50 protein-coding genes (1 of these 50 cut by a window edge) are annotated in these 55,828 nt (G+C 68.3%); 19 read left to right on the top strand and 31 right to left on the bottom strand.

Annotated features, from left to right (window positions below; all coding sequences use genetic code 11):
* The 4 genes from R9B84_RS15685 to R9B84_RS15670 form a co-directional block, all read right to left on the bottom strand.
* Positions 1-820, bottom strand: partial view of an AGE family epimerase/isomerase gene (locus R9B84_RS15685; protein WP_423758639.1) — the 5' portion only. The gene continues 461 nt to the left of window position 1, outside the view; the window shows 820 of its 1,281 coding nt (coding positions 1-820); its start codon is at positions 818-820; its stop codon lies beyond the left edge, outside the window.
* A complete protein-coding gene (locus tag R9B84_RS15680) occupies positions 817-1,839 on the bottom strand; it encodes a LacI family DNA-binding transcriptional regulator (protein WP_423758638.1) in 1,023 nt (340 codons plus the stop codon). The genes R9B84_RS15685 and R9B84_RS15680 overlap by 4 nt, the downstream gene beginning before the upstream one ends.
* A 379-nt stretch (positions 1,840-2,218) precedes the next feature.
* Positions 2,219-4,060, bottom strand: coding sequence for an EAL domain-containing protein (locus R9B84_RS15675; protein ID WP_423758637.1), 1,842 nt, complete (start codon positions 4,058-4,060; stop codon positions 2,219-2,221).
* 317 nt (positions 4,061-4,377) lie between these two features.
* Positions 4,378-5,412, bottom strand: a complete 1,035-nt coding sequence (locus R9B84_RS15670; protein WP_423758636.1) for a bile acid:sodium symporter family protein — start codon at positions 5,410-5,412, stop codon at positions 4,378-4,380.
* 346 nt (positions 5,413-5,758) lie between these two features.
* Here R9B84_RS15670 and R9B84_RS15665 point away from each other — a divergent pair, with 346 nt between their 5' ends.
* The 3 genes from R9B84_RS15665 (at position 5,759) to R9B84_RS15655 (ending at position 8,830) form a co-directional block, all read left to right on the top strand.
* Positions 5,759-6,253: a peptide-binding protein gene (locus R9B84_RS15665; RefSeq protein ID WP_423758635.1), complete on the top strand. Its 495-nt coding sequence runs from the start codon at positions 5,759-5,761 to the stop codon at positions 6,251-6,253.
* 356 nt (positions 6,254-6,609) lie between these two features.
* Positions 6,610-7,686, top strand: a complete 1,077-nt coding sequence (locus R9B84_RS15660) for a porin (RefSeq protein WP_423758634.1) — start codon at positions 6,610-6,612, stop codon at positions 7,684-7,686.
* Between the two features lie 181 nt (positions 7,687-7,867).
* Positions 7,868-8,830, top strand: coding sequence for a LysR family transcriptional regulator (locus R9B84_RS15655; RefSeq protein WP_423758633.1), 963 nt, complete (start codon positions 7,868-7,870; stop codon positions 8,828-8,830).
* Between the two features lie 106 nt (positions 8,831-8,936).
* Here the strand turns inward: R9B84_RS15655 and R9B84_RS15650 are convergent, their stop codons facing one another.
* Positions 8,937-9,896, bottom strand: a complete 960-nt coding sequence (locus R9B84_RS15650; protein ID WP_065499061.1) for an NAD(P)H-dependent flavin oxidoreductase — start codon at positions 9,894-9,896, stop codon at positions 8,937-8,939.
* Positions 9,897-10,178: 282 nt separating this feature from the next.
* Between R9B84_RS15650 and R9B84_RS15645 the strand changes: the two genes are divergently transcribed.
* On the top strand, positions 10,179-11,075 hold the full coding sequence (locus tag R9B84_RS15645) for an alpha/beta fold hydrolase (RefSeq protein WP_423758632.1): 897 nt from the start codon (positions 10,179-10,181) through the stop codon (positions 11,073-11,075).
* A gap of 30 nt (positions 11,076-11,105) precedes the next feature.
* Here R9B84_RS15645 and R9B84_RS15640 read toward each other — a convergent pair whose 3' ends face one another.
* Positions 11,106-11,597 (bottom strand): Lrp/AsnC family transcriptional regulator, encoded by a 492-nt coding sequence (locus tag R9B84_RS15640; protein ID WP_047899190.1) that lies wholly within the window; start codon positions 11,595-11,597, stop codon positions 11,106-11,108.
* Positions 11,598-11,709: 112 nt separating this feature from the next.
* Between R9B84_RS15640 and R9B84_RS15635 the strand changes: the two genes are divergently transcribed.
* Positions 11,710-12,612 (top strand): DMT family transporter, encoded by a 903-nt coding sequence (locus R9B84_RS15635; RefSeq protein ID WP_423758631.1) that lies wholly within the window; start codon positions 11,710-11,712, stop codon positions 12,610-12,612.
* Between the two features lie 243 nt (positions 12,613-12,855).
* Here the strand turns inward: R9B84_RS15635 and R9B84_RS15630 are convergent, their stop codons facing one another.
* Genes R9B84_RS15630 through R9B84_RS15615 form a run of 4 tightly spaced genes read right to left on the bottom strand, consistent with a single transcriptional unit; the run spans position 12,856 to position 15,505 of the window.
* Positions 12,856-13,062, bottom strand: a complete 207-nt coding sequence (locus R9B84_RS15630) for a DUF1289 domain-containing protein (protein WP_423758630.1) — start codon at positions 13,060-13,062, stop codon at positions 12,856-12,858.
* Positions 13,059-13,565 (bottom strand): YbaK/EbsC family protein, encoded by a 507-nt coding sequence (locus tag R9B84_RS15625; protein ID WP_423758629.1) that lies wholly within the window; start codon positions 13,563-13,565, stop codon positions 13,059-13,061. Before R9B84_RS15625 ends, R9B84_RS15630 begins: the two co-directional genes overlap by 4 nt.
* Before the next feature lie 26 nt (positions 13,566-13,591).
* A complete protein-coding gene (locus R9B84_RS15620; RefSeq protein WP_423758628.1) occupies positions 13,592-14,524 on the bottom strand; it encodes a hydroxymethylglutaryl-CoA lyase in 933 nt (310 codons plus the stop codon).
* 39 nt (positions 14,525-14,563) lie between these two features.
* On the bottom strand, positions 14,564-15,505 hold the full coding sequence (locus tag R9B84_RS15615) for a 2-hydroxyacid dehydrogenase (protein WP_423758627.1): 942 nt from the start codon (positions 15,503-15,505) through the stop codon (positions 14,564-14,566).
* Positions 15,506-15,917: 412 nt separating this feature from the next.
* Between R9B84_RS15615 and R9B84_RS15610 the strand changes: the two genes are divergently transcribed.
* Positions 15,918-16,541, top strand: a complete 624-nt coding sequence (locus R9B84_RS15610; protein WP_423758626.1) for an RBBP9/YdeN family alpha/beta hydrolase — start codon at positions 15,918-15,920, stop codon at positions 16,539-16,541.
* A gap of 46 nt (positions 16,542-16,587) precedes the next feature.
* Here the strand turns inward: R9B84_RS15610 and R9B84_RS15605 are convergent, their stop codons facing one another.
* From R9B84_RS15605 to R9B84_RS15595, 3 genes are all read right to left on the bottom strand, one after another.
* A complete protein-coding gene (locus R9B84_RS15605) occupies positions 16,588-16,734 on the bottom strand; it encodes a hypothetical protein (protein WP_423760016.1) in 147 nt (48 codons plus the stop codon).
* A 44-nt stretch (positions 16,735-16,778) separates the two neighbouring features.
* Positions 16,779-17,063, bottom strand: coding sequence for a hypothetical protein (locus R9B84_RS15600; protein WP_423758625.1), 285 nt, complete (start codon positions 17,061-17,063; stop codon positions 16,779-16,781).
* A 160-nt stretch (positions 17,064-17,223) separates the two neighbouring features.
* Positions 17,224-18,144 carry a LysR substrate-binding domain-containing protein gene (locus R9B84_RS15595; protein ID WP_423758624.1) on the bottom strand — a complete coding sequence of 307 codons (921 nt, stop codon included), beginning with the start codon at positions 18,142-18,144 and terminating at the stop codon, positions 17,224-17,226.
* A 112-nt stretch (positions 18,145-18,256) separates the two neighbouring features.
* Here R9B84_RS15595 and R9B84_RS15590 point away from each other — a divergent pair, with 112 nt between their 5' ends.
* Entirely contained in the window at positions 18,257-18,895 is a 639-nt protein-coding gene (locus R9B84_RS15590) for a glutathione S-transferase family protein (protein ID WP_423758623.1), read from the top strand.
* Positions 18,896-18,937: 42 nt separating this feature from the next.
* Here R9B84_RS15590 and R9B84_RS15585 read toward each other — a convergent pair whose 3' ends face one another.
* Entirely contained in the window at positions 18,938-20,209 is a 1,272-nt protein-coding gene (locus R9B84_RS15585) for an MFS transporter (RefSeq protein WP_423758622.1), read from the bottom strand.
* Between the two features lie 106 nt (positions 20,210-20,315).
* Here R9B84_RS15585 and R9B84_RS15580 point away from each other — a divergent pair, with 106 nt between their 5' ends.
* The 3 genes from R9B84_RS15580 (at position 20,316) to R9B84_RS15570 (ending at position 22,066) form a co-directional block, all read left to right on the top strand.
* Complete coding sequence (locus tag R9B84_RS15580; RefSeq protein ID WP_423758621.1) at positions 20,316-21,362, top strand: LysR substrate-binding domain-containing protein; 1,047 nt, start codon at positions 20,316-20,318, stop codon at positions 21,360-21,362.
* Positions 21,363-21,458: 96 nt separating this feature from the next.
* Positions 21,459-21,686 carry a type II toxin-antitoxin system Phd/YefM family antitoxin gene (locus R9B84_RS15575; RefSeq protein WP_423758620.1) on the top strand — a complete coding sequence of 76 codons (228 nt, stop codon included), beginning with the start codon at positions 21,459-21,461 and terminating at the stop codon, positions 21,684-21,686.
* Positions 21,686-22,066, top strand: coding sequence for a type II toxin-antitoxin system VapC family toxin (locus tag R9B84_RS15570; protein WP_423758619.1), 381 nt, complete (start codon positions 21,686-21,688; stop codon positions 22,064-22,066). Before R9B84_RS15575 ends, R9B84_RS15570 begins: the two co-directional genes overlap by 1 nt.
* A gap of 21 nt (positions 22,067-22,087) precedes the next feature.
* Here R9B84_RS15570 and dapA read toward each other — a convergent pair whose 3' ends face one another.
* Positions 22,088-22,981, bottom strand: a complete 894-nt coding sequence (dapA, locus tag R9B84_RS15565; protein ID WP_423758618.1) for a 4-hydroxy-tetrahydrodipicolinate synthase — start codon at positions 22,979-22,981, stop codon at positions 22,088-22,090.
* Between the two features lie 452 nt (positions 22,982-23,433).
* On the opposite strand from dapA, the gene R9B84_RS15560 reads away from it, so the two are divergent.
* Both R9B84_RS15560 and R9B84_RS15555 read left to right on the top strand, forming a co-directional pair.
* Positions 23,434-24,453 (top strand): sulfate ABC transporter substrate-binding protein, encoded by a 1,020-nt coding sequence (locus tag R9B84_RS15560; RefSeq protein ID WP_423758617.1) that lies wholly within the window; start codon positions 23,434-23,436, stop codon positions 24,451-24,453.
* 191 nt (positions 24,454-24,644) lie between these two features.
* Positions 24,645-25,607 (top strand): ion channel, encoded by a 963-nt coding sequence (locus tag R9B84_RS15555; RefSeq protein WP_423758616.1) that lies wholly within the window; start codon positions 24,645-24,647, stop codon positions 25,605-25,607.
* Between the two features lie 37 nt (positions 25,608-25,644).
* Here the strand turns inward: R9B84_RS15555 and R9B84_RS15550 are convergent, their stop codons facing one another.
* Entirely contained in the window at positions 25,645-26,259 is a 615-nt protein-coding gene (locus R9B84_RS15550) for a glutathione S-transferase family protein (RefSeq protein ID WP_423758615.1), read from the bottom strand.
* A 193-nt stretch (positions 26,260-26,452) separates the two neighbouring features.
* Between R9B84_RS15550 and R9B84_RS15545 the strand changes: the two genes are divergently transcribed.
* Together R9B84_RS15545 and R9B84_RS15540 are read left to right on the top strand one after the other, a co-directional pair.
* Entirely contained in the window at positions 26,453-27,010 is a 558-nt protein-coding gene (locus tag R9B84_RS15545) for a sugar O-acetyltransferase (RefSeq protein ID WP_423758614.1), read from the top strand.
* 2,185 nt (positions 27,011-29,195) lie between these two features.
* A complete protein-coding gene (locus R9B84_RS15540; RefSeq protein ID WP_423758613.1) occupies positions 29,196-32,768 on the top strand; it encodes an indolepyruvate ferredoxin oxidoreductase family protein in 3,573 nt (1,190 codons plus the stop codon).
* Positions 32,769-32,854: 86 nt separating this feature from the next.
* Here the strand turns inward: R9B84_RS15540 and R9B84_RS15535 are convergent, their stop codons facing one another.
* Entirely contained in the window at positions 32,855-34,522 is a 1,668-nt protein-coding gene (locus tag R9B84_RS15535; RefSeq protein ID WP_423758612.1) for a Na+/H+ antiporter, read from the bottom strand.
* Positions 34,523-34,818: 296 nt separating this feature from the next.
* Between R9B84_RS15535 and R9B84_RS15530 the strand changes: the two genes are divergently transcribed.
* The 4 genes from R9B84_RS15530 to R9B84_RS15515 all read left to right on the top strand — a co-directional run bounded on the left by R9B84_RS15530 (position 34,819) and on the right by R9B84_RS15515 (position 37,875).
* Positions 34,819-36,105, top strand: coding sequence for a sensor domain-containing phosphodiesterase (locus tag R9B84_RS15530; RefSeq protein ID WP_423758611.1), 1,287 nt, complete (start codon positions 34,819-34,821; stop codon positions 36,103-36,105).
* Between the two features lie 170 nt (positions 36,106-36,275).
* Positions 36,276-36,662: a hypothetical protein gene (locus R9B84_RS15525; protein WP_423758610.1), complete on the top strand. Its 387-nt coding sequence runs from the start codon at positions 36,276-36,278 to the stop codon at positions 36,660-36,662.
* Complete coding sequence (locus R9B84_RS15520; protein WP_423758609.1) at positions 36,659-37,066, top strand: hypothetical protein; 408 nt, start codon at positions 36,659-36,661, stop codon at positions 37,064-37,066. The genes R9B84_RS15525 and R9B84_RS15520 overlap by 4 nt, the downstream gene beginning before the upstream one ends.
* 83 nt (positions 37,067-37,149) lie before the next feature.
* Positions 37,150-37,875, top strand: a complete 726-nt coding sequence (locus R9B84_RS15515; RefSeq protein WP_423758608.1) for a copper homeostasis protein CutC — start codon at positions 37,150-37,152, stop codon at positions 37,873-37,875.
* A gap of 141 nt (positions 37,876-38,016) precedes the next feature.
* Here R9B84_RS15515 and bioB read toward each other — a convergent pair whose 3' ends face one another.
* The 9 genes from bioB to aceK all read right to left on the bottom strand — a co-directional run bounded on the left by bioB (position 38,017) and on the right by aceK (position 48,097).
* Positions 38,017-39,036 (bottom strand): biotin synthase BioB, encoded by a 1,020-nt coding sequence (gene bioB, locus R9B84_RS15510; protein WP_034179184.1) that lies wholly within the window; start codon positions 39,034-39,036, stop codon positions 38,017-38,019.
* Positions 39,037-39,077: 41 nt separating this feature from the next.
* Entirely contained in the window at positions 39,078-39,797 is a 720-nt protein-coding gene (gene bioD, locus R9B84_RS15505) for a dethiobiotin synthase (RefSeq protein ID WP_423758607.1), read from the bottom strand.
* Entirely contained in the window at positions 39,794-40,978 is a 1,185-nt protein-coding gene (gene bioF, locus R9B84_RS15500; protein WP_423760011.1) for an 8-amino-7-oxononanoate synthase, read from the bottom strand. Before bioF ends, bioD begins: the two co-directional genes overlap by 4 nt.
* Before the next feature lie 5 nt (positions 40,979-40,983).
* Positions 40,984-42,327, bottom strand: coding sequence for an adenosylmethionine--8-amino-7-oxononanoate transaminase (gene bioA, locus R9B84_RS15495; RefSeq protein WP_423758606.1), 1,344 nt, complete (start codon positions 42,325-42,327; stop codon positions 40,984-40,986).
* Between the two features lie 489 nt (positions 42,328-42,816).
* A complete protein-coding gene (locus R9B84_RS15490; RefSeq protein WP_423758605.1) occupies positions 42,817-44,091 on the bottom strand; it encodes a dienelactone hydrolase family protein in 1,275 nt (424 codons plus the stop codon).
* 107 nt (positions 44,092-44,198) lie between these two features.
* The gene (locus R9B84_RS15485; RefSeq protein WP_096471901.1) at positions 44,199-44,636 is read right to left on the bottom strand and encodes a YchJ family protein; all 438 of its coding nucleotides are present in this window, start codon (positions 44,634-44,636) and stop codon (positions 44,199-44,201) included.
* A gap of 39 nt (positions 44,637-44,675) precedes the next feature.
* Positions 44,676-45,353 (bottom strand): SDR family oxidoreductase, encoded by a 678-nt coding sequence (locus R9B84_RS15480; RefSeq protein ID WP_423758604.1) that lies wholly within the window; start codon positions 45,351-45,353, stop codon positions 44,676-44,678.
* Between the two features lie 102 nt (positions 45,354-45,455).
* Complete coding sequence (gene can, locus R9B84_RS15475; RefSeq protein ID WP_423758603.1) at positions 45,456-46,223, bottom strand: carbonate dehydratase; 768 nt, start codon at positions 46,221-46,223, stop codon at positions 45,456-45,458.
* Positions 46,224-46,279: 56 nt separating this feature from the next.
* Positions 46,280-48,097, bottom strand: coding sequence for a bifunctional isocitrate dehydrogenase kinase/phosphatase (gene aceK, locus R9B84_RS15470; RefSeq protein WP_423758602.1), 1,818 nt, complete (start codon positions 48,095-48,097; stop codon positions 46,280-46,282).
* A 304-nt stretch (positions 48,098-48,401) separates the two neighbouring features.
* Between aceK and R9B84_RS15465 the strand changes: the two genes are divergently transcribed.
* On the top strand, positions 48,402-49,481 hold the full coding sequence (locus R9B84_RS15465; protein WP_423758601.1) for an MBL fold metallo-hydrolase: 1,080 nt from the start codon (positions 48,402-48,404) through the stop codon (positions 49,479-49,481).
* Positions 49,482-49,497: 16 nt separating this feature from the next.
* Here R9B84_RS15465 and R9B84_RS15460 read toward each other — a convergent pair whose 3' ends face one another.
* The 5 genes from R9B84_RS15460 to R9B84_RS15440 form a co-directional block, all read right to left on the bottom strand.
* Positions 49,498-51,138 (bottom strand): ABC-F family ATP-binding cassette domain-containing protein, encoded by a 1,641-nt coding sequence (locus R9B84_RS15460; protein WP_423758600.1) that lies wholly within the window; start codon positions 51,136-51,138, stop codon positions 49,498-49,500.
* A gap of 189 nt (positions 51,139-51,327) precedes the next feature.
* Entirely contained in the window at positions 51,328-52,920 is a 1,593-nt protein-coding gene (locus R9B84_RS15455) for an ABC transporter substrate-binding protein (RefSeq protein WP_423758599.1), read from the bottom strand.
* Between the two features lie 437 nt (positions 52,921-53,357).
* A complete protein-coding gene (locus tag R9B84_RS15450; RefSeq protein ID WP_423758598.1) occupies positions 53,358-54,131 on the bottom strand; it encodes an SDR family oxidoreductase in 774 nt (257 codons plus the stop codon).
* A 19-nt stretch (positions 54,132-54,150) separates the two neighbouring features.
* Positions 54,151-54,789, bottom strand: coding sequence for a thiol:disulfide interchange protein DsbA/DsbL (locus R9B84_RS15445; RefSeq protein WP_423758597.1), 639 nt, complete (start codon positions 54,787-54,789; stop codon positions 54,151-54,153).
* 69 nt (positions 54,790-54,858) lie between these two features.
* On the bottom strand, positions 54,859-55,767 hold the full coding sequence (locus tag R9B84_RS15440; protein WP_423758596.1) for an SPOR domain-containing protein: 909 nt from the start codon (positions 55,765-55,767) through the stop codon (positions 54,859-54,861).
* Positions 55,768-55,828: the final 61 nt, after the last annotated feature.

Raw genomic sequence — 55,828 nt, 5'->3', positions numbered from 1 at the left:
CGGGCTGGAAGCCCCACGGACGGAAGATGTTCGAGCTGTCTTCCTTGTTGTAGTCCCAGTCGACCGACCAGTCCGCATGGTAGTGCTCCCACACGAGCCCGCCCGACAGCGCGGCCTGGCGCTGCGTGATGTGGCTTGCGAGCTTTTCCGCGCGATCGAGGTACGTGAGGTGGCCGGTTGCCTCGTAGGCCGCGAGCAGCGCTTCCGTCATGTGCATGTTCGCGTTCTGGCCGCGGTACGACGACACGATCCAGTTCGGCGTCGCGTCGTCCGCATACAGGCCCGCGGCCGCATCCCAGAAGCGGTGCTCGGCCAGCTCGTAGGTCGCCGCGATCAGCGGGCGTGCTTCGTCGATGCCGGCCATCGTCGCGTGCGCGGCCGCGAGCAGCACGAACGCGAGCCCGTAGCAGTGGCGCGTGGCGTCGAGCGTCGCGCGCTTCGCGCCGTCGCGCCAGTCGAGTTCCCAGTCGTAGCCCTGCAGTTCGTCGTCCCAGTGTGCGTCGCGCAGGAAACGCAGCCCGTGGCGCGCGTAGTCGAGGTGACGCGGATCGCCGAAATGCCGGTACGCCATCGCGTAGTTGAAGACGAACCGGCAGCTGCTGACGAGGTGGCGCGACGTGCGGTTGTAGATGCTGCCGTCGTCGCGGAAGTAGTGGTAGAAGCCGCCCGTCGGGTCGAACGCGTTCGTCGCGTAGAAGCGCAGCGTGTCCTCGACGTGCGACAGCAGGAACGACGGATCGCGGAAGCTCGCGACGAACGGCGCGGCTTGCGTGTGGGCGGCCGGCGCGGCCGTGCAGGGTTGGACCGGGGGCATGTTCATGATTCTTCGGTGACCGTGGCGGTATCGAGTGCCGGGGAGCCGGCGGGCTGGCTGCTGGCCCGCACGATCAGCTCGACGGGCAGGGAAATCTCGGTGCGCTCGGGCGCGTCGGCGAGCAGCAGCTCGACGCCGCGGCGGCCGAGCGCCTCCTTGTCGACTGCGAGCGTCGTGAGCGGCGGGCTCGCGTGCGCGGCGGCCGGGATGTTGTCGAAGCCGACGATCGCGATGTCGTCCGGAATCCGCAGGCCGCGCGCGGTGCACACGCGCTGCGCGGCCAGCGCGGCCGCGTCGTTGTACGCGAACACGGCTTCGGGGCGCGGGCCCGGTGCGTCGAGCAACTGCTCCATCGCGCGTGCGGCGCCCGTGTCCGGGTCGAGCCCCGCGTCGATCGTCACTTCGTACGCGGGATCGAACAGCCGCCCGGCCTCGAAGAATGCGCGCCGGTAGCCGATCGCGCGCTGCGCGATGCTGTAGTGCGCGGGCGAGCCGCCGATGAACGCGATCCGCGAGCGGCCGGTGGCGAGCAGGTGGCGCATCGCGAGCGCTGCGCCCGTCGCGTTGTCGATGTTGACCGAGCGCAGCCCGGGCGCCCACAGGTCGATCAGCACCAGCGGCCGGCCGGTTGCGGCGAGCGCCTCGATCGTCTCGGGCTCGATGAAGCCGGCGACCGCGATCGCGTCGGGCGCGTGCGGGCGCATCTGGCGCAGCACGTCGTCGTTCGGGCCGACCGTGAGCAGCGTCGGCACGATGCCGCGCTCGCGGCATGCGTCCTCGACGCCGTGCAGTACGTGCGAGAAGAACGGGCTCGCGGGAAAGCGGTTGTGCTGGCGGTGCAGCAGGAAGGTGAGCCGGCGGATGCGCGGCCGCAACTGCGCGGAATCGTAGCCGAGCTGCTGTGCGATCTCGACGATGCGCGCACGCGTTGCTTCCGACAGGCCCGGCTGGTTTTTCAGCGCGCGGGAGACGGTGCCGATCGAGACCTCTGCCGCCCGCGCGACATCGCGAATGGTGGTGCCCATCGTTCGGGTCCGGTTTGTTTAGGGTGAAAGCGATTGTATAGTAAAACACTTCGCGGAATTCGGGCCGGATAGCCGGGGAATACCCGAAAATGGCGGGTTTTCAGGCGCTAATCTGCGAAAACGCCGTTACTAAAAATACTAAACAAAACGCGAAAAAGGCAAGGTGGCCGTGTGGGTGCCCGGCGGCGCGGGCGGCCGGCGGGAAAGGGGCGGGAAGAGGCAGGAAAGCAGGCCCCGCCGCGAGCGTTCGCGCAAGGTGCCCGGCGGCCTGCGCGGCCGGCCGGAAGCCGATGCGCAACGATTCGGCCGGTTGACGGGAGGGCGGCCGTCCCCGGTGCACGCAGCGCAGCCCTCGCCGCGTTCGACGGCTGCCCGCCGTTCAGTCCACCGCCGCCGCGGCCGGCGGTTCGCCGCGATTGCGCAGTGCGGCGCGGCCCGCATCGAGATCGACGACCGCGATCCCGCCCGGCCGCTGTTTCGCGCGCCGCTTCGCGAGCGCTGCGACCGACGCGATCTCGTCGCTGCCGTAGCGCTCCGCGCCGTGCGCGCCGGCCGGCACGCCGACCGCGCCGATCGCCATCGTCACGAAGCCGAAGAACGCCGGGTTGCCGTGGCGGTCCTCGCCGCGCAGCCCGCCCGCCTGCCGGTCGGCCTGCGTGTAGAAGCGCTGCGCGCCTTCGTTGAAGCGCGCGATCGCGTCGGTCGCGCGCACGTGCCAGTCGTCACGCTGGAACAGCACGAGGAAATCGTCGCCGCCGACGTGCCCGAGAAAGTCGCGCTGCGGGTCGCACACGCCGGCCAGTACCGTCGCGGCGAACTTCAGCACCTCGTCGCCCTGCCAGTAGCCGTACTGGTCGTTGAACGGCTTGAACTGGTTCAGGTCGACGTAGCACGCATGAAAGCCGGCGTCGCGCTGGAGCAGGCGGTCGATATGCGCGCTGATCGGAATGTTGCCGGGCAGGAACGTCAGCGGGTTCGCGTAGCGCGCCGCTTCGATGCGCATCTCGGTCACCGCGCGCACGAGGCTCTCGCCGGTGCCGAGCCCGACGTAGTGGCCGTGTTCCGTGATCACGAAGCCGTCCGCGAGATAGCGCTGGTCGTGGCTCGCGAGCAGCATCGCGAGCTGCTCGAACGTCGTCGCGTTGTCGATCATCAGCGGCGCATCGTTCGCGAACTGCAGGCACGGCTTCTTCCCGAACACCTCGCGGTGATACGGCAGCGCGAAGCGGTCGATGAAGCCGCGGCGATTCACGAGCGCGACCGGCCGCCCGCGTTCGACGAGCGCGACCGCGTGCAGGTCGGGCATCCGGTTGAACAGGTCGATCACGTCGTTGCTGGTCGCGTTGAGCGGCAGTGGCGGCGCGGGGACGAGCATCTTCGCGGCGATCGTGCCGGCCGGCCGCACGGTGCGCGTCGCGCCGGGAAACACCGCGATGTGCGGCGCGCGGATCGCATCGCGCGCGGCCGGCGCGACGACCCGCGACGGCTGCGCGTTCGGCCGGCCGAGCAGGAAGCCCTGCACGCAGCAGATTCCCATGTCGCGTACGACGATCAGGTCGCACTCGTTCTCGATGCCTTCCGCGATCAGTTGCGCGCCGCTCGCCTGCGCGAAGTGCTGCATCGCTCTCACGGCTTCGAACTTGAGCGGGTCGCGCGCGATGTCGTGGATGAAGAAGCGGTCGATCTTCACGACGTCCGGATGCAGGCGCAGCCACAGGTTCATGCTCGCGTTCGCGGTGCCGTAGTCGTCGAGCGCGAACTGGATGCCGGCGTCGCGCAGCGACGCGACCGCCGGCCCGATGTGCGCGACATCCGGTATCGCGTTCTGCTCGGTCAGCTCGATCACGATGCGCTCGGCGCCGATCCGCGCGCGGCCGAGGAACTGGCGCGCGCGCTCGCGTTCGCTGGCGAGCTGCAGGATCGTGCCGGCGCTGAAATTGAGGAACAGCTTGCCGTCGCAGCCGAGCGCCGCGAACGCGTCGAGGCAGGTGAGCGCGGCGGCCTGTTCGAGCGCGATGGTCGCGCCTTCGCGCGCGGCCTGCGCGAACAGCGCGGCGGGTGGCTCGAGGTCGGTGCCGCGCGGGCCGCGTATCAGACCTTCGTAGCCGATGACCGTCCCCGACCCGAGATCGACGATCGGCTGGAAAACGGCCGCGAGCGCGCGATCCGCGATCAGGCGCGCGGTACTGGCGGCAGCGGAGTCGGAGTGGAGCGCGGGCATGGGCGAGGGCAGCCGAATCGACGGGACGTTCGGCTTAACGGCACCGTTCGCGGGGAATTGAATGAAGATTTCATGACGCGATGGGTGCTGATGGTGCATGCGTCAGGCGCGCGTCGGTGCGCGTTTGGCGGGCGGAAAGCGGGGGGGCGGGAAGCGGAGGGCGGGGGGCGGGAAGCGGAGGGCGGAAGGCGGAAGGCGGAAGGCGGAAAGCGGAAAGCGGAAAGCGGAAAGCGGAAAGCGGAAAGCGGAAAGCGGAAAGCGGAAAGCGGAAAGCGGAAAGCGGCCACCACCCAGTGACCGTCCCGCCTACGTCCCCGTCAGCGCTTGCCCGCGCTCAGCGCGCCGGGTGCCGCCGTCGAGCCGTCCTGCCCGTCGCGCTCGCCGCTCGTGTCGCGCGCGCCCCAGCGCTGCGCGAGCGCCGCGCACGCCATCAACTGGATCTGGTGGAACAGCATCAGCGGCAGCACGATCGCGCCGACCGCGTTCGCCGAGAAGATCACCTTCGCCATCGGCACGCCGGCCGCGAGGCTCTTCTTCGATCCGCAGAAGATGATCGTGATCCGGTCGGCCCGGTTGAAGCCGAGCCGCTTGCTGACGAATGCCGTCAGCAGAAGCGCGATCGCGAGCAGCACGAGGTTGACGACCAGCAGGCCGCCGAGCGCGCGCGCCGGGATCTGATGCCACAGGCCTTCGTTGACGGCCTCGCTGAACGCGACGTAGACGACGAGCAGGATCGAGCCCTGGTCGACGAAGCGCAGCACGCCGCGGTTGCGTTCGATCCAGCCGCCGATCACGGGCCGCAGCAACTGGCCGGCGATGAACGGCACGAGCAACTGCATCACGATGCTGCCGACCGTGCTCCACGGCGACGCCGCGGCGGCCGACTGCGACGTGATCATCACCCCGACGAGCGCCGGCGTGACGAAGATCCCGAGCAAGCTCGACGCGGATGCCGCGCACACGGCGGCCGGCACGTTGCCCTTCGCGATCGACGTGAACGCGATCGACGACTGGACCGTCGACGGCAGTGTGCACAGGAACAGCACGCCCGCGTAAAGCGCCGGCGTGACGAGCGGCTGCAGCACGGGTTTCAGCGCGAGGCCGAGCAGCGGGAACAGCGCGAACGTGCTGAGCAGCACGACCGCGTGCAACCGCCAGTGGGTCGCGCCGGCCACCACCGCCTCGCGCGACAGCTTCGCGCCATGCAGGAAGAACAGCAGGCCGACGGCAATGTTGGTGGCCCAGTTGAACGCGTGGGCGGCCGGGCCGCGGCAGGGCAGGAAGCTCGCAAGCACGACGGTGCCGACGAGCGCGAGCGTGAAGTTGTCGGGAAGAAAACGGGGACGGGCCATCGGGAACTCGATTCGGAAACGACGGAGGCGCGCGTCGCGCGCGCGGATGGCGCTATTGTCCCGGTTGGCCATTCACTAAACAAATTCATTGTGAGAATCGATTGATGAATCGATTGCATGCGGCAGCGGCCGTCGCGCACGCTCGGCCATGCGCAAAACGGCAGAAGAATGTTCTGTCGCGTTCGCGCCCTGAAGTGAAAAAACCTAGCAGTAACATGGTGTTACACCGATGCCGGCGACCTAACACTTTTTGGCTCGACACCGTTTCGGGCGGCTCATAAATTACTGCTGAAAGCCTTGCTTCGGCCGAAAGGAGCCGACGGCAGGCGTGGACAGGCACTGAACGATGACGGAACGGGTGAAACGGAAGATCGGACGATGGGTGGCAGGCGTGCTCGGCGCGCTGCTGATGCCGCTCGCGCTTGCCCAGCCGCCACACGGCGGTCACGGGTTCGGCGGCCACGGTTTCGGTGGCGGCGACATGCGCGCGTACGGTCAGCCGGCTGGCGGCGGGCCCGCTGGCATGCCCGTCTGGCGCCGCGTTCCGCCCCCCGCTGGTGCACGTGCCGGCGGCGTGAGCAGCTACGGTTCCCGCTGGGGGCTGCGGCCGACGCCGTCGTACGGCCATTACGCCGCGCAAAGCCCGTATCGCCCGATCAGCGCCGATGCGCGCCAGATGCCGCGCCCGCCGGGCGGCGGCAACGTGCCGCTGCGCGCCGGTTCGATCCGCGCCGACGTCGCGCGCTACAACGAGGAGCGCGGCGGCCGTCCGATGCCGCCGCCCCGCTCGCAGGAAGAGCCTGCACACTCGCCGTCTTTCTCCCCGTTCTACCGAAACTGAGCGCCCGCGCGCTCGTCTCCCCGCCGTCCCCCCGCCGGCTGATGCGAATTCGCCACAGTCGCGCGCAGATTTCCGCTGATTTTCCTGCTGCATTGCGCTATCTTTCGCGCCCGGCACGCGTATGCCAAGCCGCCGTCCCGCCGCGCGGCTGCGTTCGCGCCGGGTCGCCGGCGCGCCTCCGGCCATGGTTCGATTCGGCGAAGTTAATGCTGCCGCTATACCAGCAATAAGCGTGCGCATTTTTGACCGGACGAATGATCCGTAAAGATGGCTGCGCCCCATACGACGCAAGCACTCGGCTCCATAAAACAACGCTCGCGCCACTTATCGACTATTCGACAAATCCTGGAGATCCCATGAATGCATTCGCTCGCCGTGCGTCGCGCACGTCCGTCAAGCTGATCGCCGCAGCCGCCTGCGTGGCGGCCACCGCTCCCGCCCATGCGCAGTCGAGCGTGTCGCTCTACGGTCAGGTCGACGAATGGGTCGGCGCAACCAAGTTCCCGGGCGGCAATCGCGCATGGAACGTGTCGGGCGGCGGGATGTCGACGTCGTACTGGGGCCTGCACGGCGCAGAGGATCTCGGCAACGGCTACAAGGCGATCTTCACGCTGGAAAGCTTCTTCCGCGCGCAGAACGGCCAGTTCGGCCGCTTCCAGGGCGACACGTTCTTCGCCCGCAACGCGTACGTCGGCATCAGCTCGCCGTACGGCACGGTGACGGCAGGCCGCCTGACGACGCACCTGTTCCTGTCGACGATCCTGTTCAACCCGTTCTACGATTCGTACACCTTCTCGCCGATGGTGTACCACGTGTTCCTCGGCCTCGGCACGTTCCCGACCTATCCGAGCGACCAGGGTGCGGTGGGCGATTCGGGCTGGAACAACGCGGTGTCGTATACGTCGCCGTCGTTCGGTGGCCTGAATTTCGGCGCGATGTACGCACTCGGCAACCAGGCCGGCGACAACCGCTCGAAGAAGTGGAGCGCGCAGTTCAACTATGCGAACGGCCCGTTCGCGGCTACCGCCACGTATCAGTACGTGAACTTCAACAACGGCCCGCAGGACCTGAGCGCGCTCGTCACCGGCATGAAGAGCCAGGGCATCGCGCTGGTCGGCGCGACCTATGACCTGAAGCTCGTGAAGCTGTTCGGCCAGTACATGTATACGAAGAATGACCAGGTCGCGGGCAGCTGGCACGTGAACACCGCGCAAGGCGGCGTGTCGGTGCCGCTCGGCGTGGGCAACGCGATGGCGTCGTACGCGTATTCGCGCGATGCCGGCGGCCTCGACCAGACGCGCCAGACCTGGGCCGTCGGTTACGACTATCCGCTGTCCAAGCGCACGGACGTCTACGCCGCGTACATGAACGACCACATCAGCGGCCTGTCGACCGGCAACACGTTCGGCGCAGGTATCCGCGCGAAGTTCTGACGCGCGCGCGATCGGTGCGCCGGCCGCGCGCGAAAATCACGCGTTCCGGCTGCATGTTTTCCTGCCCGAAACGGCGCCGCCACCCGCGGCGCCGTTTTGCCTTTGTTGACCTTTCTGTTTCCCCGCCTTTGTTACCCTATCTCGTAATTGGACCATTCCCCCGTCATTACGAGCTAGTTCGATGGATACCCTCGTCAGCATGAATGTGTTTCGCTACGTCGTCGAAGTGGGCAGCTTCGTCGGCGCGGCCGAGCGCATGCAGATGTCGGCTGCGATGGCGAGCAAGCACGTGATGCATCTCGAGCAGCAGCTCGGCGCGCGGCTGCTGCATCGCACGACACGACGCGTCGCGCCTACCGAGGCGGGACGCGAATATTACGAGCGCCTCGTGCAGGCGCTGTCCGAACTCGACGAAGCCGGGCAGGCCGTCGGCGCCGCGAGCGTGGTGCCGCAGGGCAGGCTGCGCGTGACGTCGCTGTCCGCGTTCGGGCTGCGGCACGTGATGCAGGCCGTCACCGATTACGCGGGCCGGTTCCCGGACGTGACCGTCGACATGACGCTGTCCGATCGCGTGGTCGACCTGATCGAGGAAGGCTACGACGTGGCGGTGCGCGCGGCGCCGAACGGATTGAAATCGTCGTCGCTGGTCGCACGGCAGATCGCGACCGCGCACATCCTGCTGGTCGCGTCGCCCGAGTATCTCGACAAGCACGGCACGCCCGAAACAATCGCCGATCTCGCGCACCACAACTACCTGCGGCGCGACTCGAATTCGACGATGCTCGACTCGCTCGTGATCGACGCGGCGGCCGCGTCGCGCGTGACCCTCAACGGCAACCTGATCGTGAACCATCTCGAAGGGCTGCGTGCGGCCGTGCTTGCGGGCGCGGGCATCGCGCTGCTCGGCACCGAGGTGGTCGGCGACGACATCGAAACCGGCCGGCTCGTGCCGGTACTGCTCGATTCGGTGCCGCCGCACGAGGCGCCGATCTATGCCGTCTACGCGAGCCGCCGTCACGTGTCCGCGAAGGTGCGTTCGTTCGTCGATTTCCTCGCGGCGCGTTTCGAAGGGCAGTCGCTGTGCCCGTCGATCGAATCGCGCCTGCGCGTGCTGCCGATCACGCGGATCAAGCGCGCGGGCTGAGCCGCGCATCCCGCCGCGGCGGGCCATGAAAAAAGCGCGAACCGCAGCGGTTCGCGCTTTTTGTTTTGTCGGACGGGATGTGCGGCGGCAATGACCGCCGCATCCTTCAGCGTGCGATGCCGAGCCGCGCCTTTGCTTCGTCGTACTCGCGCTTCAGACGTTCGACGAGCGCACCCACGCTCGGCAGGTCGTCCATCAGGCCGACACCCTGGCCGGCGCCCCAGATGTCCTTCCACGCCTTCGTCTTGTCGCCGCCGAAATTCATCTTCGTCTTGTCGGATTCCGGCAGCGCTTCCGGATCGAGGCCGGCTTTCTCGATGCTCTCGCGGATGTAGTTGCCGTGCACGCCGGTGAAGAGGTTCGTGTAGATGATGTCCGAGGATTTCGCGTTGACGATCGCGCGCTTGTAGTCCTCGACCGCGTGCGCTTCCTGCGTCGCGATGAAGCGCGTGCCCATGTACGCGAAATCGGCGCCCATCGCCTGCGCGGCGAGGATCGAGCCGCCGTTCGCGATCGAGCCGGACAGCACGATGGGACCGTCGAAGATCTTGCGGACTTCGCCGACGAGCGCGAACGGCGACGTCGTGCCCGCGTGGCCGCCCGCGCCGGCCGCGACGAGGATCAGCCCGTCGACGCCGGCTTCGAGCGCCTTCTGCGCGTGGCGCAGGTTGATCACGTCGTGCAGCACGATGCCGCCGTAGCTGTGCACCGCGTCGACGATCTCGCGTGCCGGTGCGCGCAGGCTCGTGATGAAGATCGGCACCTTGTGCTCGACGCACACGCGCACGTCGTGCTCGAGCCGCGCGTTCGACTGGTGGACGATCTGGTTGACCGCGATCGGGCCGATCACCGCATCGGGATGCTTCGCCTTGTGGTCGGCGAGTTCGGACTGGATCTGCGTGAGCCACTCGTCGAGCAGTTCGGCCGGACGGGCGTTGAGCGCGGGGAACGAACCGACGATGCCCGCCTTGCATTGCGCGAGCACGAGTTCGGGGTAGCTGACGATGAACATCGGCGACGCGATGACGGGCAGCGTCAGGTTCTGCAGGACGGTGGGCAATGCCATGTGATGTCTCCAGTCTCCAGGGAGGGCCGGCGCCGGCGCAGTCGCGCCGATACCGACACCATGCTTTGCGGTCGAACGGTGATTCGAGTGTAGTTGCGGACCCGGTCGTTCGTCGAGATTAATACGAACGGTCGTGCGATTCTACGCGAGCTTAACAAAATACGCGGTGTGGCGGCAATCGAGTGAGTGTTCTCTTTCTACGGATTCTGGCTGTTGCCCCGCTGTGCAGACGCGCGCGCGCTCCTAAAATAGCCGCCATAACAAACCAACGAGAAATAAACCATGTCGTTTGAGGCGTTTGCACCGTTTCGCGTGACGGTGCAGGACACCGACATCTTCGGTGTCAAAGGAGGCGCGGGCCCGCCGCTTCTGTTGCTGCACGGGCATCCGCAGACCCACATGATCTGGCATCGCGTTGCCGCGACGCTCGCAAATCACTTCACGGTGATCGCCACCGACCTGCGCGGATACGGCGCATCGGGCCGGCCGCCGAGCGATGCGCAGCACGTGCCGTATTCGAAACGGGCGATGGCGGCCGATCAGGTCGCCGTGATGCGGCATTTCGGTTTCGAGCACTTCCATGTGTGCGCGCACGATCGCGGCGCGCGTGTCGCGCACCGGCTCGCGCTCGATCACGCGGACGCCGTCGAGCGGATGATGCTGCTCGACATCGCGCCGACGCTCGCGATGTACGAGAAAACCGATCGCGCGTTCGCGACCGCGTATTTCCACTGGTTCTTCCTGATCCAGCCGGAGCCGCTGCCCGAGACGCTGATCGGCGCGCATACCGATGCGTACATCGAGCGCGTGATGGGCAACCGGTCCGCCGGGCTCGCGCCGTTCGCGCCGGCGGCGCTCGACGCGTACCGAGCCGCGCTCGCGCAGCCGGGCGCCGTGCATGCGATGTGCGAGGACTACCGCGCATCGGCGACGATCGACCTCGAGCACGACCGTGCGGATCTCGAGCGCGGCAACAAGGTCGCGTGCCCGCTGCGCGTGCTGTGGGGCGAGCACGGGATCGTCGGCCGATGCTTCGATCCGCTCGACGAATGGCGTCGCGTCGCGCGCGACGTCAGCGGCCGCGCGCTCGAATGCGGGCACTACATTCCGGAGGAGGCGCCCGTCGCGCTGATCGACGAACTGCTCGCGTTCTTCGAGGCGCGCGACCCGGCCGCATAAGGGCGTGAGCGGGCGGCGCGGGCCGTCCGCTCAGCGGTGCGCGTTGTCGTCCTCGACGAGCGGCGGCAGGCGGCGCGGCACGGGCGTCGATTTCACGATCGCGGTGCTCGTCTCCGCGCGCTCCGTCACCTTCGACAGGATGTCGTCGAGGTGCTCGATCGTGCGCAGGTAGAGCCGGCAGATGAAGCAGTCTTCGCCGGTCACCTTGTCGCATTCGACGAATTCGGGAATCCGCCGCAGCAACTCCTCGACCAGATGCAGCTGGCCGGGCAGCGGCTTCACGCGGACGATCGCCTGCAGCGTGTAGCCGAGCGCGCGCGGATCGAGCTCGACCGTGAACGCGGCGATTACGCCTTGCGCCTCGAGCCGCCGCACGCGGTCGGCGGTCGCGGGCGCCGACAGCCCGATCTGCCGCGCGAGCTCGCTGGTCGCGATGCGTGCGTCGTCGGCCAGCGCCGCGAGGATCGCGCGGTCGGTCGCGTCGAGCGACGCAACGGCGGGTGGGGAAAGGCGTTTCGGCATGATCGCTTTGCTTTCGAAGGTAAATCGGCTGATTCGCTTCAGTTTAGCCGTGGTTGCGGCGAAAGCAAGTTTCTAGAATCGAAGTCATCCACTCTCATCAACGGAGTTCATGATGGCTTCGAATGAAATTCGCCGCGGCGCCGCCGAGATGGTCGTCGCGATGATGATGTCCGGCACGATCGGCTGGCTCGTGATGTCGTCGCGGCAGCCGCTGACGAACGTCGTGTTCTTCCGCTGCCTGTTCGGCGCCGCGACGCTCGCGATCGTCTGCGCGGCGTTCGGCTTCCTGCGCCGCTCGCTGTTCTCGCCGCGGATGCTCGCACTCGCGACGCTCGGCAGCGTCGCGATCGTCGCGAACTGGCTGCTGCTGTTCGCCGCCTATTCGCGCGCGTCGATCTCGATGGCGACCGCCGTCTACAACACGCAGCCGTTCATGCTCGTCGCGCTCGGCGCCATCGTGTTCCGCGAACGGGTCACCGCGTCGACGGTCGCGTGGCTCGCGCTCGCGTTCGCCGGGCTCGTCTTCGTGGTGCGCGTCGAGCCGGCCGTGCTCGCGGTGCCGGGCGAATATCTGGAAGGCGTCGCGCTGTCGCTCGGCGCGGCATTCCTGTATGCGATCTCGTCGATCGTCACGAAGCACCTGAAGGGCACGCCGCCGCACCTGCTCGCGCTGCTGCAGGCCGGCCTCGGCATCGTGCTGCTCGCGCCGTTCGCGCACTTCGATACGCTGCCCGCGACTGCGGGGCAATGGCTCGACCTCGTCGTGCTCGGCGTCGTGAACACGGGCCTGATGTATGTGCTGCTGTACGGTGCGATCCAGAAGCTGCCGACCGCGATGACCGGCGCGCTGTCGTTCGTCTATCCGGTCGTCGCGATCGTCGTCGATCACGTTGCGTTCGGGCAGACGCTCGCGTGGACGCAGGTGTTCGGCGCGCTGCTGATCCTGCTCGCGGCGGCCGGCGTGAATCTCGGCTGGCGCATCGTGCCCGCGCGTCGCGCGGCGGTCGGCAACTGAAACGATCGTACGATTCGGCGCCGCGACGGGGACCCGCCGCAGCTCGCCGGGTACGGATTTCGGGAGCGCGGATTGCGCTCGAAAAGCGCCCGCCCGCACGCGCGAAAGACGCTGTAAGAAGTTGTAGGGAAACACCCGATGCAATGCGGCCGCGTCGCTCGTATGATGCGGGCTGTGACGTTGATCACGTTCACAGGATTCCGATCTCGACGCCGTTCGCCCGTGAGGTTGAACGGCTTTTTTTTATGTGCCGCTCCCGGCGAGCATGCGCCGGCGCGCATCGAGCCGCGCGAGCAGCGCGCGCCTCGCGTCGTCGTCCGACGCTCGCCACCCCTTGATCTCGTCGCGCGTGCGCAGGCAACCCGCGCACCAGTCGGTGCGCGGATCGATCCTGCAGACGTCCGTGCACGGCGATACGACCGTGCCGACAACCACCGGCACGTCGCTCATGCGTTGCCCCGCAATGCGACGTCCGCGACCGGCGCGCCGGTCAGCGACACGAGTTCGTGCGGCGACAGGTTGAACACCGCGTGCGGGTGGCCGGCGGCCGCCCACAGGCTGTCGAGCTCGAGCAGGTCGGCGTCGATCAGCGTGACGGGGTCGACGAGATGGCCGATCGGGCAGACGCCGCCGATCGCATAGCCGGTGTTGTCGCGCACGAACTTCGCGTCCGCGCGGCCCACCGCGCCGACCTGCGCGGCAACCTTCTTCTCGTCGACGCGATTGACGCCGCTCGCGACCACGAGCACGGGCGCGCCGTCAGACTCCCGGCGAAACAGGATCGACTTCGCGATCTGCGCGACCGAGCAGCCGAGCCCGGCTGCCGCCTCGGCCGACGTCTTGCCGGTGTCGGCGAGCATCACGATGCCTTTCGCATGGCCGCGCTCGCGCAGCAGCAGCGCGACGCGTCGCGCGGAATCGGGGAGGGAATCGAATGAAGCAGGTGTCGTCATAGTGAGGAATCCATGGAATGCCGGGGTCAGACGCAGGTCGCGGCGTCGTCCGCGCTCTGCGCCTTGGCGAGCAGCGCGCGACCGGCGCGCGACACGTTCGTGCGGCCGATCGCATTCGAGATGAAGTCGCCGGCGGCGACCACCTGCGCGAGATCGACGCCGGTGTCGATGCCGAGGCCCTGCATCAGGTACAGCACGTCTTCGGTCGCGACGTTGCCGGTCGCGCCCTTCGCGTACGGGCAGCCGCCGAGGCCCGCGACCGACGCGTGGAAGATCTCGATCCCTTCGAACAGCGCCGCGTAGATGTTCGCGAGCGCCTGGCCGTAGGTGTCGTGGAAGTGGCCCGACAGGCGTTCGCGCGGGAACACGCGCGTGACGGCCGCGAGCACTTCGCGCGTGCGCTTCGGCGTGCCGACGCCGATCGTATCGGCGATGTCGATTTCGTCGCAGCCGAGCGCCGCGAAGCGTTCGACGACGTCGACGACCGACGCGACCGGTACCTCGCCCTGGTACGGGCAGCCGAGCGTGCACGACACGCTGCCGCGCAGCCGCAGGCCCGCATCCTTCGCGGCCTTCGCGACGGGCTCGAAGCGCGCGATGCTCTCGGCGATGCTGCAGTTGATGTTCCGCTGCGAGAATGCCTCGCTCGCCGCGCCAAAGATCACGACTTCGTCGGCGCGCGCGGCGAGCGCGTTCTCGAAGCCCTTCAGGTTCGGCGTGAGCACCGAGTACACGGTGCCCGCGCGACGCTCGATGCCGGCCATCACGTCGGCGCCGTCGGCCATCTGCGGCACCCATTTCGGCGACACGAACGACGCGGCCTCGATGTTGCGGAAGCCGGCACGCGACAGCCGGTCGACGAGCGCGATCTTCACGTCGGTCGGCACGAAGGTCTTCTCGTTCTGCAGCCCGTCGCGCGGGCCGACTTCGACGATCTTGACGGCGGTGGGGAACATCATGGTTGTCTCCTGGTTCCTGGTATCTGTGTAGGGCGGAATTCAGTAGCCGCGCGCGTAGTCGACGATGCCGCCGACGGGCTCGCCGCGCTCGAACGCGCGGATCTTGCCGGCGATCTGCTCGACGGCCTCCGCGCGCAGCGTTTCGGCCGAGCTGTGCGGCGTGATCGTGATGCGCGGTGCGCGCCAGAACGGATGGTCGTCCGGCAGCGGTTCGTGCTGGAACACGTCGAGCGTCGCCGCGGCGATCCGGCCGCTCGCGAGCGCGTCGAGCAGATCGGCTTCGACGAGATGCGCACCGCGCGCGACGTTGACGACGTACGCGCCGGGCGCGAGCCGCGCGAACGTGCGCGACGACAGGATGCCGTCGGTGTCGGGCGTGCTCGGCAGCAGGTTGACGAGCACCTTCGCGCCGTCGATGCACGCGTCGAACGCGCCGTCGCCGGCGAAGGTCGCGATGCCGTCGAGCTGCTTCGCGCTGCGGCTGTAGCCGCGCACGGGCAGGCCGAGCGCCGCGAGCGCGAGCGCAACCTGCGCGCCGAGCACGCCGAGGCCGAGCACGGCGACGGTGAACGTTGCACGCCGATGCGGTTCGAGCGGCTGCCAGCGGCGCTCGCGCTGCTGCGCGTCGTATTCGTCGAAACGGCGCAGGTAGCGCAGCACCGTGTGCGTCACGTATTCGACCATCTGCTGCGCCATGCCCGAATCCTCGAGCCGCACGAGCGGCACGTGCGCGGGCAGCGTGCCCGGATGCGCGCGATCGAGCGCGAGCAGCGCGTCGACGCCCGCGCCGAGGTTGAAGATCGCGCGCAGGCCGTCGCGCGGCGCGAAGAATTCGCGCGGCGCGCGCCACACGAGCGCGTAGTCGGCGGCGGCCGTGTCGCCCGGCTGCCATGCGCGCAGTTCGGCTTCCGGCAGCGCGTGCGCGATCTCGTCGCGCCACGCGCCGGCTTCCTGGTGCGGGGAATAGAACAGGATCTTCATTGCATGACTTCGCGCGCGCCGGCGAGGCTCGTCACGGGAACGGCGAGAGGGGCCGGGCGCAGCGCGCCGGCGGGCGTAGCGGACATCGGGCGTCTCCTGACGGCCGGGCCCGGCGCGTCGGCGCCCGGCCCGGTTCGGTGTGAAGCTGACGGGAAGCCCACATTCTACGGTTTCGCGGCATATTGCGCCGCTGCACGGGCGGGCCGCCCGGCGCGGCCGGAGTCGGGCCGCCGGCGCCGGGCGGCCGGCCCCGGGTCGCCGTCCGGCGGACGGCCGCCCCCCGGATGGCCGTCCCCCGGATGGCCGCCCCCGGATGGCCGGCCCACGCAAAAGCAAAGCACAAAATATTGGTTCGGCCGCCGGGTGCCGCGCGCCACAATCGAAACTCGTCTTCAAGCAAGCGAGGGCAATCATGCGCGCATGCAGCAAATCGGCGTGGCCGCCGCGGCTCGTCACCGTTCCGGGCCTGCACGGCAGCGAAGGCGCTCACTGGCAGACCTGGCTCGAGCGGCAGTTCCCGCGCTCGTTGCGCGTCGAGCAGGACGACTGGGACGCGCCCGATCTCGCGCGCTGGGCGCAGTCCGTGCGCGCGCTGCTCGACCGCGAGCGCGGCCCGTTCGTGCTCGCCGCGCACAGCTTCGGCTGCCTCGCGGCCGCGCATGCGCTTGCGCAGGGGCCGCATGCGGGCGATGTCGCGGGCGTGCTGTTCGTCGCGCCCGCCAGCCCGACGAAATTCACGTTTGCCGGGCCGTTCGACGCGCGTCGGCTCGTGGTGCCGTCGATCGTGATCGGCAGCGAGACCGATCCGTGGATGCCGCTCGCCGATGCGCGCACGCTCGCGCAGCGCCTGGGCAGCGCGTTCGTGAACCTCGGCGACGCCGGGCACATCAATACCGCGGCCGGCTTCGGGCCGTGGCCGCGCGCGAAGTACTTCGTCGACACGCTCGTCCATTGCGCGGCGCCGCTGCGCTTTCGCGATGCGGACGACGACTTCGATGCCGCGCTCGTCGACCGCGCGCTCGCGCACGCGGTCTGACGGGCGGCGCACGCTGCGCGGCGGCTGCCGCGCAGCGCCGTTGCGGTTACGACGCGGAGACGGGCCGCACTGCGGCCGGGTCCGAATCGCTCGGCCGGCCGTTCTCGACGCGGCCCGCGAAACGGCGCGAGAACGTGCCGTTCGCGCCATCGCTCACCGTCACGTCATACCATTGGCGGTTCGCTGACGGCATGTTGTCCACCTCGGTTCTGCGGTCGGGGGACGGAAGCGGCGCGATCAGCTCGGCGAAGATGCAGCAGTGGCCGACGCGGCTGCGTTCGTCGCGGGCTTCGCGTCGTCGTCGTCATCGGGCGGGTAGTGCACGACGGGCGGCGCGAGCGGGGCGGCATCGGACGCGGCGCCGTTCGCGGTGGCATCGCTGTTGAACGCGCTGGCCGAGCCGCTCGATGCGCCGGCCTGCTGCGAGGCGTCGGCCGCGTGCGCGTCGTGCGGCGCGTCGTCGCTGCAGGCGGCGACGAAAGCGGCGGCACAAAGAACGACGACGACGGAAACGCGACGCATGACTTCTCTCCTGGCAGGCTGATCGGGAAACGTCTTCGAGTATGCCGTTGCGATGCGACGTTTCGGTGAATCGTTTGCGACCGGTGCGCGATCGCGAAACTCTTTCGTCAAACCAACGAATTACTTTCGTGTGCGTGCAGCCATTGCCGACCGGAGCCTGTCAGCGCCGCGGCGTCCTGCGCCGCACTTCGCTGCGCAGCCAGTCGAGCCAGGTGCGGATCGCCGCTTCGTGCGGATGGCCGGGGCGCCACACGACGTAGTGCGCATACACGTCGGTCACGCGCACCGTCGACACGCGCACGAGCGTGCCGGCCGCGAGTTCGGGCTCGATCAGCGAGCGGCGTGCGAGTGCGACGCCGCGCCCTTTCAGCGTCGCGTCGATCAGCGCGGTCGCATCGGTGAAGCGCGGCGCGCGCGCGGATTCGGTGAGGTCGAGCCGCGCGGCCTGGAGCCACGGTTCCCACGGCTGCGCGGGATGGCGCAGCAGCGTCGCCCGCACGAGATCGCCCGGCGCGCGCGGCGCGACGCCGTCGCGATTGCGGTACGCGGGGCTCGCGACCGGAAAGATCGTCTCGTTCATCAGCTTCTCGGCGACGACGCCCGGCCACGTGCCGGGCCCGTAGCGCAGCGCGACGTCGATGCGGTCGCGCTTGCGCAGCGGCGCGAGCGCCGCGTCCGGGTGCAGCACGATCGCGATGTGCGGATGCGCGGCCGTGAAGCGCGGCAGGCGCGGCGCGAGCCAGCGCTCGGCGACGCTCGGCAGCACGCTGACGTTCAGCGTGACGTCGCGGATGCGCGGGCGGCTGCGCACGGCGAGCGTCGGCTCGAATGCGCGTTCGAGCACGCTCAGGCCCTGGCGCACCTGCAGCGCGAGCGCGTGCGCGGCGTGCGTCGGTGTCGCGCCATTGCGCTCGCGCGTGAAGAGCGGATAGCCGAGTTGCGCCTCGAGCGTGCGGATGTGCTGGCTGACCGCGCCTTGCGTAAGCGCGAGTGCATCGGCCGCGCGCGTAAAGCTCTGCAGCCGCACGGTGGTCTCGAACGCGCGCAGCGTCTGCAGCGGAGGGAGGTGGATGCGTCGCATGCGGGTATTAGTAACACTAATGCCCGAGCACGACAATTCATCGTTTGCGGCGCCCGGGCACGCGTTCCTACACTCGGTTCCGTCTTCCACAGCCCCGTCGGGCCACCTCATCATGAATGCATATCGTCTCTATCTTTCGCCGGGCGCCTGCTCGCTTGCCGCTCACATCGCGCTGGAGGAAACCGGCGCGCCGTTCGACGTCGAGATCGTCTCCGTGCAGAAACAGCAGAACCTCGAAGCGCGCTATCTCGCGATCAATGCGAAGGCGCGCGTGCCCGTGCTCGCGATTCCGGGCGAGCCGCGCGTGCTCACCGAAACGCCGGCGATCCTCACGTATCTCGCGCGCCGTCATCCGGATGCGCGATTGCTGCCGCTCGACGATCCGCTGCGCGAGGCGCGGTGCCACGAATGGCTCGCCTGGCTGGTCGGCTGGGTGCATGGCGTCGGCTACGGCGCGTTGTGGCGGCCGGGCCGCTTCATCGACGATCCGGCACTGCACGGTGCGGTCAGCACGCACGGGCGCGGCACGATCGATGCAGCGAACCAGAAGATCGAAGCCGCGCTCGCCGACGGCCGCACGTGGGCCGAACCGGGCGCGCATTCGATCGTCGATCCGTTCCTGCTCGTGCTGTATCGCTGGGGTGTCGCGATCGGACTCGACATGACGCGGCATCCTGCGTGGACGGCCCATGCGCAGCGCGAGGCCGAACGGCCGGCTGCGCGGCGTGCGCTGGCGCGCGAGGCGGGCTGACGGATGCGCGGGCGTCGTTGCGTTCGCGGCGACGCTCGGCCGCTATCGCACGGCGAACAGCGGATAGGTCGCGCCGGCGATCAGCGCGGTCGCGAGCCAGACCACACTCCATGAACTGACGGCGAGCAGCGGCGGAATCGCGAGCGGCGTCGCGAACAGCCCGAGGTAGACGATCGTGTTCGCCATCCCGAGTGCGGTGCCCGCGTGGTTCGCGCCCGCGAGCGTCGCGAGTTCCGTGTACGCGACGCCGTGCCACGCCGATACGCAGATGCCCGCGAACACGAGAATCGCAACGATCGCGGCAAGCGGCACGTGCTGGCTGCCTGCCGTCGCGGCTGCAAGTAGCGCGAACGATCCGGCCGCGACGAGCACCGAACCGCGCAGGTATGCGCGCCGGTTGCCGTGACGGTCGGTATGACGGCCGCTCCAGACGCGCATCACCATTGCGCCGAGCTGCAGCGCGACCATCGCCGCGCTGATGCCGGCGAGGCCGAGCCGGCCGAAGTCGTGCAGGAACACCGTCGCGAACGTGAGCACCGCGAACTGCGGCGTGCACAGCAGGCCCATGCCGAGCACGATGCGCCACACGCGGCCGCTCGCGAGCGGGCCGCGCGCATGCCGGGCGGGTTGCTGCTGTTCGACGGAGCGAGGCACGGTGCCGGGCACGGCGGCCGGCGCCGCGGGTGGCTCATGCAGCCAGCGCCAGGTCAGCGCGGCCGATCCCGCGCACAACAGCATCAGCGCACCGAACACCGCGGCGAAGCCCAGATGCGACGCGAGCGACGGCAGCAGCGCGGCGCCGACGCCGCCGCCGAGCGGCACGGCCGTCTGGCGGATGCTCATCGCGAGCCCGCGTTCGCGCTCGCCGAACCAGCGCATCACCGCGCGCCCGCTCGACCCGTTCACGCTGCCGCCAAGCAGGCCGACGCAGCTCATCGCCGCGACGACGCGCATCAGCGGCGGCACCGCGTGCGCGGTCGGGACGATCGTGCACACCATCAGCGCGAGCATCGCGGCCGTCGCGACGAGCCCGGTCAGCAGCACGCGGCGATCGCCGAAGCGATCGGCGGCCATTCCCCACGGCAGCTCGGACAGCGCGACGCCGAAGCCGAGCGCGCCGAGCACGAGGCCGAGCGCGCCGTTGTCGAGGTGATAGGCCGCGCGCATCCACACGGCCGTGGTCGGAATGCCGGCCGCGGCGGCCGAAAAGCTCATGTTCGCGGCGACGCCGGCCGCCAGCACGCGCCAGCGGTGGGCCGGCCCGCGCGCGTCGCGGGCGGGCGAGGTGGGGGAAGCGATGCAGGTGGTATCCATGGCGGCAGACCCGGTTGGAAATTGACATCGACAGTCTGGCGGCCTACATTCATCCTGAAAATCGGAAAGTTTTTGATGAATCGTTCGATAAAACAGGATGGTTGACGTGCCGGGACAAGATATTCCCCGTGGTGGCGGCGAGCCGCTCGCAATGGCCGATGCCGCGCAGGCCCGGCCCAACTTCGACGTGGCGGCGCTGCGCAGCCTCGTCGCGGGCGTGGATCTCGGCAGTTTCGCGAAGGCAGCCGACCGCGTTGCTCGCTCGTCGTCGGCGGTGAGCGCGCAGATCCGCAAGCTCGAGGAGCAGGCCGGCACGCCGCTGTTCGTGAAAGCCGGGCGTGGGCTCGCGCTGACCGACGCCGGCGACGCGATGCTGCGCTATGCGCGGCGGATGATCGAGCTGAACGACGAGGCGGCCGCGGCCGTACGCGGCGTGAATCTCGACGGCTGGGTGCGCGTCGGGCTGCAGGAGGATTTCGGCGAGGCGATCCTGCCCGACGTGCTCGGGCGGTTTGCGCGCGCGCATCCGAAGGTGAGGATCGAGGCGCGCGTGGCACGCAATGCCGATCTGCTCGACCGGCTCGATGCGAACCAGCTCGATCTCGCGCTCGTGTGGGGCGACCCGGCGTCGGCGGCGCTCGTGTCGCGGGCGGGGATCGACAGCGAAGCGATCGCGCAGGTACCGATGCAATGGATCGGCGCGGCGGGCGCAGGCGGGTTCGGGATGCCGGACAGCGGTGGGGAGGAGGGCGCAGGAGGCGGTGCGGGAGAAGCGGGCGGCCGTGCGGCGCGTGCACCTGGCGAGCCGCTGCCGCTCGTCGTGTTCGACCGGCCGTGCCGGTTCTTCGGCGCGGCGGCCGATGCGCTCGACCGCGCGGGCGTGCCGTGGCGCGTTGCGTTCACGACACCGAGTCTTGCCGGACTATGGGCCGCGGCGGCGGCCGGACTCGGGCTGACGGTGCGCTCGCACTACGGGCTGCCCGCGTCGGTGCGCGTGCTCGATGCGGCTTCGTTCGGGCTGCCCGAACTGCCGAGCCTGCCGCTGATCCTGCTGCGGCGCACGTCGTCGGCGACGCCGACGGTCGACCGGCTCGCGCGGATCGTGACGCAGGCGGTGCGGGACGCGGCGGAGGGGGCGGCGCTGGCGGCGTGATATCGATCGACACGCATGCGTTCGGCTGGACGTTCGGCCTATTGGAGGGATGGGGCGAGTGTCGTGACAATGGTGGATTACTCAATGGAGGCCATCATGCAAGTTGCCACTGTCCCCGAAGCCACGCTCGATCTTCAGCGGCTTCTCGATGCCGCGATCGCCGGCGAACGCGTCGTGATCATGCAGGACGGCAAGCAGTCGGTCCGGCTCGTGCCGCTCAGGCCTATTCATCACTACGGGCTCCTCAAGGGGCAGATATGGATCGCGGACGACTTTGACGCACCGCTTCCCGATGATTTGCTGGATGCGTTCGAAGGAAAGTGATGCGGCTGCTTTTCGATACGCACATCTTTCTCTGGGTGTGGGCCAATGATCCGAAACTGAGCGCTCGCGCGCGCAATCTGATCGCTGAAGCCGACGAGGTGTTCATCAGCAGCGCGAGCATCTGGGAAGTCGCGATCAAGGCCGGGACGGGGAAGCTGGACGTGGATGTGGATCGGATGGTCGAAGCGATTGCGATGAGCCGGTATCAGGAGCTGCCGGTTCTGGCCGCGCACGGCGCAGCCGTGCGCTATCTGCCCCATTACCATCGCGACCCGTTCGACCGTTTACTGGTCGCGCAGGCATCGTGCGAACCGATGCTGCTCATCACCGCTGACCGCCATCTTGCCCAGTATGGCGCGTCGCGAATTCTGACGGTCTGAAACAGTTTTCGGAGCGAAATCCTACGTTGCCGCGACCGCTTGCGCAGACGCTTCCAGTTCCGCGCACAGCTTGCCGAGCCGCTCCCGCAACCCCTCGCTTGCCGGCACGAACGGCAGCCGCAACCCGTCCTCGCACCACCCTTGCGCGGCCAGCACGGCCTTCACCGGCGCCGGGTTCGGCTCCGCGAACAGCGCCGCGACGAGCGGCTGCAGCGCGACCGACAGGCGCCGCGCATCGGCGAGCCGTCCGTCGCGCAGCAGCGCATGGATGCGCACATGCCATTCGGGCAGCACGTGCGCGCTGCTCGCGATCGCGCCGTGCGCGCCGGCGCACAGTGCCGCGAAGTTCTGGTTGTCGTCACCGGACAGGATCGCGAGCGGCGTGTCGTGCACGAGCCGGCTCATCCGGTCGAGCGTGCCGCCGCATTCCTTGATGCCTGCGACGCGCGGGTCGCGCGCGAGCGCCTGCAGCGTGTCCAGTTCGACGGTCACGCCGGTGCGGTACGGGATGTTGTAGACGAGCACGGGCAGGTCGGCCGCATCGACGATCGCCTCGACATGGCGGCGGATGCCGTCCTGCGTCGGCCGTACGTAGACGGGCGGCGTGACGAGCAGCCCGTCGGGCCGCAGCGCGGCGAGTTCGCGCGCGCGGGCGGCCGCGAAATGCGTCGCGCTCGCGGTCAGCCCGACGACGATCGGCAGGCCAGGCGCCGCGTCGCGCAGCGTCGCGAACACGGCGTCCTGTTCGCGCGCGTCGAGCAGCACGCCTTCACCGGTCGTCGCGCCCGCGACGAAGCCCGCGATGCCCGCGGCCGCATAGTGGTGCGCGAGCCGCGCGAGTGCCGCATGGTCGACCTCGCCGTGGTGGAACGGCGTGATGATCGGCAGCCAGATACCTTCGAAACGTGTGTGCATGCAAAGCCTCATGGTGGAAACGGAGTGGGAGGAAACCGTTCCGCCGGCGGAGTGCCGGAACCAGGCATGCGGGCAAGGAGAAAGAAACGACCTGCGGGCATCCCGTCCGGCATTCGCCTGACGGGACGCGACGTCCCCGTCAGTCGAGGAGTCGTTTTTTCAGTTTCAGCCCGGCCGCGCGCGCACCTGCCGCGACGGCGGCAAGGATCGAGGGCGAGCGCAGGGCAGCGGACATGGATGAACCGTGAAGTGGGCTGAGCGGCGATCTTAACACCGGATCGGACGCGTGCGCGAGCGCCCGCCGCCGTTTAGCAGGATTCGAGATTTGCTTTCCACGACTGATTGGAAAGCGCGCCGCGCCCGGCCGCTAGAATGCCCGCTTACGTTTCGATGACAGCGCGTACGCGTGCCGTCACGCACATTCACCACCACTGGAAACGGGGCATATCACGATGGCAAGCATGAAGGGGATCGGCCGCTGGCTGCACACGGGCGCGGCGGCGGCGCTGGTCGTGGCGGCGACGGCTGCGCACGCGGACACGTCGATCCTGAACGTGTCGTACGACGTGACGCGCGAGCTGTACAAGGACATCAACGCGAGCTTTGCCGCCGCCTACAAGCAGAAGACCGGCGAGACGGTCGCGCTCAAGCAGTCGCACGGCGCGTCGAGCGCGCAGGCGCTGTCGGTGCTGCAGGGGCTGCAGGCCGACGTCGTGACGATGAACCAGCCAAACGACATCGACCTGCTCGCCGAGCGCGGCCAGCTGCTGCCGAAGGACTGGCGCGCGCGTTTCCCGGACAACAGCTCGCCGTACTCGACGACGATGGTGTTCCTCGTGCGCAAGGGCAACCCGAAGGCGATCAAGGACTGGAGCGATCTCGCGAAGCCGGGCGTCCAGGTGATCATCGCGAACCCGAAGACGTCGGGTAACGGCCGCTACGCGTATCTCGCCGCGTGGGGCTTCCAGAAGCAGAAGGGTGCGACCGACCAGCAGGCGCTCGACTTCGAGAAGGCGATCTTCCGCAACGTGCCGGTGCTCGACTCGGGCGGCCGAGGCGCGACGACGACGTTCACGCAGCGCGGCATCGGCGACGTGCTGGTCACGTTCGAGAACGAAGTCGCGCTGATGGACACGGGCGCGTCGGGCGCGCAGTTCGACGCCGTGTATCCGTCGGCGAGCATCCTCGCGGAGCCGCCCGTCGCCATCGTCGACAAGGTCGTCGACAAGAAGGGCACGCGCAAGGTCGCGCAGGCGTATCTCGACTACCTGTACACGCCGGAAGCGCAGGAGATCATCGCGCAGCACCATCTGCGCCCGCGCGACGCGAACGTGCTGAAGAAGCATGCTACCGAATTCAAGTCGCTGAAGACGTTCAGCGTCGAGCAGGTTTTCGGCAGCTGGGCGAACGCGCAGAAGACCCATTTCGCCGACGGCGGCACGTTCGACCAGGTGATCGTCGACCGGAAGTGACCGCGGCGCGCACTGCGCGCTTGTCCGCACGATGACGATGCAGCCGGCCGCTTTCATGCGGCCGTTTTTTTCGTCGCTGCGTGGCCGCATGCGTCCGGCGGCGCGGCGAATTTCCATTCCGAATCGACACGCATTCCCGGTTGCCGCCGCGCGTGCTACGCTCGTCGCCTCCCTGCAACCGGCACCGCGCGATGAACGTCGATTCGTCCTCCCCCGCCTCCCGCGGCCGTGGCCGCAAGATCTGGTCGGGCACCCGCCCGGTGATCGCGTACGGGATGCCGCCGCTCGGCTGGCGCGATTTCTATCACCGCGCGCTGACGGTGAGCTGGCCCGTGTTCTTCCTGTCGCTCGCGGTGGTGTTCCTGCTGCTCAACGGCGGCTTCGCGTCGCTCTACATGCTTGGCTACGCGTCGATCGCGAACCAGTCGCCGGCAGGGTTCGGCGGCGCGTTCTTCTTCAGCGTCGAGACGCTCGCGACCGTCGGCTACGGCGACATGCATCCGCAGACCATTTATGCGCACCTGGTCGCGACGTTCGAGATCTTCGTCGGGATGTCGGGCATTGCGCTGGCCACGGGGCTCGTGTTTGCGCGGTTCTCCCGGCCGCAGGCGAAGATCCTGTTCGCGCGCTACGCGATCGTGCGGCCGCTGAACGGCCGGATGACGCTGATGGTGCGCGCCGCGAATGCGCGTCAGAACGTGATTGCCGAGGCGCAGGCGAAATTGCGGCTGATGCGCGTCGAAGGCACGCACGAGGGCTACTCGCTGCGCAAGATCCACGACCTGCCGCTCGTGCGCAGCGAGCATCCGATTTTCCTGCTCGGCTGGAACCTGATGCACGTGATCGACGAATCGAGCGCGCTGTTCGGCGAGACGCCGGAATCGCTCGCCGCGCGCGACGCGTCGTTGCTGATCACGATCGAGGGTTCGGACGAGACGACCGCGCAGGTCATGCAGGCGCGTCACTCATGGGCGCATGGGGAGATTCGCTGGCGTCACCGCTATGTCGACCTGATGCACGACGAAGACGGCGTCACGCACATCGACTACACGCATTTTCACGAGGTCGTGCCGGTCGACACCGACACCGACGAGCGCGGTTCGCCGGGCGTGGTGGTCGAAGCGGGCGCCGCGGCGCAGGGGCCGGCTGCATAGGTGTGTTCGTGGGGCGGCGGGTGCCGCCCCGCATGCGTCACGCGTGCAGCAGACGCGCCGCTTCGCGTTGTTCGATCGCGACCGCGCGGCGGAACGCGTCGCGGTCCTCGGCTCGCGCGACGTAGTCGCCGAGCACGCCTTCGTGCGGCAGCAGATGCGCGTCGAACGCGATCTTCAGCGTGCTGGCGAGCAGCAGGTCGGCTGCGGTGAAGCGGTCGCCGACGAGCCAGGGGCTATGGGCGAGCGCCTGCGCGAGCGCGCGCTGCACGCGTGTGATGTTGCCCCAGCCGAACGCGACCGGATTGCCCGACGCGCCCGTGAATTTTTCGGCCATCGCCGGTTCGAGGCAGGTCGGCGTGAAGAACATCCATTGAAGGAAACGGCCGCGCAGCGGATCGTCGGGCGGGATGCCGAGCCCGGCGCCCGGGCAACAGTCGGCGAGATAGAGCAGCACGGCGCCCGATTCGGCGAACGGCGCGCTGCCGTCGTCGAGCGCGGGCAGCTTGGCCATCGGGTTGACCTGCACGAATGCGTCGCTGCCCTGTTCGTGCGAGCGCAGGTCGATCGGCACGAGTTCGTACACCACGCCGATTTCCTCGAGCATCCACAACGCCCGGAATGCCCGGGTCTTCGGCCAGTAGTAGAGCTTCATCGCGCCTCCGCGTTTCGGTGCAGGCAGGGTCCGGTGGATGCTCAAGCGTACCCGAGCAACGCGGGTTCGACAGGGGTTTAATGAGTGACTAGTTATATAAATACTAGTCATAAATTCGAATCTGGAATCTCGGTGCAGATCGGCACGACTGCGATGCACCGGCGGTTCGACCGTTCAGGGAGACACGCAACGTATGGCAAACGACGATCGCACCACGATCATTCCGCGAAGAACGCCGGAATCGGCGGCCATGGTGGCCGAGGTCAAGCGAGCGATGGCGATCGCCGCGCGGCTCAACCGTCTGACGTTCGACGATGCGGCAGAAGTTCGCGCGTTGTTCAGCGAACTGATCGGCACGCAGGTGGACGACGGCTTCGTGCTGATCCCGCCGTTCCATGCGACGGGCGGTGCCGGCATGAAGATCGGGCGCAACGTGTTCGTCAACCAGAACTGCACGTTCTACGACCTGGGCGGGCTCGAGATCGGCGACGACGTGATGATCGGGCCGAACGTCAGCCTCATCACGTCCGGCCATCCGGTCGAACCTTCCCGCCGACGCGATTTCGTTGTCGCGAAACCGATCGCGATCGAACGGAACGTGTGGATCGGCGCCGGCGCGACGATCATCGGCGGCGTGACGGTGGGCGAGAATTCGGTCGTCGCGGCCGGGGCCGTCGTCACCAGGGACGTTCCGCCGAATACGCTGGTCGGCGGCAATCCGGCAACGGTCATCCGTTCGATTGCCGAGTGAGGTTACCTGGAAGCGCGTGTCGGCTTGGGTCCGCGCATTGGGACGGATGTGGACAACCCACCGCCAAGGCGACTCGAAACGCTGTGCATTTGAATGGTGAGGGTGCTGCCGAGGCTGTCGGGACAAGGCTTTCCGGTTATCGCCCGAATGCAGCGAGATGATGCGCAGATCGCTTCCGCCGATGTGCCGACGAACGTTGCTTCGCACGATCCGTTGTGGATATCCGAGCATCGAAACGACTCGGCGCCCTGTGCGTTTCGCAGGTGAGGATGACCGGATGCCGCGCAATGCATGAAGAGGGTTGTGGATAACCGATCCACGGAACGACGCGAAATGCTGTGAAATTCAGCGGTGAGTGTCGGCGTCCGATCGCGCGACGCGCCTGCTCCGGCGCGGCTTCCCGACCTTTGGTGTGATTCGGAGCGCCGCGCATTCTAGCCGAACGCGCGCATGCGTGACCGAACCGCGAGTGCGTGGCGATTTGGATTCCGGCCCCGGAAGCCAATCGAAGGGCCGTGCATTCTAACGGTGAGCGCGGATGTGTGGTTCGCAACGAGCAGATTTCATTGCGCGCTCCAACCTTCTCAAGCGACTCGACGCGCTGGGCAATTCAATGGTGAGCGTGTGTGCGCTCTCGGCGGGCAGCCGGTCAAGACGCGGCCGTTCGGCCGGCAACGTCGTCTGAAGCGCTATACATTTCAGGCTCGTGTGAGAGCACACGATCGAAGGCAACGCGGATTCCGGTGTGGATATCCGGCTAACGAGACGACTCGCGGCACTGTGTATTTCGAAGGTGAGAGTCGATGCCCGATCGGACGGCGCGCCGATCCCGGCGTGGACTCCCGGCCGTCGCGGTCCTCGGAAACGCACTTTCATGGCCGATCAGCGGATTCGCACTCATGTGGATATCCGTCTCTCCAAGCCACTCGAAGCGCTGTGGTTTTCGACGGTGAGGGTGCGTACGTGGCCGGACGGCGGAGCCGGCCCGAGCGTGGAAAACTGGCGCTGCGGCCACTCGAAGCCCCGTGGCTTTCAACGGTGAGGGCGCGCCCGAGACCGGCCGGCAGAACCCGTTCGGGCGGTGGACAACTGCCGTCGAAGCCACTCGAAGCGCCGTGGTTTTCAACGGTGAGGGTATGCACGAGACCGGACGGCAGAGCCGGTTCGGGCGGTGGACAACTACCACCGCAGCGACTCGAAGCGCTGTAGTTTTCAACGCTGAGGGTGCGCTCGAGACCAGACGCTAGAGCCGGTTCGGGCGGTGGACAACTGCCCCTGCAGCCACTCGAAGCGCTGTAGGTTTTAACGGTGAGGGTGCACCCGAGACCGGACGGCAGAGCCGGTTCGGGCGGTGGACAACTACCACTGCAGCCACTCGAAGCGCTGTGGTTTCCGACGGTGAGGGTGCACCCGAGACCGGACGGCAGATCCGGTTCGGGCGGTGGACAACTACCACCGCAGCCACTCGAAGCCCTGTGCATTTCAACGGTGAGTGCAGGCCTGCGATCGCGCAGCGTGCGTGTTCCGGTGTGAATATCCGGCCGGCGAACCCACTCGCGATCCTGTGTATTCGCTCGGTGAGGGTGAATCGCGGATCGACGAAATCAGCCGATCCCGATGTGGATATCCACCGCCGAAACCCACTCGTCAGGCTGTGAATTTCAACGGTGAGCGTCGGCGTCCGATCGAACCGGATACCGATTACGGATGTGGACATCCTGGCCCCGACGCCACTCGAAACGCTGTGCATTCGAACGGTGAGCGCGCGAGCCCGATCGGCCGAAGGGCGCGGCATTGTGGACATCCCGCGCTCCCGACCAATCCGAACGCTGTGCATTCCACTGGTGAGCGTGACCGCCTCGGACCGCCGAATCCCTTGTCACACGGGGCTCGAGCGCCCGCCGCCGGGTCGGCCGGTTGCCTTCGGGCCCGCACCGGTTGTTCCGGCAAACCACCCGACCGTCCCGACCCCCCCGCCCATCCCGCTCCACCACCGCGCGCGAAAACTCACTCAAATCCCGATAAAAAGCTGCGCGGTTTTTCTCACAACGGGCCCGTCCGAGCAAGATGAGAAAAAACATTCTCGCCTGCGCGCGAAAAAATAGAGCCATTCGCTGCCGGCGCCCACGCGTCGCCCGACGCCCCGCCGCGCAGCCCAGAACAGCACAATCAGGAGACATCCCCCATGACCGCCCGCTTGCCCATCGACGGCACGCCTGCCCTGTCCGACTACCGCCTGACCGACAACCTGACCGCGACGCGCGGCCGGATCTTCCTGACCGGCACGCAAGCGCTGGTCCGCCTGATGCTGATGCAGCGCACGGTCGACACCGAACAGGGGCTCAACACTGCCGGCTTCGTCAGCGGCTACCGTGGCTCGCCGCTCGGCATGGTCGACCAGCAGCTGTGGAAGGCGAAGAAACTGCTCGACGGCAGCGGCGTGCGCTTCCTGCCCGCGATCAACGAGGAACTCGGCGGCACGGCCGTGCTCGGCACGCAGCGCGTCGAGGCCGATCCCGAGCGTACGGTCGAGGGCGTGTATGCGATGTGGTACGGCAAGGGCCCGGGCGTCGACCGCGCCGGCGACGCGCTGAAGCACGGCAACGCATACGGTTCGTCGCCGCACGGCGGCGTGCTCGTCGTCGCGGGCGACGACCATGGCTGCGTGTCGTCGTCGATGCCGCACCAGAGCGACTTCGCGCTGATCGCGTGGCACATGCCGGTCGTGAACCCGGCGAACATCGCCGACATGCTCGAATTCGGCCTGTACGGCTGGGCGCTGTCGCGCTACTCGGGCGCCTGGGTCGGCTTCAAGGCGATCTCGGAAACGGTCGAGTCGGGTTCGACCGTCGATCTCGATGCGCTGCAGACGCAGTGGCCGGCACCGGCCGGCTTCACGCCGCCGGCGGGCGGCCTGCACAACCGCTGGCCCGACCTGCCGAGCCTCACGATCGAGGCGCGCCTCGCCGCGAAGCTCGATGCGGTGCGCCATTTCGCGCGCACCAACAGCATCGACAAGTGGATCGCACCGAGCGCGCAGGCGAACGTCGGTATCGTCACGTGCGGCAAGGCGCACCTCGACCTGATGGAAGCGCTGCGCCGTCTCGACCTGACGGTGGCCGACCTCGACGCGGCCGGCGTGCGGATCTACAAGGTCGGCCTGTCGTATCCGCTCGAGATGACGCGCATCGAGACCTTCGTCGACGGGCTCGCCGAAGTGCTCGTGATCGAGGAGAAAGGCCCGGTCATCGAACAGCAGATCAAGGATTACCTGTACAACCGCACGGAAGGCGCGCGCCCGCGCGTGCTCGGCAAACACGACGCTGCCGGCGCCTGCCTGCTGTCCGAGCTCGGCGAACTGCGCCCGTCGCGCATCCTGCCGGTGTTCGCCGAATGGCTCGCGCGGCACAAGCCGGCGCTCGATCGCCGCGAACGCGTCGTCGATCTCGTCGCGCCGCAGATCCTGTCGAACGAGGCCGACGCGGTGAAGCGCACGCCGTACTTCTGCTCGGGCTGCCCGCACAACACGTCGACAAAGGTGCCGGAAGGCTCGATCGCGCAGGCCGGCATCGGCTGCCACTTCATGGCGTCGTGGATGGAGCGCGACACGACGGGGCTGATCCAGATGGGCGGCGAGGGCGTCGACTGGGCCGCGCACGCGATGTTCACGAACACGAAGCACGTGTTCCAGAACCTCGGCGACGGCACCTACTTCCACTCGGGCATTCTCGCGATCCGCCAGGCGGTCGCCGCGAAAGCGAACATCACGTACAAGATCCTCTACAACGATGCGGTCGCGATGACGGGCGGCCAGCCGGTCGACGGCAGCATCTCGGTGCCGCAGATCGCGCGGCAGGTCGAGGCGGAAGGCGTGTCGCGTTTCGTCGTCGTGTCCGACGAGCCGGAGAAGTACGACGGCCATCACGGGCTGTTCCCGAAGGGCACGACGTTCCATCACCGCAGCGAGCTCGACGCGGTGCAGCGCGAGCTGCGCGAGACGCCGGGCGTCACCGTGCTGATCTACGACCAGACCTGCGCGGCCGAGAAGCGTCGCCGCCGCAAGAAGGGCGAATTCCCCGACCCGGACAAGCGCCTGTTCATCAACGATGCGGTGTGCGAAGGCTGCGGCGACTGCGGCGTGCAGTCGAACTGCCTGTCGGTCGAGCCGCTCGAGACGCCGCTCGGCCGCAAGCGCCGCATCGACCAGTCGTCGTGCAACAAGGACTATTCGTGCGTGAACGGCTTCTGCCCGAGCTTCGTGACGGTCGAAGGCGCGGCGCTGAAGAAGGCCGCGGGTGCAGCGTTCGACGAAGCGGCGCTCGCCGCGCGCGTCGACGCGCTGCCGGTGCCCGCGACGCATCTCGATGCGGCACCGTTCGACATGCTCGTGACGGGTGTCGGCGGCACGGGCGTCGTGACGGTCGGCGCGCTGATCAGCATGGCTGCGCACCTCGAAGGCAAGAGCGCATCGGTGCTCGACTTCATGGGCTTCGCGCAGAAGGGCGGCTCGGTGCTGTCGTTCGTGCGGATCGCTGCGAACGACCGATGGCTGAACCAGGTGCGGATCGACACGCAGCAGGCCGACGTGCTGCTCGCGTGCGACATGGTCGTCGGCGCGAGCGCCGAAGCACTGCAGACGGTGCGTCACGAGCGTTCGCGGATCGTCGTCAACACGCACCGGATCCCGAACGCGTCGTTCGTGCAGAACCCCGATGCGAACCTGCATGCGGACGCGCTCCTCGAAAAGATGCGTCACGCGGCCGGCGACGGCTACCTGTCGAGCTGCGACGCGCAGGCGCTCGCCGCGAAGTTCCTCGGCGATTCGATCGGCGCGAACATCCTGATGCTCGGTTACGCGTGGCAGCTCGGCCTCGTGCCGGTGTCGCTCGCCGCGATGATGCGCGCGATCGAGCTGAACAACGTCGCGGTGCCGATGAACAAGCTCGCGTTCTCGATCGGGCGGATGGCGGCCGGCGACGCGGCGGGCCTCGATGCGTTGTGGAACGCGCGTCACGCGGTGGCCACGCACGCCGCGCCGGAAACGCTTGCCGAACTGATCGCCGATCGCGAAGCGCGTCTCGATGTGTACGGCGGCGCACGCTATGTCGAGCGCTACCGTGCGCTCGTGAACGCGGCGGCCGTGAAGGGCGACGACGCGCTGACGCGCGCGGTCGCGACGACGTTCTACCGGCTGCTCGCGGTGAAGGACGAATACGAGGTCGCGCGGCTTTACACGGACGATGCATTCCGCACGGCGCTCGAGGCGCAGTTCGAAGGCGTGCCGGGGCAGGCTTATCGCGTGAAGTTCAACCTTGCGCCACCGACGGTCGCGAAGGCCGGCAGCGACGGCAGTGCGCCGAAGAAGCGCGTGTTCGGCCAGTGGATGTGGCCGGTGTTCGGCATGCTGGCGCGCGTGCGCAGCCTGCGCGGCACGTGGCTCGATCCGTTCGGCCGCACCGTCGAGCGCAGGATGGAGCGCGCGCTCGCCGACGACTACGAGACGACGCTCGCCCGTGCGCTCGCCGCGACGACGGCCGGCAACGCGGCGCAGGTTACGCAACTGGCCGACCTGCACGCCCGCGTGCGCGGCTTCGGTCACGTGAAGGTGCGCAACCTGGCCGGCGTGAAGCGCGCGGAGCGCGAGCTCGCGCTGCAGCTCGGCATCGACGCGGCGACGAGCGCGGCCGTGCAGCACGCGCTCGACGAGATGAAGGGCGCGGGGATGCTGAAGGGGATTCCGGTCGTCGTCGCGAAGTAACGCGAACGCGGGCGGAGGTGAAAACGGCGACGCTGCGGCGTCGCCGTTTTTTTACGGGTGGTTGCTTCCGGGCATCGAACAGCCCGTCAGAGAATGCCTTTCTTGCGCGTCGACAGCGCGGTTTCCGACAGGTCGATCTCGCGGATCAGCTTCGTCAGCGTCTCGTCGGAAATCTTGCTGTCGCTGCGCAGCCGGTACAGCACCGAGCGTTCCGCGCGGATCGCGGCGATCCGCATCTGCAGTTCCATCGTCTCGGACTGCTTCGCTTCCGCGCGCGGCGTGGGGCCGTCCTCCGCGAGCGCGGCGAGCCGGCGGCGGTACTGGTCCATCACGCGCGCCGAGATGTCCGCGCAGCGCGCGGCGCCCGATTCGTCGAGATCGACCGAGATCGCGTCGTGCGACGAGTCGATCGCGCGGATCGCGGCCTGCGCGGCGGCCGCGCGCGCGGTGCGCTCCTCGTCGGCGAGCGGGTTGCGCGACGAGCGCACGCCGCGCAGCAGCAGCGGCAGGCCGATCACCGCGACGACGAGCGAGCCGAGGATCACGGCCGACGCGACGAAGATCGCGGTGTCGCGCCCCGGCAGCGGCGCGCCGTCGGCGAGCGCGACCGGGATCGACAGCACGCCGGCGAGCGTGACCGCGCCGCGCACGCCGCCGACCGTCATCACCGCGATCGTCCGCACGCCGGCCATCGTGCCCGCGAGGCCCTGGCGCGCGGCGCGGCGGCTCGCGATCCAGCGCAGCAGCCAGACCCACAGGAAGCGGATCGCATACAGCGCGAGCATCATCGCGCCGACGTTGAAGATCATCCGGCCGACGAGCGCGTCGCTCGTATGGTGCGCGTCGACGAGCGCGCGGCCGATGATGTGCGGCAACTGCAGCCCGAGCATGATGAACACCATGCCGTTGAACACGAACTCGATCATCGCCCACGTGCTTTCGGCGCGCACGCGCGACGCGACGGTGCTTTTGCGCGAGAAGCTCGTGTAATTCATCATCATCCCGGCCGACACGGCCGCGAGCACGCCCGACAGGTCGAGGTGCTCGGCGAACAGGTAGGCCGCGAACGGCACGAGCAGCGTCATCACGATGCCGGGGGCCGGATCGCCTTCCTGCTCGGCGTTCAGGAAGCGCGTCGACAGCGCGCTGAATACCCACGACACGATCGCGCCCGTCGCGAGCCCGCCGGCGGCGACGATCACGAACGTGACCGACGCGGCGCGCAGCGAGAACACGCCGGTCAGCGCGGCCGCGATCGCGAACTTCAGCGCGACGAGGCCCGACGCGTCGTTCATCAGCGCCTCGCCTTCGAGGATGTGCATCAGTTGCGGCGGGATCCGGCCCTTGCCGGCGATGCCCGACAGCGCGACCGCGTCGGTCGGCGACAGCACGGCCGCGAGCGCGAACGCGATCGGCAGCGGCAACTCGGGAATCAGCCAATGCGCGAAGTAGCCCACTGCGAGTACCGTCATGAACACGAGCCCGAACGCGAGCATCAGGATCGCGCGGCGCTGCAGGTACAGCTCGCGTTTCGGAATCCGCCAGCCGTCCGCGAACAGCAGCGGCGGAATGAACAGCAGCATGAAGATTTCGGGATCGAACGTGACGTGCAGGTTCAGCTTCGGCCACGCGAGCATCGCGCCGAACGCGATCTGCATCAGCGGCAGCGGCAGTTGCAATGGCAGGATGCGCGTGACGGCGCCGGACAGCGCAACGGCGAGCAGCAGGATCAGGACTGTGAAGACGATTTCCATCGATACGGCGAATACGGGGAATGAAACGATCGTACGGAGTGTAGCGTGGTGACGTGACGGCTGCGTTCGAGCGCCCGGTGCGTGCGCACGAAAACGGTGCATCGGGCGTGTGCCACGATGGTGCAACGGGCCGGCGCGCCCGCGCGGCGCATGGGTTGTTCGCCCCTTGCACGGAGCTTGCTTGATGCTGGTCAGCCGTCCGGCACCGACCGGACAACCGAGGGTCCAACCAAGACATTGCACGCGCCGTCCGTTTCGTCGGGCGCCGCGTTCGAGTGCTTTACCAGGAGGAAGGCATGACGATCGTGCAACAGGAGCGTCCGGCTGCCGCGTCGCCGTACCGTTTCGAGCGGGAGATGAGCTCCGGCCTCGAACGTCTGGCCACGCAGCATCGCGACCTGACGCTCACGACCGTGTTCCAGCCGATATTCAGCCTGTCGCACCAGCGTGCGGTCGGCTACGAGGCGCTGTTGCGCGCGCACGATGCGCTCGACCGCCCCGTGTCGCCGCTCGACGTGTTCGGCGAAGCCGCGCGCCAGGGCGAACTGCTGCAGCTCGACCGGCTCGCGCAGGCGCTGCATCTCGAGAACTTCGCGCTGCTCGGCGCCGAGCGCGAGTGGCTGTTTCTCAACGTCCATCCGGGCGTGCTCACCGACCCGTTCCAGGCGGCCGCACTGCTCGCGAACCTGAAGCGGCTCGGGATGCCGCCGCGCCGTGTCGTGCTCGAGGTACTCGAACAGCGCGCGGAAGACGTCGAGCGGCTCGCCGAGGCCGTGCGCGAATTCCGCACCCATGGCTTCCTGATCGCGCTCGACGATTTCGGTGCCGGCCATTCGAACCTCGAGCGGATCTGGCAACTGAACCCCGACATCGTGAAGCTCGACCGGATCATGCTGTCGCATGCGGCCCACCGCACCGGGCTCACCGCGATCCTGCACGGGCTGGTGACGCTGCTGCACGAGGCCGGCAAGCTCGTGCTCGTCGAAGGGATCGAGACCGAGCACGAGGCGCAGATCGCGCTGTCGTGCGAGGCCGATTTCGTGCAGGGCTACTACTTCGGCCGCCCGGCGCCGGGGCTGCCCGACGGCGCGACCGCGACGGGCTGCATCGGCGAGCTGACCGAACGCTTTCGTCAGCAGACCGAAGCGCGCGAGCGGCGCGACGCGCAGCGAATCGCGCCGTACCTGCGCGCGTTCGAGCGTGCGGCAGAGCGCCTCGCGTCCGGCGAGCCGCTCGACGAGGTGTGCTGGAACTTCCTTGCGCTCGACGCCGCCGCGCGCTGCTTCCTGCTCGACGCGCACGGCCGGCAGTCGGGCCGCAACGTCGTGCTGCGCGCCGATCGCGCGCTGAGCGAAGCACGCTTCTCGCCGCTGGCGGATGCGCAGGGTGCGAACTGGCTGCGCCGGCCGTATTTCCGCTCCGCGATCGCCGAGCCGGGGCGCGTGCAGGTCACGCGGCCGTACCTGTCGATCAACGAGGCGCAGCCGTGCGTGACGCTGTCGGTGGCCGTGCGCGTCGGCGATGCGCAGCGCGTGCTGTGCGGCGATATCGACTGGGCCGACGACGAAGCGAACGCCGGCTAGCGCCGCGCGCGCACCGCATGCGGTTGCGTCGATCCGGATGCGCCGGCGCTGGCGCCGGCCGGCCGTTGCGTTCCCCGTGTGCTTCCCCGACAATGGCGCGATCGCGGCCGTCGTGACCGCGATCGCGCCGCCCCGGGGGCCACCATGGCGGCGAATAAAAGGACAACACAATGAAAAGACCGATTTCGCTGACCATCCTCGCGTGGATCATCATCGTGACCAACGCGATCACGTGCGTCTATACGCCGTTCTCGATCGGCATGCCGACCACCCAGGCGCTGCTGTCGCACTACCTGCTGCCCGTCTGGGCGACGCTCGGCATCAGCGTGATCGTCGAAGCCGCGAACGTCGTGATCGGTATCGCGATCCTCAAGGGCCGCGAGTGGTCGCGCAAGGCCTACGTCGCGACGGCCGTGTTCGGCTTCGCGTTCTCGTTCGTCAACATGCCGACGTCGATGTTCGCGGTGCTGATTCCCGGCTTCCTGCTATTCGCGCTGTTCATCTACCTGCTGTTCCGGCGCCCCGCGACCGCGTATTTCCGTCAGGCGCTCGCGTGAGCGTCGTGCGCAACACGCTCGCGATCGTGCTGTTCGCGATCGCGGGCTTCTGCGTGAGCGCCGCGCAGACGGTCACGTTCATGAAAGTCGGCCATGCGGGCGCGACGGCCGCATTCGTCGCCGTGCTGTTCGCGGTGTCGGCCGTGCTCCTCGCCGCGGGCGCGTTTGCCGGCACATTCCGGCCGCGTGCGCGCGGCGCGGGCATCGCGCTGCTCGTCGCGACCGCGACCGCGACCACCGCGTTCGGGGCGCTCGGCTGGGCGATGCTCGTGCTCACACCGAAGATCGTCGACATGATGCAGCAGAGTGCGTACTTCGACGCACGGATGTTCAGGTTCGTGCCCGGCACCGCGTTGACGGCGTTGTCCGCGCTGGCCGGCATCGGGCTCGTGCGGCGCGGCTGACGCACACGGCGGCCAGCCCGCTGGCGCCCGTCGCGCCGCTCGGCTAGGATGCGCGAATTGTCCTGACGAATCGCGAGCCGCCGATGAACCGAAACGCCGCTTCTTCCGTCCTCCTCGAAGTGATCGCCACGACCGTTGGCGATGCGAAGGCCGCCGCCCGCGCGGGCGCCGACCGCCTCGAACTCGTGACCGCGATCACCGAAGGCGGGCTGACGCCGAGCGTCGGTCTGATCGAGGCCGTCGTGGCCGCCGTGCCGATTCCCGTCAACGTGATCGTGCGCCCGCACAGCCGGTCGTTCGTCTATGACGCCGACGACCTGCGCGTGATCGAACGCGACGTGCGCGCGGCCGTCGCGGCCGGCGCGAACGGTGTCGTATTCGGCGCGCTCGATGCGCGCGGCGACGTCGATCTCGGCGCACTGGCCCGCATCGCGGCTGCCGTGGATGGCCGCGCGCTGACGTTCCATCGCGCGTTCGACGTGTCGCGCGACCTCAACGCCGCGTTCGATGCGCTGCTGCGCGTGCCGGCCGTCACGTCGGTGCTGACGTCGGGCGGCCACCCGTCGGTGCTCGATGCGGCCGCGACGATCACGCGGATGGTGCGGCACGCGGAAGGGGCGACGTGCACGGTGCTGGCCGGCTCGGGGCTCACCGTCGATGCGGTCGGCGATTTCGTCCGGGCCACCGGCGTGCGCGCGGTGCATTTCGGCTCGGGCGTGCGGCCGCGCGGCGAGGTGCTGGCACCCGTCGACGAACAACTCGTCGAGCGGGTGCGCGCGGCGCTCGACGGCGCGGCGGCGCACGTGTGACGCTCGACGGCGCGCGCTGGCGCGTCTGCAAGACCGTGATCCGCGACGCGCAGGGCAATGCGATGCAGACGATCGGGTGAAAAAAAGCCGGGGCATGCCCCGGCTTGTTCGTTCGCGGCTCCGGCCCGACGGCCGTTTCGCTTACGCGTTGTCCGACAGCGCGTCGGCCTGGCTCGCGCGGATGCCGAGGCGCTCGAACAGCGCGCGGTCGCGCTGCGTCTGCGGGTTGCTCGTCGTCAGCAGCTGGTCGCCGTAGAACATCGAGTTCGCACCGGCAAGGAAGCACATCGCCTGCATCGCGTCGTCGAGCTGCTCGCGGCCGGCCGACAGGCGCACGACGGCCTTCGGCATCGTGATGCGCGCGACCGCGATCGTGCGCACGAACTCGAACGGGTCGAGCGGCGCGGTGCCTTCGAGCGGCGTGCCTTCGATCGCGACGAGGTTGTTGATCGGCACCGATTCCGGATACGGGTTCAGGTTCGCGAGCTGCGAGATCAGGCCCGCGCGCTCGCGGCGCGATTCGCCCATCCCGATGATGCCGCCGCAGCACACGTTGATGCCCGCGTCGCGCACGCGGTCGAGCGTGTCGAGGCGGTCCTGGTACGTGCGTGTCGAGATCACCTGGCCGTAGAACTCCGGCGACGTGTCGAGGTTGTGGTTGTAGTAGTCGAGGCCCGCGTCGGCGAGCTGCTGCGCCTGTTCGTCCTCGAGCATGCCGAGCGTCATGCAGGTTTCGAGGCCGAGTTCCTTCACGCCGCGCACCATCTCGGTCAGCGCAGGCATGTGGCGTTCCTTCGGGTTGCGCCACGCGGCGCCCATGCAGAAGCGGCTCGCGCCGTTCGCCTTCGCCGCGCGCGCGGCGTCGAGCACCGTGTCGACATCCATCAGCTTCTCGGCCTTCAGGCCCGTGTCGTGATGCGACGACTGCGAGCAGTAGCCGCAATCTTCCTCGCAGCCGCCCGTCTTGATCGACAGCAGCGTCGACAGCTGCACTGCGTTTGCGTCGAAGTGCTCGCGATGCACCTGCTGCGCGCGGAAGATCAGGTCGTTGAACGGCAGTGCGAACAGCGCGACGACGTCGGCGACGCGCCAGCGCTGCGGGGCCGGTGCGGCCACGGGAATCGCGTCGGGTTGCACGGCGGCGGTCTGGGCTTGGGTCATTTCGTTTTCCTGTCCTGGGCGGGAGTGGGGATTCGGTTGGGTCAATGCTGCGCGGCGCGCAGCGACTCGACGAGCGCGGCGATGTCGAGCATCGCCGCGGCGGATTCGGGGGCGGCCGGCGCCATGTGCGGTATGCGGCCGATGAGCGGCGCGCGGTGCTCGCGCGCGAGCCAGTCGCGGATCGTTGCGACGTTCTCGTCCGGATACGACATCGTGGGGTCGACGTGGTTCGCGACCCAGCCCGCGAGCGTGAGGCCGCGTTGGCGAATCGCGTCGGCCGTCAGCAGCGCGTGGCTGATGCAGCCGAGCCGCACGCCGACCACCATCACGACCGGCACGCCGAGCGCGACCGCGAGATCGGCCATGTCCTGCGTGTCGTTCAGCGGCACGCGAAACCCGCCGGCGCCTTCGACGACGACCATGTCCGCGCGCGTCAGCGCCTCGCGGTGGCACGCGACGATCGTGTCGATGTCGAGCGTCACGCCTTCCTGCGCGGCGACGATGTGCGGCGCGGCGGGCGCCTTCAGCAGGAACGGCGTGCGCAGCTCGGGCGGCAGCACGACGTTCGCGGCTGCGTCGAGCTGGTCGGCGTCCTCGTTGTGCCAGACGCCGTCCTGTTCGTACGCACCGGCCGCGACCGGCTTCAGTGCGGCCGCACGCAGGCCGCGCCGCGCGAAGCCGTGCAGCATCGCGGCCGATACGAAGGTCTTGCCGATTTCGGTGTCGGTGCCGGTGACGAAGAGCGAGAGCGGGGCCGTCATGCTGCCTCCTCGCTGGCCTCGATCAATGCGGTTTCGAGCCGCGCGAGATCGTCGAACGAATGCGCGGCCGACAGCGACACGCGCAGCCGCGACGTGCCGGCGGGCACCGTCGGCGGCCGGATCGCGGGCACCCACAGACCGTGCGCGTCGAGTGCGCGCATCGCCGCGAGCGTCGCGTCGTTGCTGCCGATCACGAGCGGCTGCACGGCCGTGTGCGAATCGACCGGCTGCCAGCGCGTGCTGCGCAGCAGCGCGCGCGTGCGTTCGATCAGTGCGGCGAGATGCGCGCGGCGCGCGTCGCCTTCGTCGCCCGCGATCACCTTCAGGCTGGCTGATACCGCGTGCGCGACGGCCGGCGGCGCGGCCGTCGTGAAGATGTAGCTGCGCGCGCGCTGGATCATCCATTCGATCACGGTCTCGTGCGCGATCACGAACGCGCCCGCGACGCCGGCGGCCTTGCCGAGCGTGCCGACGTAGACGAGATGCGGCGAACGCAGCGCGGCGGCCGCGAGCGCGCCGCGGCCCTGCGGGCCCAGCACGCCGAATCCATGCGCATCGTCGACGACGAGCCACGCACCATGGCGCTCGGCCAGCGCGACGAGTTCGGCGAGCGGCGCGATGTCGCCGTCCATGCTGAACACGGTGTCGCTGACGATCAGCTTCGTTTCGGCATCCGATGCTTCGAGCAACGCGGCGAGTGCGGCCGTGTCCGCGTGCGGATAGACCTGTACGTTCGCGCGCGACAGCCGCATGCCGTCGATCAGCGATGCGTGGTTCAGCGCGTCGGAGAAAATCGTCGCGCCTTTGCCGGTGAGCGCCGTCATCGCGGCGAGGTTCGCCATGTAGCCGGTGCTGAAGTACAGCGCGCGCGGTGCGTCGGAGAAACCGCCCGAGAAGGCCGCGAGTTCGTCCTCGAGCGTCGCGTGCGCACGCGAATGGCCGCCGAGCAGGTGCGAGCCGCCGCTGCCGGAGCCGTAGCGCTGCGCGCCTTCGCCGAACGCGGCGACGAGTGCCGGGTGCGCGGCAAGGCCGAGGTAGTCGTTGCTCGCGAAGCCGACGATCTCGCGGCCGTCGACGGTCATGCGCGCGTCGCACGCGGTGTCGGCGATGCGGCGCACGCGGCGCAGCCCTTGCGCGTCGAGATCGGCGAGGCCGCGCTGCAGGGTGTCGAGCAGGGATATCGTCGTCATGCAATCTCCGCGAGCGTTGCGTCGAGCGTGTCGCGCGTGCGTTGCGCGAGCCACGCGATGTCGTCGTCGCTCATCACGTACGGCGGCATCAGGTACACGGTCGTGCCGATCGGGCGCAGCAGCAGTTCGCGTTCGAGCGCGCGTTCGAAGAAGCGCCGCGAGAAGCCGCGCGCCGCGTCGCCGTCGAGCGCGACGTCGAATGCGAACAGCGTGCCGCGTTCGCGCAGGTGGCGCACCTGCGGGTGCGCGTCGAGCGGTGCGAGCGCGGTACGCATTGCGGCCGACTTGCGCGCGTTTTGCGCGAGCACGTCGTCGCGCGCGAACAGGTCGAGCGTCGCGACCGCGGCGCGGCACGCGAGCGGGTTGCCCGTGTACGAATGCGAGTGCAGGAAGCCGCGCGTCGTGTCGTCGTCGTAGAACGCCGCGAACACGTCGTCGCGCGTGAGCACGAGCGACAGCGGCAGGTAGCCGCCGCTGATGCCTTTCGACAGGCACATGAAATCGGGCCACACGCCGGCCTGCTCGCACGCGAAGAAGGTGCCCGTGCGGCCGCAGCCGACCGCGATCTCGTCGGCGATCAGGTGCACGCCGAATTCGTCGCACAGCGCGCGCAGCCCGCGCACGTACGACGGATCGTGCATCGCCATGCCGGCCGCGCACTGCACGAGCGGCTCGACGATCAGCGCGGCGATCCGGTCGCCGCGTTCGACGAACAGGCGCCGCACGTCCGCGAGCGCGCGGCCCGCGACGTCGGCGGCCGTCTCGCCCGGCAGCGCGCCGCGCGCATCGGGCGACGCGACGACGTGCGCATGGCGGATCAGCGGGTCGTATGCGTCCTTGAACAGCGCGACGTCGGTCACGCCGAGCGCACCGATCGTCTCGCCGTGATAGCTGTTCGCGACGCAGACGAATTCCTGCTTGTTCGCGCGGCCGCGGTTGCGCCACGCGTGGAAGCTCATCTTCAGCGCAATCTCGACCGCCGACGCGCCGTCCGACGCGAAGAATGCATGGCCGAGCGTGCGCGCGGTGAGCGCATGCAGCCGCTCGGCGAGCTCGATCGCGGGCTCGTGCGTGCAGCCGGCGAGCATCGCGTGCTCGAGCGTGTCGAGCTGGTCCTTCAGCGCCGCGTTGATGTCCGGGTTCGCATGGCCGAACAGGTTGACCCACCACGAGCTGATTGCGTCGAAGTAGCGACGGCCTTCGCGGTCGTACAGCCACACGCCCGCGCCGCGCGCGACCGGGACGAGCGGCAGGCGCTCGTGGTGCTTCATCTGGGTGCAGGGATGCCAGACCGCGCGCAGGCTGCGCGCGACCCAGTCGTCGGTGGCTGGCGTACTCAAGGCAACTCCGAAGGGTAAAACGGCCGCGCGGCATCGACGGGATGCCGCGCGGCAGATTCGAAAACGCGCTGAGATTAGCGTGTTCCGCGACACGTTGCACTAGCGGTTACAAACACCGCAAAGCCTTACGTGGCGGGAGTTAGACGCAGTTCGGAGCGGCTCGGGACGGTACGGTTCAGATGCTCAGAAATGAACGCAGATGACGACGTTCGAGTGAGACCCCCCGACAAAAAAAATTGCGGGGCGGGGCGCGGTGCGATCGCGAAAAATCGGGGATCGAAGGCGGGCGCGGCGAAGCGGAACGACGCCGGGCGCGAACTGCGGCGGTGGAATGATCTGCGGAATCCGGGGTGAGAGCGTGCCGCCGGAACGGCAGGCGATGGCGCGAACGCGCGTATTACAACGACGCGCAATGCGATCACGCACGAAAGAATGAGGCGGGAAGCGGGAACGGAAGCGAAAAAGGCGCGGCGTACGACGCGCCGCGCGTCAGCGCGAAGCCAGCGCGCGCGCGTCGGTATCGCGCGTGTTGCCGTCGCCGTTGTCGGCCGTCTGCGTCGTGTTCGAGTTCCACACGACGCGGTCGTTGACCGCATACAGCCGGCACGCGCCCGCGCCCTGTTTCGCGCAGTTGTCGAGCGCGAGCGCCATCGGGTCGTCGCCGCCTTCGGCCCACGACCATGCGCCTTCCGAGGACACCGCGAACGCGCGGCTCGGATGCTGGTTCAGGAAGCGGCGATAGCCTTCGCGGCCGGCTTCGTCGACATACGGCACTGCGTTGACCGCGTCGATGGCCGCATAGCCGGTGGCCTTCGGCTCGTGCGGGTTCGCAACCGCATAGCGCACCGAGGTCGGCAGGTTCAGCTTCTCGAGGAACGCGTTGACGGCCGGCCACCAGATCGGCACGCCGTCGCGATCGACGATCAGCCGGTGCGCGTCGTCCTTGTAGCGGCCGAAGTCGATGAACTGGGCCTGCGTGCCGTGCGACACGTACGCGTCGTGCATTTGCGCGACGAGCCCGGGCGTCCACACCGAATCGTTGTCGCCGTACAGCCACAGCGACCGCACGGCCGTGCGCGCGCCGTACTGGTCGAATGCGTCGACGAGGTTGCGCTGCCAGCCGTCGCACAGATCCTGGCGCAGCCCACCGGAGAAGTTGATGATGCCGCGCACGCCCGGTGCGGCTTCGGTGCCGTATGCGACCGACGCGAGACCGCCGTGCGACGTCCCGGCGACGACGATACGCGACGCATCGACGTAAGACTGGCGCGACATGTAGCGCACTGTCGCGTCGACGTCGGCGGCCTGCGCGAGACCGTTCTTGCCGACGTTGCAGCCTTCCTGCTGGTATGTGCCGCCCGAACCGGCGAAGCCCTGGCGGTTCGGCGCGATGACCGCGTAGCCGCGGCGCACGAATTCGCGCGCGAACGCGAGCGGCCGGCTGCGCGGCTGCAGATGGAGATCGCCGGTGTTCTTGCCGTGGTTGAAGACGACGAGCGGGAACGGGCCGGGGCCGTCCGGCTTGAAGAGCGTTGCCTCGAGCATGACGGAGCCCGAGGCATCGGCCGGAATGCTGAGGATCTGTTCGTTGAGGCCGGCCGCGACCTGCGGCAGGTTCGAGTTGCTGTAATCGAAGCGTTCGCCGTGGGCGAGCGACCCGCTTGCGGGGCCGGTACCCGTATTGGCGTTCGGCAGCGTACCGGCCTGAGCGGCCGACAGCGCACACGCCGCCATCCATCCCACCAATACCTTGCTGAACGCCATTCGTAAGCCCTGCCATGCAACTTGACCAATCTGACGGCCATCGTAGCCCGACAAAATCGGGTTGTGCAATGCGGGAATTACCCGGCGTCTGACACAGCAACTATTTGTCAGCGTTCACTTACTTCGCCGTCGACATAGCGCCAGAAACCGTGTTCGTCGCGCTCGAAGCGGCTGGTCTCGTGGAGCCGGTAAGCGCGTCCGCCAACCTTGTAGCGGGCCACGAATTCGACCTCCGCGTGCCGTTCGTCGAGCGGCACGTGGCGTTTTACCGCGAGGCCGAGCCAGCGCGGCGCGTCGGGCGCGTCGGGGTCGGTGTCGAGATCGGGCGGGCAGGTGCGCGCCGCCCACGTCGCGCGCAGGTAGCCGGTCGCGCCGAGCACGTACGCGCTGTACCGCGAACGCATCAATTCGAGCGCGGTCGGCGCGGCTTCGCCACCGTCGATGAAGCGGCCGCAGCAGGCCGCATAGCGCGGGGCCGGCGCTTTGCCGGCGGGAGCAGGGGACGCGCCGCCGCACGGACACGCGTCAGGTCGGTTCAAAATCATGCGAAACGGGAATTAACGACGCTCGGTTGTGACTGCGGATCACCAGCTCAGCTCGACGCCGTCGTACTGGAAGAAACGGCCGTTCGCCTGCGACACGTCCGCGCCGGCTTCGGCGATCACGCGGCGCATGCCGGTCACGCTGGTTTCCGGATCGATCGCGGCCTGCGCGCCGCCCATGTCGGTGCGCACCCAGCCGGGATGCAGCGAGATGCACGCTGCATGGCGCGTTTGCAGCGACGCGATGCGCAGCACGTCGTTCAGCGCGGCCTTGCTTGCGCGGTACAGCCAGCCGGTCGTGCCGGTTGCCTCGGCGATGCTGCCCATCCGGCTCGACACGACGGCCAGCACGCCGCGCGCATCCTCGACGAGCGGCAGCAGGATCGGCAGCAACTGCATCGGCCCGCGCACGTTCGTGTGCATCACCGCGTCGAAATCCTCGGCGGTGATCGTCTCGACGCCTTCGGTGCGCGGCCCGTAGACGCCAGACACGAGCACGGCCGCATCGAGCCGCTCGCCGTCGAGCTTCCAGCCGAGCGCCGCGATCTGCTCGGGCTGCGCGATGTCGAGCGCATGCGCTTGCGCGCCGAGCGCGCGCAGCGCGGCGAGCGACGCGTCGTCGCGCGCGGTGGCGATCACGTTCCAGCCGTCGCGCCGGTATTGCCGGACGAATTCGCGGCCGAGGCCGCGCGATGCGCCGACGATCAGTACGGTTTTCATGTTCGCCGCTCCTTTGCAGTGCCGTGGTGACGGCGTCAGGTCAGTTCGAAGGTCAGTTCGATGCAGGTTGCCGTTGCGTCGCCGCCGACGCGGAACGCGGGCTTACTTCGCGTCCGTGCATGGCTTCAGCGTATCGACCACGGCCTGCGCGACTTCGTTCATTTGCGCGGCATCGGCGGCGACCATGTCGTTGTCGGGCGCATGCTGGCCGCCCGCGGTGAGCGCGGCGACGCAGCGCTTGTAGGTTTCGTCGAGCGCTTCGAAGTTCGACACGGCCATCCCGAGGTTGCGCATCCGGCCGTCATGCACGCCGTACACGAGCCCGTGCACGGTGAGCGACTGGCCGCGCGCCCATGCGTCGTTGACGATCGTCGTGCGGCACACGTTGACGACCTGCTCGATCGCGTTCAACTCGATCAGGCGGCGATAGCGCGCTTCGCCCACCGGCCATTCGTCGAGCAGTGCCGCGTGGCGCTCGCGCACGTCCTGCACGTGATGCAGCCAGTTGTCCGCGAGGCCGACGCGGCGGTTGTGCAGCGCCGCGTTCACGCCCGAGCAGCCATAGTGGCCGACGACCATGATGTGCTTCACGCGCAGGATGTCGACCGCAAACTGGATCACCGACAGGCAGTTCAGGTCGCTGTGCACGACGACGTTCGCGATGTTGCGGTGGACGAATACTTCGCCCGGCGGCAGGCCGATGATCTGGTTCGCGGGCACGCGCGAATCCGAGCAGCCGATCCACAGATATTCCGGCGCCTGCTGGTCGGCGAGGCGCGTGAAGAACTCGGGATCGTCGGCGAGCTTGCGCCTGACCCAGGCGTCGTTGTTGTCGAACAGGTGCGAGAGCGGATTGACTGGGGTGTTCATCGGTGTGGATTCCGTTTTCGGAAATCGGGTCGATATCGGGTTCGGTATAACCGGTGTCAGGCGGCGCGCTGCGCGTCGCCTTCACCGTCGTTCTGGTCCGTCGCGCCGAAGCGCTCCGGGTAGCGCACGCTAAAGCGCAGCGCCGCGTCGTACGGATAAAAATCGGGCAATTCGCCCTGCAGTAGTTTGTCCTTGCTCGCCTGCCACAGCGCGGGATCGAAAAAGTCCGCGTGATGTTTCATGAACACGCCCCGCACGCGCGGGTCGCCGAGCAGGAACGGCCCGTAGGTCTCCGGAAAGATGTCGTGCGGGCCGACGGTATACCACGGTTCGCCGGACAGCTCGTCTTCCTCGTTGCGCGGCGGCGGCACGCGGCGCACGTTGCAGTCGGTCAGGTACTCGATCTCGTCGTAGTCGTAGAACACGACGCGGCCGTGGCGCGTGACGCCGAAGTTCTTGTACAGCATGTCGCCGGGGAAGATGTTCGCCTTCATCAGCTCCTTCACCGCGTTGCCGTACTCCTTCACGCCGTGCTCGATGTCCGCGTCGGTGCCGTTCTGCAGATACAGGTTCAGCGGCGTCATCCGGCGCTCGATGTACAGGTGCCTGATCACGAGATTGTCGTCCTCGTATTCGAGCAGCGACGGCACTTCCTTCTCGAGCTCGCGCACCAGCGCGTGGTCGAGCCGCGCGAGCGGCAGCGCGACGCTCGAATACTCGAGCGTGTCGGCCATCCGCCCGAGGCGGTCGTGGCGCTTCACGAGCTGGTACTTCTCCATGATCTGCGCGCGCGTCGTTTCCTTCGGCGGCGGGAACTGATCCTTGATGATCTTGAACACGTACGGGAACGACGGCAGCGTGAACACGAGCATCACGAGGCCCTTGATCCCGGGCGCGATGATGAAGCGGTCGCTCGAATGCGACAGGTGGTGCAGCAGGTCACGGTAGAACAGGTTCTTGCCCTGCTTCTGCAGGCCGACCGACGTGTAGATTTCCGCCTTCGGCTTGCCGGGCATGATCGTGCACAGGAAGTCCACATACGCGGACGGCACGCCCATGTCGACGAGGAAATACGAGTGCGAGAAGCTGAAGATGATCTGCAGCAGCTCGCGGCGCAGCAGCACGGTGTCGAGCGCGAGCAGGCCGGGACGCACGTGGCGGATCGGCACCGCAAACGGCAGCACGCGGTCGGCATTGATGATGCGGCCGACGATGTACGCGCTCTTGTTGCGGAAGAACAGCGACGACAGCACGTGGATCTGGAAATTCGGCGCTGCGTCGAAGTGGCCGAATTCGTCGTGGATCGCCTGCATCACGCACGCGATGTCGCGCGAGAGATCCTCGAACGGCGGGTCGAGCTGGAAGTTCGTGACGATGCGCTCGAGCGTGACCGCGAGCCCGTCGGTGCCCGGGTAGTACGCTCGGTAGGTCGGTTTCGCGGCCGGCTCGTCGTTCTCGAGATACTCGGTCGAGATCGCCGGGCGCACGAAGATGAAATCGTTGCTGAAATACGAGCGGTGCAGGATCTTGCAGCACACCGAATTGAAGAACGTCTCCGCGCACTCGGGCTGGCGATGCGACGTGAGCAGGCCGATGTAGTGCAGCTTGATCTGCTGCCAGACCTCGTCGTCGATGTTCTCCGCGTCGTATTCGTCTTCCAGCACCTCGACGCATTCCTGCACGCGATCGTCGTACGACGTGATCCGCTCGCGCGCGAGCCGCTGCAGCCCGTGCCAGTCGGTGTGCTCGAACAGCGCCTTGGCGGCGACGGCCGCTTCGCGGAAGATCCGGTAGTGGCGATCGAAGTATTCGAGCATCGTCTGCGCGACGTCGAAACCGATCTGCGACGACAGCAGTTTGGGGAAGTGATTCATCGAGTGCAGGCTCGTTCGGGAGGGGCTGTAAGCACTCGCCATTTTACCGCCCAAGCGGGCGGTTCAAAGACTTTGCGGCGACGCGAGGCCGGCCGGCAAGCGGCGGGTTATCCGTCGTTGTGTGCCGTTCGGTGCATCTTCGCGTAAAGATACGGGTACGGAACCGATTCTGACACGAACTTTTTTTGACGGCCCGGCGGCGGCCGGGCACGCGTTTCGCGCGACGGCGATAGAATCGACGCACCGCCCGCCGCGGCCTGCCGCCGGCGCGCATTCGCACCGATAACGACGAGACGCCCCACCGATGAACGCATTGGAACACCAACTCGACTATCCCTTCGCCGACACGCTGCCCGCCGCGGGCGACACGTTCGAGGTCGCGCCCGGCGTGCGCTGGCTGCGCATGCCGCTGCCGTTCTCGCTCGACCACATCAACCTCTGGCTGCTGCGCGACGAGATCGACGGGCAGGCCGGCTGGACGATCGTCGATTGCGGGATCTCGTCGGACGCGATCCGCACGCACTGGGAGCAGATCTTCGACACGCATCTCGACGGCCTGCCCGTGCTGCGCGTGCTCGTCACGCACTGCCACCCCGATCACTTCGGTCTCGCGAACTGGCTGTGCGAAGGCGGCGACAAGGGTCGCTGGAACGTGCGGCTGTGGATGACGCTCGGCGAATACATGTTCGGCTGCCTGATGGCGGCCGGCAACGGCTCGAACGCGGGCGGCGCGGCCGCCGCCGATCATTTCGCGCGCCACGGGCTGACCGATCCCGCCGCGCTCGACAAGCTGCGCAATCGCCGCAGCTACTACTCGGATCTCGTGCCGGCCGTGCCGCCGCGCTACCGGCGGCTGCGCGAAGGCGACGCGGTGACGATCGGCGCGCGCACCTGGCACGTCGTCACCGGCTACGGCCATTCGCCTGAACATTGCGCGCTGCACAGCGAAGCGGACGGCGTGCTGATCTCGGGCGACATGGTGCTGCCGCGCATCTCGACGAACGTGTCCGTGTTCGACCTCGAGCCGGAAGCGAACCCGCTCGCGCTGTACCTGCGGTCGCTCGGCCGCTACGAGACGATGGCGCCCGACACGCTCGTGCTGCCGTCGCACGGCAAGCCGTTCCGCGGTGTGCGCACGCGCATCGTGCAACTGCGCGAACACCACGACGCGCGGCTCGACGAAGTGCGCGTCGCGTGCGCGGAGCAGCCGATGAGCGCGGCCGACATCGTGCCGATCATGTTCCGCCGCCGCGAGCTCGACATCCACCAGATGACGTTCGCGCTCGGCGAGGCGCTCGCGCACCTGAACCTGCTGTGGCTCGCGGGCGAACTCGTGCGCGAGCAGGGCGGCGACGGCGTGCTGCGGTTCCGCACCGCCAACTGATACTGCTTCGTTCTCCTTAGACGACGGGTTCGTAGCGCCACCCGTCGCGATGCCATTGCATCGTGTGCGTCGGTTCGAGCGCCGCGAGAAACGCGGGGTCGTGCGACGCGACCACGATCGCGCCCGGGAAGCCGGCCAGCGCGGCTTCGATTGCGCGCACCGATTCGAGATCGAGGTGATTGGTCGGCTCGTCGAGCAGCAGCAGTTGCGCGGGCGTGCCGCGCCACAACGCGCACGCGAGTGCGGCCTTCAACCGTTCGCCGCCGCTCAGTCGCCGCGCAGGCTGCGTCGCGCGTGTCGCGTCGAGCTGCAACAGCGCGAGGCGGCTGCGCAGGTCGCCTTCGGTGAGCGGCGTATCGAGCAGCCCCAACTGCTCGACGATCGAGCGCTCGGGATCGAGCAGCGCGAGCCGCTGGTCGAGATACGCGGCGCTCACGTGCGTCGTGCATGTGCCTGAACGCGGCGCGAGCTCGCCCGCGAGCATCCGCAGCAACGTCGATTTGCCGCAGCCGTTCGGGCCCGTCAGCGCGATGCGCACGGCGCCGCTCGCCGACCACGTGATCGCATCGGCATCGCCGGCCACGCGCCACGGCAGGTGCGCGCGTTCGAGCGTGAACAACTGGCGGCGCGCGCTGACCTCGGTGCCCGGCAGCGACACGAGCACGGGCGCATCGGCTTCGACGCGCGCGGCCGCCTGCTGCACGCGTTCGTCGAGCGTCGTCTTGAATTCGTCCTGATGGCGCCGGACCTGTCCCATGATGTTGCGCGCCGCACCCTTGCGGCTCTGTTTTGCCATCGACGACAGGTTGGCCGCCTTCGCATCGCGCAGCGAGCCGGCCGCGTGACGCTGGATCGTGTCGTGCTCCTGTTCGAGCCTGCGCCTGACGCGCCCGCGCTCGGTGCGCGCATGATCGAGCGCGGCCTGCGCAGCGTCCTGTTCAGCGTCGCGCTGCGCGCGGTAGAGCGCGTAGTTGCCGCCGTACGAGCGCGCGCCTTGCGGTGTCAGCTCGACGATGCGCTGCACGTTGGCGAGCAGTGCACGGTCGTGGCTCACGATGACGAGGCCGCCGCGCCAGCCGTCGAGCGCCGTGCGCAGCCATGCGCGGCCCGGTGCGTCGAGATGGTTGGTCGGTTCGTCGAGCACCAGCAGGCCGGCGCCGGACAGCAGCGCGCCGATCAGCGCGACGCGCGCGAGCTGGCCGCCGCTGAGCGCATGCGCGGGCGTGTCGGGCCGCACGTCGTGCAGGCCGGCCGCGTCGAGCGCCGTGCGCAGGCGTTCGGCGAGATCCCAGCGATCGCCGATCAGGTCGAAGTCGTGCGGCTCCGCGCGGCCGTTCGCGAGACGCGCCAGCGCGCCGAGCGGCGCATCGAGCGCGGCGATCTGCGCGACGGTCCGCGGGCCGGCTGCTGCGTCGTCGTGCTGCTGCGCGACGTAGGCGACCGGCGCATGCCGGTCGATCGTCCCCGAGCTCGGCGCGCAGCGGCCCGCGATCAGTTGCGCGAGCTGGCTCTTGCCGATGCCGTTGCGGCCGACGATGCCCGTCGGCGTGCGATCGATGGAAAGGTCGAGCGAATCGAACAGCGTGAAGCCGTTGTCGAAGCGGAAGGAAACGTGATGAAGCGCGACGAGCGCGCCGGTGAGCGTGGCTGCAGCCATAAGCACCTCCGAAAATGCGTGAAGACATTCGCGCGGCGTGCGTGGCACGGCGGCGAAAACATTTTGGGAAGGCTTAGTTGTTCACTTTGGCTGGCGTCCGGTATGAGGAATAGGAGCGGAGTGTAGCAAGCGAAGCGCGCGGGCCGCAAGCGAGCGGCGCGAACGCCGTCGCTTGTGCGCCACGGGCGGTTACTGCACGGCGACCGTCGTGAAGTTCTGCCGCCCGAACGGACTCACGCGATAACCGCTCACGTTCGTGCGCGTGAGCGCCGCGGCGGTCGGGTAGCCGAGCGGGATCCACAGCGCCTGGTCGTGGATGATCTTCTGCGCGGTTTCGTACAGCTTCGCGCGCTTGGCCTGGTCAGCGGTTGACTTGCCGTCGGCGATCAGCTTGTCGAGCTGCGCGTCGCAGAAGCGCGCGAAGTTGATGCCCGACTTCACCGCATTGCAGCTGAACAGCGGCGACAGGTAGTTGTCCGGATCGCCGTTGTCGCCGGCCCAGCCCATGAACAGCATGTCGTGCTGGCCGAGCTTCGCCTGCTTGATCAGCTCGCCCCATTCGATCACCTTCACTTCCGCCTTCACGCCGATCTTCGCGAGGTCGGCCTGCAGCAGTTCCGCGCCGACCTTCGGGTTCGGATTCAGCACGCTGCCGGTCGGGCGCGTCCAGATCGTCGTCGAGAAGCCGTTCGGGAAGCCGGCCTGCGCGAGCAACTGCTTCGCCTTCGCGGGATCGTACGCATACGGCGCGACATCCTTCGCGTAGCTCCACGTGTTCGGCGGATACGGGTTGTTCGCGGCCGTCGCGGTGTTGTCGAACACGACCTTCAGGTAGGTCGCGCGATCGAACGCGAGGTTCAGCGCCTCGCGCACCTTGTCGTTGTCGAGCGGCTTCTTCTGCGTGTTCAGCGCGACGAACGCGGTCATGAACGCGGGCGTCTGCACGACCTTCAGCGCGCTTTCGCCCTTCGCGGCGAGCACGTCCTGCGGTTTCGGCGACAGCGCGATCTGGCATTCGCCGGCCTTCACCTTCTGCAGGCGCACCGACGGGTCGGGCGTGATCGCGTAGATCAGCCGGTCGACCTTCGGCTTCGTGCCCCAGTACGTCGGGTTCACGTCGTAGCGGATCAGCGCGTCCTTCGTGTAGCTCTTCAGCACGAACGGGCCCGTGCCGACCGGCTTCGCGTTCAGGTCGGCCTGCTTGCCGGCCTTCAGCAACTGGTCCGCGTATTCGGCCGAGTAGATCGACGCGAAGCCCATCGTCAGGATCGGCACGAACGTCGCGTTCGGCTCGTTCAGCACGAACTTCACCGTGCTGTCGTCGACCTTCGTGACCGACTTCACGAGCTTCACGAGGCCCATCGACTGCGCGTGCGGGAAGCCGCTCGCGCCGGCCACCTTGTGCCACGGGTTCGAATCGTCGAGCATCCGCGCGAACGTGAACACGACGTCGTCCGCGTCGAGCGCGCGGCCCGGCTTGAAATAGTCGGTGGTCTGGAACGCGACGTCCGGGCGCAGGTGGAACGTGTAGGTGAGGCCGTCGGCGCTCGCGTCCCATTTGTCGGCGAGCGCGGGCACGACCTTTTTCGCGGCTTCGTCGTACGACACGAGCGTGTTGAAGATCACGTCGGCCGATGCGTTGGTCGTGACGAGCGAGTTGTACTGCACGACGTCGAAGCCGTCCGGGCTCGATTCCGTGCAGACAGTGAGCGGCTTGGCGGCGAGGCCGGGGGCGGCGAGTGCGGCGGCGACCGCGGCTGCGGCGAACAGCTTGACGTGCATAGGATCTCCCACGTGGCTTGTGTTTTTTGCTGGGTGACGGGATGCGGGCGCGGCCCGGAAGCGGACGGGGCCGGCGCGGCTGGCGAATAGCATACCGTCAATGCGTGCGACGCGTGAAAAAAGGCGCCGGAACGCGGCGAATTGACCGAAAAACGGCTGCGTTCGCGACGGAACGGGTGTTGGGGCGGCGGAGAGGGCGCCGCAAATGGGGCTGGCCGGACACGTGCGTACAGGAGGCGGCGGGACCGGTGAAAGAGGGGCGTGCAGCCGGCAGGGGAATCAGGTCCGGCTGCGAACGCGGGGCGGGCGCGCTGCCCGGTGTGAGCCGGCGGGAAGCGGGCGCGGAGAGGGGGGAAACGACGCTTGTGCCGCCGGAACCGGAGCGCCGTCGCGGCGATCGAGGTGCCGAACGAGCCGCGCGGCGGGCCGGAAACCCTTCAGTGCGCGCCGCCCTTCGGCTTGCGCGGCGCCTTCTCGAACAGGCGGTCGTATAGCGAGCGCGGCAGCACGTGCAGCACCTTCGCGACGACGCCCATCTGCCACGGAATCACGCGGAACGCGTGCTGCCGCGCAATCGCGCGCGCCGCGCGTGCGGCGAAGCGGTCGGCGTCCATCAGGAACGGCATCCGGTACGGGTTGTGCGCGGTCATCGGCGTGCGGATGTAGCCGGGCGCGATCGTCACGACGCCGACGCCGGCCGGGCGCAGCTCGACGCGCAGCGCTTCGAGATACTTGATCGCAGCCGATTTCGACGCGCTGTACGCGCCCGAGCCGGGCAGGCCGCGCACGCCGGCGACGCTCGCGACACCGACCAGCGTGCCGTGGCGCGCGGCCGTCATCGGGCCGACGAACGGCTCGAACGTCGCGACCATCCCGTAGTAGTTGATGTCCATCACGTTGCGGAACGTCGCGAGATCGCCCTGGCCCGTGACGGCGCCCTGGCTGATGCCCGCGTTCGCGATCACGACGTCGGGGCAGCCGTGCGTCGCGATGAACGACGCGGCGGCCGTCGCGAGCGCGTCGGCGTCGCGCACGTCGGCGGAATAGACGGAGATGGACAGCTTGGGGAAACGCCGCGCGAACGCATCGAGCGCGTCGGTGCGTCGCGCGACGAGCGCGAGCGTGGCGCCCTGGCGGGCGTATTCCTCGGCCATCGCGAGGCCGAGGCCGCTCGATGCGCCGGTGATGAAGACCTTCAGCGGAGTAGTCATGCCGGCGCGCGGGCGGGGATCAGAGCTTCTTGTCCTGAACCTGCTTCACGAGGAAATCGAGCGCCTGGGCGGTACCCGGGATGCTGTTCGTGTAAGCGGGGCCCGTCTTGTACTTGCCCTGGATGACGACCGTCGGCACGCCGTCGATCGCGTAGTCCTTCAGCAGCTTGGCCGACTGGTTCACCTCGCCCTGCACGCTGAACGAGTTGTACGCGTCCATGAACTTCTTCTTGTCGACGCCTTGCGTGGCCAGGAAGTCGGCCTGCGCCTGCGGCGTCAGCAGGTAGTTCTTCTGCTTGTGGATCGCGTTGAAGATCGCCGGCGTAACCTTCTCGGAGATGCCGAGCGCGGACACCGCATAGAACAGCTTCGAGTGCGGGACGAAATCGTCACGGAATGCGACCGGCACGCGCTTGAAGTCGATGTTGTTCCCCTGCTTCTTCACCCAGGCCTCGAGCGTCGGCTCGAATTCGTAGCAGTGCGGGCAGCCGTACCAGAAGAACTCGATCACCTCGACCTTGCCGGCCGGCGCGGACACCGGCTGCGGCGACTTCATCACCTCGAAGTCCTTGCCGGCGACCGGTGCGGCAGGGGTTGCCTGGGCGAAGCCGGCCGCGAGGCCCAGGGACAGAAGGAGCGTGCTAAGCAGTTTTTTCATGTTGTGAACGTCGAATCAGTTGCTCGGGTTACGAAACGTAACGGGTTCTGCGTGGGCTCGACCGGCTGCTTACTGCTTCGTGAAGCGGATCACAGCCGTGTCGACACCTGCATCGGACAGGCGCTGACGGGCCGAGTTCATATCCTCGAACTTCGAGAACGGGCCGACGCGCACGCGGAAATAGGTCACGCCGCTGACATCGCGCTTCGACACCTTCGATTCGAAGCCCTGGAAGCCGAGGCGCGCGCGCTGCTGCTCGGCGTCGCCTTCCGTCTTGTACGCGCCGACCTGCAGGAAGTAGCCGGTATTCGCGTCGCTCGCGGCCGGCGGCTTCGCTGTCGCGGCGGCGGCGGCAGTGGCCGACGACGTCGGCTTCGGCGTGTTCGCGGCCTGCTGCTGTTGCTGCTGTTTTTGCGCGGCGGCCTGCTGCGCCTGCTTCTGCGCGGCGAAGCGCGCGAGGTCGTCCTCGCCGCCTTGCTGCTGTTGCTGCGCTTGCTGCGTCTTCTTCGGCGGCGGCGTGGTGTCGGCCGGCTTCGGTGCGACGGCGACGCCGTTACCCGACGACGTATTGTTCGACGCGGTCGTGTTGCCCGAGCTGCCGGTGTTGTTCGAGCCGCTCGACCCGTTGGCCGACGGCGGCACTTCGACGATCTGCGGCTCGGGCAGCAGGCCACCCTGGGTCTGGTTCGCGGCCTGGCCGGGCGCGGTGTTGGGCGGCGCGGGCTGCGCGGCCTGCGGCACCGGCTGGCCGGGCGTCTTGCCCTGCAGCGCGCGGTTCGGGTCGAACTGCTGCGGCTGGCTCGCGGCGTTGTCCGCCGGCGGCGGCGCGACCTTCGACACGAACGGCGACGGCGAACGCGTGATGTAGAGCGCCACCACCACCGCGATCGCGAGGCCGACGATCAGGCCCAGCACGATTCCAAGAAATGTTCCTCCGGCTTGTTTCGATTGCTTCGAAGTGCGGCGTGGTTGTGCCATTGCTTGAGTCACCTGCAAAAAGAATCGTGAAAAGGCCGCGGCGGGCGCTCCCGTGGCGGGC

This window comes from Burkholderia sp. NLJ2, assembly GCF_049487195.1.
Lineage (GTDB): Bacteria > Pseudomonadota > Gammaproteobacteria > Burkholderiales > Burkholderiaceae > Burkholderia > Burkholderia pyrrocinia.
This window is presented reverse-complemented; position numbering and strand designations above follow the sequence as displayed.

Excerpts from the sequence above, each read along its gene's own strand:
- R9B84_RS15650 (WP_065499061.1), bottom strand. The coding sequence starts at position 9,896 with ATGGCATTGCCCACCGTCCTGCAGAACCTGACGCTGCCCGTCATCGCG.
- R9B84_RS15575 (WP_423758620.1), top strand. The coding sequence starts at position 21,459 with ATGCAAGTTGCCACTGTCCCCGAAGCCACGCTCGATCTTCAGCGGCTT.
- R9B84_RS15590 (WP_423758623.1), top strand. The coding sequence starts at position 18,257 with ATGAATGCATATCGTCTCTATCTTTCGCCGGGCGCCTGCTCGCTTGCC.
- R9B84_RS15550 (WP_423758615.1), bottom strand. The coding sequence starts at position 26,259 with ATGAAGCTCTACTACTGGCCGAAGACCCGGGCATTCCGGGCGTTGTGG.
- R9B84_RS15485 (WP_096471901.1), bottom strand. The coding sequence starts at position 44,636 with ATGATTTTGAACCGACCTGACGCGTGTCCGTGCGGCGGCGCGTCCCCT.
- R9B84_RS15620 (WP_423758628.1), bottom strand. The coding sequence starts at position 14,524 with ATGATGTTCCCCACCGCCGTCAAGATCGTCGAAGTCGGCCCGCGCGAC.
- R9B84_RS15540 (WP_423758613.1), top strand. The coding sequence starts at position 29,196 with ATGACCGCCCGCTTGCCCATCGACGGCACGCCTGCCCTGTCCGACTAC.
- R9B84_RS15615 (WP_423758627.1), bottom strand. The coding sequence starts at position 15,505 with ATGAAGATCCTGTTCTATTCCCCGCACCAGGAAGCCGGCGCGTGGCGC.
- R9B84_RS15605 (WP_423760016.1), bottom strand. The coding sequence starts at position 16,734 with ATGCCGTCAGCGAACCGCCAATGGTATGACGTGACGGTGAGCGATGGC.
- R9B84_RS15545 (WP_423758614.1), top strand. The coding sequence starts at position 26,453 with ATGGCAAACGACGATCGCACCACGATCATTCCGCGAAGAACGCCGGAA.
- bioD (WP_423758607.1), bottom strand. The coding sequence starts at position 39,797 with ATGACGGCCCCGCTCTCGCTCTTCGTCACCGGCACCGACACCGAAATC.
- R9B84_RS15490 (WP_423758605.1), bottom strand. The coding sequence starts at position 44,091 with ATGGCGTTCAGCAAGGTATTGGTGGGATGGATGGCGGCGTGTGCGCTG.
- R9B84_RS15445 (WP_423758597.1), bottom strand. The coding sequence starts at position 54,789 with ATGAAAAAACTGCTTAGCACGCTCCTTCTGTCCCTGGGCCTCGCGGCC.
- R9B84_RS15525 (WP_423758610.1), top strand. The coding sequence starts at position 36,276 with ATGAAAAGACCGATTTCGCTGACCATCCTCGCGTGGATCATCATCGTG.
- R9B84_RS15535 (WP_423758612.1), bottom strand. The coding sequence starts at position 34,522 with ATGGAAATCGTCTTCACAGTCCTGATCCTGCTGCTCGCCGTTGCGCTG.
- R9B84_RS15630 (WP_423758630.1), bottom strand. The coding sequence starts at position 13,062 with ATGAGCGACGTGCCGGTGGTTGTCGGCACGGTCGTATCGCCGTGCACG.
- R9B84_RS15585 (WP_423758622.1), bottom strand. The coding sequence starts at position 20,209 with ATGGATACCACCTGCATCGCTTCCCCCACCTCGCCCGCCCGCGACGCG.
- R9B84_RS15655 (WP_423758633.1), top strand. The coding sequence starts at position 7,868 with ATGGATACCCTCGTCAGCATGAATGTGTTTCGCTACGTCGTCGAAGTG.
- can (WP_423758603.1), bottom strand. The coding sequence starts at position 46,223 with ATGAACACCCCAGTCAATCCGCTCTCGCACCTGTTCGACAACAACGAC.
- R9B84_RS15640 (WP_047899190.1), bottom strand. The coding sequence starts at position 11,597 with ATGCCGAAACGCCTTTCCCCACCCGCCGTTGCGTCGCTCGACGCGACC.
- R9B84_RS15635 (WP_423758631.1), top strand. The coding sequence starts at position 11,710 with ATGGCTTCGAATGAAATTCGCCGCGGCGCCGCCGAGATGGTCGTCGCG.
- R9B84_RS15595 (WP_423758624.1), bottom strand. The coding sequence starts at position 18,144 with ATGCGACGCATCCACCTCCCTCCGCTGCAGACGCTGCGCGCGTTCGAG.
- R9B84_RS15625 (WP_423758629.1), bottom strand. The coding sequence starts at position 13,565 with ATGACGACACCTGCTTCATTCGATTCCCTCCCCGATTCCGCGCGACGC.
- R9B84_RS15455 (WP_423758599.1), bottom strand. The coding sequence starts at position 52,920 with ATGCACGTCAAGCTGTTCGCCGCAGCCGCGGTCGCCGCCGCACTCGCC.
- dapA (WP_423758618.1), bottom strand. The coding sequence starts at position 22,981 with ATGCACACACGTTTCGAAGGTATCTGGCTGCCGATCATCACGCCGTTC.
- R9B84_RS15610 (WP_423758626.1), top strand. The coding sequence starts at position 15,918 with ATGCGCGCATGCAGCAAATCGGCGTGGCCGCCGCGGCTCGTCACCGTT.
- aceK (WP_423758602.1), bottom strand. The coding sequence starts at position 48,097 with ATGAATCACTTCCCCAAACTGCTGTCGTCGCAGATCGGTTTCGACGTC.
- R9B84_RS15675 (WP_423758637.1), bottom strand. The coding sequence starts at position 4,060 with ATGCCCGCGCTCCACTCCGACTCCGCTGCCGCCAGTACCGCGCGCCTG.
- R9B84_RS15645 (WP_423758632.1), top strand. The coding sequence starts at position 10,179 with ATGTCGTTTGAGGCGTTTGCACCGTTTCGCGTGACGGTGCAGGACACC.
- R9B84_RS15560 (WP_423758617.1), top strand. The coding sequence starts at position 23,434 with ATGGCAAGCATGAAGGGGATCGGCCGCTGGCTGCACACGGGCGCGGCG.
- R9B84_RS15600 (WP_423758625.1), bottom strand. The coding sequence starts at position 17,063 with ATGCGTCGCGTTTCCGTCGTCGTCGTTCTTTGTGCCGCCGCTTTCGTC.
- R9B84_RS15450 (WP_423758598.1), bottom strand. The coding sequence starts at position 54,131 with ATGACTACTCCGCTGAAGGTCTTCATCACCGGCGCATCGAGCGGCCTC.
- R9B84_RS15465 (WP_423758601.1), top strand. The coding sequence starts at position 48,402 with ATGAACGCATTGGAACACCAACTCGACTATCCCTTCGCCGACACGCTG.
- R9B84_RS15515 (WP_423758608.1), top strand. The coding sequence starts at position 37,150 with ATGAACCGAAACGCCGCTTCTTCCGTCCTCCTCGAAGTGATCGCCACG.
- R9B84_RS15480 (WP_423758604.1), bottom strand. The coding sequence starts at position 45,353 with ATGAAAACCGTACTGATCGTCGGCGCATCGCGCGGCCTCGGCCGCGAA.
- R9B84_RS15460 (WP_423758600.1), bottom strand. The coding sequence starts at position 51,138 with ATGGCTGCAGCCACGCTCACCGGCGCGCTCGTCGCGCTTCATCACGTT.
- bioB (WP_034179184.1), bottom strand. The coding sequence starts at position 39,036 with ATGACCCAAGCCCAGACCGCCGCCGTGCAACCCGACGCGATTCCCGTG.
- R9B84_RS15530 (WP_423758611.1), top strand. The coding sequence starts at position 34,819 with ATGACGATCGTGCAACAGGAGCGTCCGGCTGCCGCGTCGCCGTACCGT.
- R9B84_RS15555 (WP_423758616.1), top strand. The coding sequence starts at position 24,645 with ATGAACGTCGATTCGTCCTCCCCCGCCTCCCGCGGCCGTGGCCGCAAG.
- R9B84_RS15660 (WP_423758634.1), top strand. The coding sequence starts at position 6,610 with ATGAATGCATTCGCTCGCCGTGCGTCGCGCACGTCCGTCAAGCTGATC.
- R9B84_RS15680 (WP_423758638.1), bottom strand. The coding sequence starts at position 1,839 with ATGGGCACCACCATTCGCGATGTCGCGCGGGCGGCAGAGGTCTCGATC.
- R9B84_RS15440 (WP_423758596.1), bottom strand. The coding sequence starts at position 55,767 with ATGGCACAACCACGCCGCACTTCGAAGCAATCGAAACAAGCCGGAGGA.
- R9B84_RS15670 (WP_423758636.1), bottom strand. The coding sequence starts at position 5,412 with ATGGCCCGTCCCCGTTTTCTTCCCGACAACTTCACGCTCGCGCTCGTC.
- R9B84_RS15570 (WP_423758619.1), top strand. The coding sequence starts at position 21,686 with ATGCGGCTGCTTTTCGATACGCACATCTTTCTCTGGGTGTGGGCCAAT.
- R9B84_RS15665 (WP_423758635.1), top strand. The coding sequence starts at position 5,759 with ATGACGGAACGGGTGAAACGGAAGATCGGACGATGGGTGGCAGGCGTG.